This is a genomic window from Salinivibrio sp. MA440 (assembly GCF_001996265.1).
GTDB classification, from domain to species: Bacteria; Pseudomonadota; Gammaproteobacteria; order Enterobacterales; family Vibrionaceae; genus Salinivibrio; species Salinivibrio costicola.
In genome coordinates this window covers 1-46,656 of the sequence record NZ_MUFI01000028.1, presented here as the reverse complement: position 1 = coordinate 46,656, position 46,656 = coordinate 1, and the positions used below count along the sequence as shown (strand labels likewise).

At 48.3% G+C, this 46,656-nt stretch carries 42 protein-coding genes and 1 pseudogene; 18 read left to right on the top strand and 25 right to left on the bottom strand.

The features are described 5' to 3' along the window. Positions 1 to 102: 102 nt before the first annotated feature. The 4 genes and pseudogenes from hcp-2 (at position 103) to BZG80_RS10065 (ending at position 4,105) form a co-directional block, all read left to right on the top strand. Entirely contained in the window at positions 103 to 621 is a 519-nt protein-coding gene (gene hcp-2 / locus BZG80_RS10080) for a type VI secretion system effector Hcp-2 (RefSeq protein ID WP_021024295.1), read from the top strand. Between the two features lie 124 nt (positions 622 to 745). Then, positions 746 to 2,680: pseudogene (tssI, locus tag BZG80_RS10075) on the top strand (type VI secretion system tip protein TssI/VgrG); the annotation flags it as partial. Positions 2,681 to 2,727: 47 nt separating this feature from the next. After that, positions 2,728 to 3,012 (top strand): type VI secretion system PAAR protein, encoded by a 285-nt coding sequence (locus BZG80_RS10070; RefSeq protein WP_021024293.1) that lies wholly within the window; start codon positions 2,728 to 2,730, stop codon positions 3,010 to 3,012. Then, the gene (locus BZG80_RS10065; protein WP_131827554.1) at positions 2,996 to 4,105 is read left to right on the top strand and encodes a sel1 repeat family protein; all 1,110 of its coding nucleotides are present in this window, start codon (positions 2,996 to 2,998) and stop codon (positions 4,103 to 4,105) included. Before BZG80_RS10070 ends, BZG80_RS10065 begins: the two co-directional genes overlap by 17 nt. Before the next feature lie 109 nt (positions 4,106 to 4,214). On the opposite strand, the gene BZG80_RS10060 is transcribed toward BZG80_RS10065, so the two are convergent. Continuing rightward, positions 4,215 to 5,099, bottom strand: coding sequence for an aspartoacylase (locus tag BZG80_RS10060; RefSeq protein ID WP_077646213.1), 885 nt, complete (start codon positions 5,097 to 5,099; stop codon positions 4,215 to 4,217). Between the two features lie 216 nt (positions 5,100 to 5,315). Between BZG80_RS10060 and BZG80_RS10055 the strand changes: the two genes are divergently transcribed. Beyond that, the gene (locus BZG80_RS10055; protein WP_077669704.1) at positions 5,316 to 6,746 is read left to right on the top strand and encodes a 6-phospho-beta-glucosidase; all 1,431 of its coding nucleotides are present in this window, start codon (positions 5,316 to 5,318) and stop codon (positions 6,744 to 6,746) included. Between the two features lie 77 nt (positions 6,747 to 6,823). Here BZG80_RS10055 and BZG80_RS10050 read toward each other — a convergent pair whose 3' ends face one another. The 3 genes from BZG80_RS10050 to BZG80_RS10040 all read right to left on the bottom strand — a co-directional run bounded on the left by BZG80_RS10050 (position 6,824) and on the right by BZG80_RS10040 (position 10,441). Then, complete coding sequence (locus BZG80_RS10050) at positions 6,824 to 7,363, bottom strand: histidine phosphatase family protein (protein WP_077661435.1); 540 nt, start codon at positions 7,361 to 7,363, stop codon at positions 6,824 to 6,826. Between the two features lie 174 nt (positions 7,364 to 7,537). Beyond that, positions 7,538 to 9,373 carry a GGDEF domain-containing protein gene (locus BZG80_RS10045; RefSeq protein ID WP_077576725.1) on the bottom strand — a complete coding sequence of 612 codons (1,836 nt, stop codon included), beginning with the start codon at positions 9,371 to 9,373 and terminating at the stop codon, positions 7,538 to 7,540. Continuing rightward, the gene (locus BZG80_RS10040) at positions 9,374 to 10,441 is read right to left on the bottom strand and encodes an ABC transporter substrate-binding protein (protein WP_077461436.1); all 1,068 of its coding nucleotides are present in this window, start codon (positions 10,439 to 10,441) and stop codon (positions 9,374 to 9,376) included. A 70-nt stretch (positions 10,442 to 10,511) separates the two neighbouring features. Between BZG80_RS10040 and BZG80_RS10035 the strand changes: the two genes are divergently transcribed. The 3 genes from BZG80_RS10035 to BZG80_RS10025 are packed head-to-tail and all read left to right on the top strand — an operon-like array spanning position 10,512 to position 12,669. After that, positions 10,512 to 10,898, top strand: a complete 387-nt coding sequence (locus BZG80_RS10035; protein ID WP_077661432.1) for a hypothetical protein — start codon at positions 10,512 to 10,514, stop codon at positions 10,896 to 10,898. A 58-nt stretch (positions 10,899 to 10,956) separates the two neighbouring features. Then, a complete protein-coding gene (locus tag BZG80_RS10030; RefSeq protein WP_021024285.1) occupies positions 10,957 to 11,313 on the top strand; it encodes a hypothetical protein in 357 nt (118 codons plus the stop codon). Between the two features lie 51 nt (positions 11,314 to 11,364). After that, complete coding sequence (locus tag BZG80_RS10025; protein WP_077679262.1) at positions 11,365 to 12,669, top strand: MFS transporter; 1,305 nt, start codon at positions 11,365 to 11,367, stop codon at positions 12,667 to 12,669. Between the two features lie 75 nt (positions 12,670 to 12,744). Here the strand turns inward: BZG80_RS10025 and BZG80_RS10020 are convergent, their stop codons facing one another. After that, positions 12,745 to 14,415, bottom strand: coding sequence for a methyl-accepting chemotaxis protein (locus BZG80_RS10020; protein WP_077679261.1), 1,671 nt, complete (start codon positions 14,413 to 14,415; stop codon positions 12,745 to 12,747). Between the two features lie 232 nt (positions 14,416 to 14,647). On the opposite strand from BZG80_RS10020, the gene BZG80_RS10015 reads away from it, so the two are divergent. Genes BZG80_RS10015 through BZG80_RS10005 form a run of 3 tightly spaced genes read left to right on the top strand, consistent with a single transcriptional unit; the run spans position 14,648 to position 17,006 of the window. After that, positions 14,648 to 15,379: a 5-oxoprolinase subunit PxpA gene (locus BZG80_RS10015; protein ID WP_077679260.1), complete on the top strand. Its 732-nt coding sequence runs from the start codon at positions 14,648 to 14,650 to the stop codon at positions 15,377 to 15,379. Beyond that, complete coding sequence (gene pxpB / locus BZG80_RS10010) at positions 15,376 to 16,071, top strand: 5-oxoprolinase subunit PxpB (protein WP_077679259.1); 696 nt, start codon at positions 15,376 to 15,378, stop codon at positions 16,069 to 16,071. Before BZG80_RS10015 ends, pxpB begins: the two co-directional genes overlap by 4 nt. Then, the gene (locus BZG80_RS10005; protein ID WP_158011546.1) at positions 16,059 to 17,006 is read left to right on the top strand and encodes a 5-oxoprolinase subunit C family protein; all 948 of its coding nucleotides are present in this window, start codon (positions 16,059 to 16,061) and stop codon (positions 17,004 to 17,006) included. Before pxpB ends, BZG80_RS10005 begins: the two co-directional genes overlap by 13 nt. 73 nt (positions 17,007 to 17,079) lie before the next feature. Here the strand turns inward: BZG80_RS10005 and BZG80_RS10000 are convergent, their stop codons facing one another. Next, the gene (locus BZG80_RS10000; RefSeq protein WP_077679257.1) at positions 17,080 to 18,909 is read right to left on the bottom strand and encodes a DUF3413 domain-containing protein; all 1,830 of its coding nucleotides are present in this window, start codon (positions 18,907 to 18,909) and stop codon (positions 17,080 to 17,082) included. Between the two features lie 73 nt (positions 18,910 to 18,982). Continuing rightward, positions 18,983 to 19,384, bottom strand: coding sequence for a diacylglycerol kinase (locus BZG80_RS09995; RefSeq protein WP_077679256.1), 402 nt, complete (start codon positions 19,382 to 19,384; stop codon positions 18,983 to 18,985). A gap of 96 nt (positions 19,385 to 19,480) precedes the next feature. Between BZG80_RS09995 and BZG80_RS09990 the strand changes: the two genes are divergently transcribed. Next, positions 19,481 to 20,524, top strand: coding sequence for a glycosyltransferase family 9 protein (locus tag BZG80_RS09990; protein ID WP_077679255.1), 1,044 nt, complete (start codon positions 19,481 to 19,483; stop codon positions 20,522 to 20,524). Positions 20,525 to 20,564: 40 nt separating this feature from the next. On the opposite strand, the gene acnA is transcribed toward BZG80_RS09990, so the two are convergent. Continuing rightward, entirely contained in the window at positions 20,565 to 23,309 is a 2,745-nt protein-coding gene (acnA, locus tag BZG80_RS09985; RefSeq protein ID WP_241833895.1) for an aconitate hydratase AcnA, read from the bottom strand. Between the two features lie 596 nt (positions 23,310 to 23,905). On the opposite strand from acnA, the gene BZG80_RS09980 reads away from it, so the two are divergent. From BZG80_RS09980 to BZG80_RS09970, 3 genes are all read left to right on the top strand, one after another. Continuing rightward, on the top strand, positions 23,906 to 24,541 hold the full coding sequence (locus BZG80_RS09980; protein WP_077679254.1) for a 2OG-Fe dioxygenase family protein: 636 nt from the start codon (positions 23,906 to 23,908) through the stop codon (positions 24,539 to 24,541). 2 nt (positions 24,542 to 24,543) lie between these two features. Beyond that, positions 24,544 to 25,791: a cysteine desulfurase-like protein gene (locus tag BZG80_RS09975; protein WP_021024274.1), complete on the top strand. Its 1,248-nt coding sequence runs from the start codon at positions 24,544 to 24,546 to the stop codon at positions 25,789 to 25,791. Between the two features lie 225 nt (positions 25,792 to 26,016). Continuing rightward, the gene (locus tag BZG80_RS09970; protein WP_077461425.1) at positions 26,017 to 26,484 is read left to right on the top strand and encodes an ASCH domain-containing protein; all 468 of its coding nucleotides are present in this window, start codon (positions 26,017 to 26,019) and stop codon (positions 26,482 to 26,484) included. Between the two features lie 62 nt (positions 26,485 to 26,546). Here BZG80_RS09970 and BZG80_RS09965 read toward each other — a convergent pair whose 3' ends face one another. Beyond that, positions 26,547 to 26,831, bottom strand: coding sequence for a hypothetical protein (locus BZG80_RS09965; protein ID WP_077461424.1), 285 nt, complete (start codon positions 26,829 to 26,831; stop codon positions 26,547 to 26,549). A gap of 156 nt (positions 26,832 to 26,987) precedes the next feature. Here BZG80_RS09965 and BZG80_RS09960 point away from each other — a divergent pair, with 156 nt between their 5' ends. Beyond that, positions 26,988 to 28,376: a class II fumarate hydratase gene (locus tag BZG80_RS09960; protein WP_077461423.1), complete on the top strand. Its 1,389-nt coding sequence runs from the start codon at positions 26,988 to 26,990 to the stop codon at positions 28,374 to 28,376. Between the two features lie 34 nt (positions 28,377 to 28,410). Here the strand turns inward: BZG80_RS09960 and msrB are convergent, their stop codons facing one another. From msrB to BZG80_RS09940, 4 genes are all read right to left on the bottom strand, one after another. Further along, positions 28,411 to 28,854: a peptide-methionine (R)-S-oxide reductase MsrB gene (gene msrB / locus BZG80_RS09955; protein WP_025744776.1), complete on the bottom strand. Its 444-nt coding sequence runs from the start codon at positions 28,852 to 28,854 to the stop codon at positions 28,411 to 28,413. A gap of 106 nt (positions 28,855 to 28,960) precedes the next feature. Then, entirely contained in the window at positions 28,961 to 30,028 is a 1,068-nt protein-coding gene (locus BZG80_RS09950; protein ID WP_077576712.1) for a succinylglutamate desuccinylase/aspartoacylase family protein, read from the bottom strand. Continuing rightward, positions 30,015 to 30,920 carry a 30S ribosomal protein S6--L-glutamate ligase gene (gene rimK, locus BZG80_RS09945; RefSeq protein ID WP_025744775.1) on the bottom strand — a complete coding sequence of 302 codons (906 nt, stop codon included), beginning with the start codon at positions 30,918 to 30,920 and terminating at the stop codon, positions 30,015 to 30,017. The genes BZG80_RS09950 and rimK overlap by 14 nt, the downstream gene beginning before the upstream one ends. Before the next feature lie 15 nt (positions 30,921 to 30,935). Then, positions 30,936 to 31,376 (bottom strand): ATP-dependent zinc protease family protein, encoded by a 441-nt coding sequence (locus tag BZG80_RS09940; RefSeq protein WP_198532344.1) that lies wholly within the window; start codon positions 31,374 to 31,376, stop codon positions 30,936 to 30,938. A gap of 211 nt (positions 31,377 to 31,587) precedes the next feature. Here BZG80_RS09940 and BZG80_RS09935 point away from each other — a divergent pair, with 211 nt between their 5' ends. Then, positions 31,588 to 32,928, top strand: coding sequence for a magnesium transporter (locus BZG80_RS09935; protein ID WP_077576711.1), 1,341 nt, complete (start codon positions 31,588 to 31,590; stop codon positions 32,926 to 32,928). A gap of 103 nt (positions 32,929 to 33,031) precedes the next feature. Here BZG80_RS09935 and BZG80_RS09930 read toward each other — a convergent pair whose 3' ends face one another. The 5 genes from BZG80_RS09930 to BZG80_RS09910 all read right to left on the bottom strand — a co-directional run bounded on the left by BZG80_RS09930 (position 33,032) and on the right by BZG80_RS09910 (position 38,566). Next, positions 33,032 to 33,940, bottom strand: a complete 909-nt coding sequence (locus BZG80_RS09930) for a mechanosensitive ion channel family protein (RefSeq protein ID WP_025744772.1) — start codon at positions 33,938 to 33,940, stop codon at positions 33,032 to 33,034. 234 nt (positions 33,941 to 34,174) lie between these two features. Further along, entirely contained in the window at positions 34,175 to 36,046 is a 1,872-nt protein-coding gene (locus BZG80_RS09925) for a PhoX family protein (protein ID WP_077679253.1), read from the bottom strand. Positions 36,047 to 36,239: 193 nt separating this feature from the next. Next, the gene (locus BZG80_RS09920; RefSeq protein WP_077461419.1) at positions 36,240 to 37,091 is read right to left on the bottom strand and encodes a lipase family protein; all 852 of its coding nucleotides are present in this window, start codon (positions 37,089 to 37,091) and stop codon (positions 36,240 to 36,242) included. A 94-nt stretch (positions 37,092 to 37,185) separates the two neighbouring features. Then, complete coding sequence (locus tag BZG80_RS09915) at positions 37,186 to 37,686, bottom strand: hypothetical protein (protein ID WP_025744358.1); 501 nt, start codon at positions 37,684 to 37,686, stop codon at positions 37,186 to 37,188. Between the two features lie 145 nt (positions 37,687 to 37,831). Continuing rightward, entirely contained in the window at positions 37,832 to 38,566 is a 735-nt protein-coding gene (locus BZG80_RS09910) for a transporter substrate-binding domain-containing protein (RefSeq protein ID WP_077461418.1), read from the bottom strand. A 235-nt stretch (positions 38,567 to 38,801) separates the two neighbouring features. Between BZG80_RS09910 and BZG80_RS09905 the strand changes: the two genes are divergently transcribed. Further along, the gene (locus BZG80_RS09905) at positions 38,802 to 39,392 is read left to right on the top strand and encodes a TetR/AcrR family transcriptional regulator (protein ID WP_158009973.1); all 591 of its coding nucleotides are present in this window, start codon (positions 38,802 to 38,804) and stop codon (positions 39,390 to 39,392) included. 45 nt (positions 39,393 to 39,437) lie between these two features. Here BZG80_RS09905 and BZG80_RS09900 read toward each other — a convergent pair whose 3' ends face one another. The 7 genes from BZG80_RS09900 to ectA all read right to left on the bottom strand — a co-directional run bounded on the left by BZG80_RS09900 (position 39,438) and on the right by ectA (position 46,565). Continuing rightward, a complete protein-coding gene (locus BZG80_RS09900; RefSeq protein ID WP_021024027.1) occupies positions 39,438 to 40,157 on the bottom strand; it encodes a YebC/PmpR family DNA-binding transcriptional regulator in 720 nt (239 codons plus the stop codon). 166 nt (positions 40,158 to 40,323) lie between these two features. After that, positions 40,324 to 41,853 (bottom strand): bifunctional GNAT family N-acetyltransferase/carbon-nitrogen hydrolase family protein, encoded by a 1,530-nt coding sequence (locus BZG80_RS09895; RefSeq protein WP_077679252.1) that lies wholly within the window; start codon positions 41,851 to 41,853, stop codon positions 40,324 to 40,326. Between the two features lie 118 nt (positions 41,854 to 41,971). After that, complete coding sequence (locus tag BZG80_RS09890; protein ID WP_021024029.1) at positions 41,972 to 42,607, bottom strand: LysE family translocator; 636 nt, start codon at positions 42,605 to 42,607, stop codon at positions 41,972 to 41,974. 182 nt (positions 42,608 to 42,789) lie between these two features. After that, a complete protein-coding gene (locus tag BZG80_RS09885; protein ID WP_077576706.1) occupies positions 42,790 to 44,217 on the bottom strand; it encodes an aspartate kinase in 1,428 nt (475 codons plus the stop codon). 76 nt (positions 44,218 to 44,293) lie between these two features. Next, a complete protein-coding gene (locus BZG80_RS09880) occupies positions 44,294 to 44,683 on the bottom strand; it encodes an ectoine synthase (protein ID WP_021024031.1) in 390 nt (129 codons plus the stop codon). A 35-nt stretch (positions 44,684 to 44,718) separates the two neighbouring features. Then, complete coding sequence (ectB, locus tag BZG80_RS09875) at positions 44,719 to 45,996, bottom strand: diaminobutyrate--2-oxoglutarate transaminase (RefSeq protein WP_021024032.1); 1,278 nt, start codon at positions 45,994 to 45,996, stop codon at positions 44,719 to 44,721. Positions 45,997 to 46,007: 11 nt separating this feature from the next. Then, a complete protein-coding gene (ectA, locus tag BZG80_RS09870) occupies positions 46,008 to 46,565 on the bottom strand; it encodes a diaminobutyrate acetyltransferase (RefSeq protein WP_077461416.1) in 558 nt (185 codons plus the stop codon). Positions 46,566 to 46,656 lie beyond the last annotated feature (91 nt).

Sequence of the window (46,656 nt, the reverse complement as noted above, 5' to 3'; positions counted from 1 at the left end):
CTGATATATAAAGATTTAAAAGTTGGCATAAATCTAGCTTGCTAGTAGGGCTAGACAGCAACAGTCGCTGTTTGAACTCGAATCATACAAAAAGGAGCGATTATGCCAACGCCATGTTATATCTCGATTGAAGGCGAAACCCAGGGTTTGATTACTGCCGGTGCCTGCACCGCGGATTCTATCGGTGATTCTTTTGTCGAAGGCCACGAAGACGAAATGCTGGTACAACAGTTTGACCACAATGTGACGGTTCCCACCGACCCACAATCTGGTCAACCATCCGGTCAACGTGTTCATAAACCATTCAAATTCACCGTCGCGCTAAATAAAGCCGTCCCGCTGCTTTACAACGCGCTGTCTTCTGGCGAAAAAATGTCTACTGTGGAGTTAAAATGGTACCGTACCTCAATTGAAGGTAAGCAAGAAAACTTCTTTACCACCAAATTAGAAAGCGCCTCTATCGTGGATATCCATTGTGAAATGCCACACTGCCAAGATCCGGCGAAGTCAGACTTCACTCAGAACCTGACCGTGTCGATGTCTTATCGCAAAATCACCTGGGACCACGTCAACGCAGGTACTTCAGGCTCTGATGACTGGCGCAAGCCGGTTGAAGCTTAATTGCTATTGCTAGGTTGCGTCGGCTTTGTGCCGGCGCTTCACCATTTGTTTAGCAGCGTTCGTTTTCCAGAGAGCGTTGCTAGACAAGTGTTCACTGTTGCGGGAACAAGATTCGGGAGACATCATGGCGAAATTACGTTTTGAATTTAGCGTCGAAGGCCTAGAGCCAGACACGTTTGTGGTCAGAGAATATCAGGGCAACGAGTCCCTCTCTGCTGCGGCGTTCGACCAGCAAGCTTGCAACGGGTTTCGTTATTCGATTGCATTGGCAAGTCGCGATCATTCCCTAAACCCTGACCAATTAGTGGATTGCCAAGCCACGCTTGCTCTCTATCGCAACGGGCAATGTGAGCGTCGTATTCGCGGTATCATTCGTCAATTTTCCCAAGGGGATATTGGTCATCATCACACTTATTATGATGTTGAATTAGTGGCTGAAATTGAGCGTCTATCACTACGGCAAAATAGTCGTGTATTCCAACATCAGACGGTTCCTCAAGTTATTTCGATCTTGTTGCAAGAAATGCGTATTACGGATGTCGGTTTTGGGCTGACAAAAGAATATGCAGAGCGTGAATTTTGTGTTCAATACCGAGAAACGGATCTCGCCTTTTTTCATCGTATTGCCGCAGAAGAGGGGTTGATGTATTGCTTTGTGTGGAAAGAGGACAAGCAGCTTTTATATATCACTGACTCGCCCTTTTCGCTTCCCGCCCTTAAACAGCCGATTGTGCATAACGCTCAGGCTGCAGGTGTCGTCGATGAGCCTTATATTCGTGCCATCGAAAAACACACTCGGATAATCCCGTCATCACTGGAGATGAAGGATTATAGCTTTAAAAAGCCGAATTATAGCTTCTTACAGCAAGTGAATATGTCCGGCATTGAGCATCAGCGCCAAGACTACGATGTTTATGATTTTCCAGGTCGATATAAAGACGATACGCAAGGTAAACATTTAACCCAGATACGCCAAGAATTTCTGGCACGTGACAAAGTCACGGCGATTGGGGAAAGTAATCATTTTCTTGTGCAGGCGGGTCATGCATTTGAAATGCAAGATCATCTCGACCGTACCATGAATCAAAAGTGGCAAGTAGTGCGCGCTCAGCATTACGGCACCCAACCTCAAGCAGTTGAAGAAGAAGGCGGCACTGGCGCCACTACCTATCATAATCGGTTTACGGTGATCCCGGCCTCTATCCCTTGGCGGGCCACTCCACACCCTAAGCCACAGGTGGACGGCCCTTTAATAGGGATTGTGGTTGGGCCTGAAGGCGAAGAAATTTTCTGTGACGAACATGGCCGAGTAAAAGTTCATTTCCCTTGGGATCGTTACTCGAGTGGAAACGATAAAAGTAGCTGCTGGATACGGGTGTCTCAAGGTTGGGCGGGGAGCCAGTACGGCATGATGGCGATTCCGCGTATTGGCCATGAAGTAATTGTGTCATTTTTACATGGTGACCCCGACCAACCGATCATCACTGGCCGGACCTATCACGCGACCAATGTATCCCCTTATACATTGCCGGCCCATAAAACCAAGACGGTCTGGCGCAGTGAAAGCCACCAAGGCGAGGGCTACAACGAGCTCACGTTTGAAGATCAATCGGGCAGTGAGCAAGTGTATTTGCATGCTCAGCGTGATTGGCAATCAGGCGTGGAAAATGATGTCGTTACGCAGGTGCGGCATAATGAGCATCAAAAAGTGGACCATGATTCTTTGTCGGCTGTTATGAGTAACCAGCATGTGACGGTCGATAAGCAATCACGAACACGAGTGAAAAAAGATGCCACAATTGCCGTTTCTGGAGGGATACATGAAAAAATCGATAACCGCTTCGCCGTAACGGCAGGACGTGAGGTGCATCTAAAAGCAGGCGCAAATGTCGTGCTTGATGCAGGTACGGAGGTTACGGTAACCGCCGGTGGGAGCGTAATGAAGGTTGATGCGGCCGGGGTGCACCTTATTGGTCCAGCGATCAATTTAAACGCTGGCGGAAGTCCTGGTAGTGGCTCTGGGTACCAAGGACAGCCAGCGAAATCGCCACGCTCAGTGAACAAACCTTGATCGTTTAATGCAAACTAAGAAATTTGAGGAAAGATATGCCCAAAGCAGCACTTGTTGGCCATGTGGGAACCGCGCATGATGGATTTCCACCTACACCGATTGTGGCGGGGTCGTCAACAGTAAAAGTTGACGGGATACCCGTAGTTCGTAAAGGTGATCCCCTGGCACCGCATAGTAAACCGAAACACCCGCCTCATGGGCGAGCGGTAAATGCGGGTTCCGGTAGCGTTATGATTGATGGAAAACCAGCCGCTCGTATTGGTGATGCAGTGAGTTGTGGCGGTGTGATTGTAGGAGGTTCAAGTGTCAACATTGGTTAATACTCCGTCAATGCTTAAAGCAAGCGTGTTAGCATGCCTAGTCATGCTAAGTGGACAAGTACATGCCGAACAAGTTGAAGTTGAAGCCACACCTTTTGTGCAACTAGAGCCGGTTGAAAAAATCGCGGATGACTATGATATCCAGGCGATGACGCCAGAGGCAATATTTGAGCATGGACGTTTGTCTCGCGCTCAGTTCCATTACCAACGAGCTGAAAAATATCTACGTGCAGCGGCGGATCAAGGTATTGTTCCTGCCGCTTATTTATACGCTGTGCTCGTCAGTGATGACGGTAATAAGCTCGATTATTCGCCGGTTGCGCAGCAGTATCTCACGCAGGCCGCAAAGGCGGATTATATTCCAGCCATGAAATTACTGGTTGAAAAAGGCCATTGGTTATCGGCAAATCATCGTACTATTTGGCGCTATAAGTATGAAGAAGCACTAGCAGATTGGTATGAAAAAGCACCTAAAGACGCAGCATTCAGTCTGTATCAGTACATTTATCCAACAGACAAAAAGAAAGCTGAGCAGTATTTAGAAGAGGCGATTGCGGCGAATGATGTTGATGCCTTGTTACATAAAGCATCGCAAATAGAACTGGCTGAGCGCGGCTTTTATCTTTTCCCCAGCTCTCGCCTTGATGCGGCCGCTGAAGTAAAAAAACAGATTGCCAATGCGGGTGGGATCCCCGGTACTAAGAGTTTATATCGTGATTTTATCCGTCGAGGGGAAAGCCATAAAGCGGTGGCGTGGCGCGAAAAAGCGATTGAACAAGGGGATCTTATGTCTCTTGCTGCCCTGGGGCGTCTGTACACCACAAACTACATGCCTGAAGACGCTGAGTATACTGATGGGCTCGTTTATCTTTCTGCCTACTTGGATGTGGTTGGTCAAGGACGGTTCGTGACTTTGAGAGAGCAGGCAATGGAACAGTTTGAGCTCGCGTCTTCGCGAGTATCAAATGACGTCATTGAAAAGGTAGAACAAAGAGCGGCTGAATTGCGTAGGACACACATGTTCTTTCATTATGATCGCTACTGGCAAAAAACGGCTTTAAAGAAAGAACCCGCAACTAAGCCAGTGAGTTAATTGCGAGCGAGCGTTGTTTCTACTTTCTGAGCGGCCACATCACCGAGGCATTGATACATCGGTTCGATGTTGGTCGTTTCTTTATACGTCTCTCAATTGTACCTCTCAATTACACCGTTAGACTAAACCTCTCTGCCATCGACATCGCAATATTGTTATCGTAATACGCCGCCTCGTTAATAAAGTGCGGATACGCAGTGTACTTTCCTTCCCAAGCGACTTCGCGACCGTCAAAGCACATGAATAAAGGATCGCCAGGTACTATCGGCTCAAAGTCTTTGTCTTGCACGTTTTGGTGCACCATACCGATGCGCTCTCCTTGTGCATTTTGGGGTAGATGTAAGGTTTCTTTATAGCGATAAGCCGTTACTTGCGCGGGTAGCTCTGGCACCTTGTCGATATTAAAGAGATGCACAAAATCGAGAATATGCGTCGTCATTTCTTGCATGGATTCCATTACATCATGGCGTAATACGGATTGCGGTTGAGGACCAACCTCAACAATGACGCCTTGCTTCGCCACTGAGCATAAAAAAGCGTGTTGAAGCGGCTCGAGATGATCTTCTACTAAAATAATGGCATCGGGCATACGCTCACTGATATAGGCAGCAAGCTGTTTATTGAATGTGTCTAATGCGAGCAAAATGAGCGTAGGCCCCATGTTGCTGGTGGTGTTGTGTAAATCGATGATGAAATCGACGCGAGGATCGCCTTTAGGACCTAGCTGTTGATTGAGGACTTTTGCGCGACTTTGCTCGTAGTTTGTTAAGGTGAGATCGGCGAGCCCTTGAGGATCGAATTGTCGATTTAAGTCACAATCGAGATAACGTTTATTTGCATGATAAGCCGACGGATTCGCGAACACATGCTCCGTTGAAAAACTATCCCGAGTCGTAACAGATGTATTGGTTTGCCACTGTTTTAGTGCGTAAATCCCGCTAAACTCATTGCCATGGGTGCCACCGACGATGGCCACTTGACTGAAGCGACTCATGAGAACTCCTTGTGTTGAATGGAAAAACATCCGCTTATGTCGTGGTGCTAGCTTAGCATCGATACTTGTAGAGATTAATAGAATAATTTTTCTTTTATATTGGTTTTTTATTCAAAGGTTAAGAGAGGAAAAGTGTTCAGGCAATCTTTGCGTCAGTTCACACTTCAGCAGCATTGAACCGGTTAGGCTGAGATAAAAACAAAAGAGAGGTAAGGCATGAGTAATAAGTTTCCTGACAATTTCTTATGGGGTGGCGCGGTTGCCGCGCATCAGGTAGAGGGTGGATGGAACTGTGATGGTAAAGGCGTGAGTATCGTTGATGTGCTTACCAAAGGTGAGCACGGCGTGCCGCGTAAGATTACCGAGCAAGTCCAGGCTGAAGAAACGTATCCCAACCATCAAGCGGTTGATTTTTACCATCGTTACCGCGACGACATTGCGATGTTCGCAGAGATGGGATTTAAATGCTTTCGGACGTCGATTGCGTGGTCCCGTATTTTCCCAAATGGGGATGAAGCGACCCCTAACGAAGCGGGGCTGGCGTTTTATGATGGATTGATTGATTGCTTGTTAGAGCATGATATCGAGCCTGTCATTACATTGTCGCACTTTGAGATGCCGCACCACCTTGTCAGTGAATATGGTGGCTGGGCAAATCGAGCGGTCGTGGATCACTTCGTTCGTTTTTGTGAAGCCGTATTAACGCGCTACCGTGACAAAGTCACCTATTGGATTACCTTCAACGAGATCAATAATCAGCTTAACTGGGATTATCCGTTATTTGGTTATTGTAATTCGGGGGTGGTGTTTACCGAGCACGACCACCCTGAGCAAACCTTGTATCAAGTGCTACATCACCAATTTGTGGCCAGTGCCAAAGTGGTCGCACTGGGGCATGTTATTAACTCTGAATTTAGCATTGGCAGCATGATCCACATGATGCCTTTGTATCCTGCGACGTGCCATCCGGATGACATGTTAGCATCACAGCAAGCGATGCGAGATAAATACCTGTGCAGTGATGTACAGATAAGGGGTCATTACCCTCACTACATTTGGCCTCAATGGGCAAGCAAAGGGATTAAGGTGGTGATGCACGATGATGATGCGCAGATCTTAAAAAATGGTCAGGCGGATTTTTTGGCAATCAGTTACTACATGACCAATATTGTCGATGCTAATCCGCCAGAACAAGATGAAAATGCCTTGTTCAGCGCTAGTCGATTGAATCCACATTTGCCGGCGTCGGATTGGGGCTGGCAGATCGATCCGAAAGGGCTACGTTATGCACTTTCAGAGTTGTACGAACGCTATGAATTGCCCATTTTTGTGGTTGAAAATGGCCTAGGGGCGGTGGATATTCCCGATCAAACCGGCGCAATCAACGATGATTATCGTATCGACTATTTGTCGCAACACATTGAAGCGCTTGAAGAGGCGATTTCACTCGATGGTGTGGATGTGATGGGATACACGCCTTGGGGATGTATTGATTGTGTATCTTTCACCACCGGAGAATACCGCAAGCGGTATGGGTTCATTTATGTTGATCGTCATGACGATGGCAGTGGTGACTTTTCTCGCTCCCGTAAAAAAAGCTTTGACTGGTATAAACAGGTCATTGCCAACAATGGCTTGACGGGCTAGAGGATAGGCTAAAAGGGACGCGTTCGGCGTCCCTTTTGCTTTTATCGCTATACGACCGCTAGGATGAAGATGACGGTTTACACGTTAGGTTGATAATCAAATTCAATCACTTCGCCGTATTCAATGCCTTGTTCACGATAACCCACGATCGCCTCTATCACATTAAAATGTGCGACGACGGCAATGGTTGAATACTCGTGATACATGTCGAGCACAGCGCTCACGCGACGGTGCAAAGCTGTTGCGGATTCATAACCGGCGTTAGTAACCTCATTACCGTTGGCAAACAGCTCTCTATACTCAATCCAGCGACGATCGCGTTCAGAAAGAGGAATATAGCTCCCCTTTATATCCGCTTGCCATTCGCGTAAATCGTGCTCAACAAACAGATCTTTTTGCAGCTGTCGGTTGAGAATTTCTGCTGTTTGCAGGGCGCGCGTATAGGGCGACGACAATATAATATCCGCTTGTTGTAAGGCAGAGTGACTGGCCAAGGCCTGGATGTCTGGAATACACGCACGTTGTAGTGGCGCATAATCTTTTTCTAACTGACTCATCTGACGAGCATCTGCCAAAGCGTAATCGGTTTTTCCATGGCGGACAAAGACGACTTTCATCGGACTTCCTTCTCTAGCGTCGATCATGGCCATCAGCTTGCGGACATGTTTAGCAAGTGACATCCATTTGGACCAACGGTTGCTACAACCTCATTTGACATTGGGTTGTAGCATACCGTCATGATGCTGTCATGAAACGCCAGAAGGATAAAGGACATGACGTGAGCGAGCTCGCTATTTTTGATGATGGCGGTCAAGTATATTAATACGATTCCGTCCTTCCTCTTTCGCTTGATACAGACGTTGGTCTGCCATTTCTAGCAGATAAGAGTCAGTGGTTTCATCGGTCGGTTGCAAAATGATCCCGCCAATGCTCACTGTAATCGTCTTGCCATCTGGGTTTTTCGCATGGGTGAGGCCAAGTGCCGCAATGTCATCATGAATCGCATCAGCTAATGCATGAAGCTGAGAGGCGTAGTGGGTTGAAAGCGTGATAGCAAACTCTTCTCCCCCAAACCTTGCAACCGAGCCTTGAAAGGCTTGGGTTTGCTTGAGCAGTACCCGCGCAATCTTAGTGAGTACATCATCGCCTTTTAGATGCCCATACTCATCGTTGTACGCTTTGAAGTGATCGACATCGATCATCATTACCGCAACAGGTAAGTCATTCTCAATACCATGACGGATATGGCTCTTTAGCTCACGTTTAAAGGGGCGGCGTGTGCTCAGGCGGGTGAGGTCATCTGTCTCTGCCTGTACTTTCAGTTTTTCGTTGGCTGCGATCAGTTCTTCTTGCAACTGTTCCATAGCAAAGTGGTTGCGCTCTCGAATCATGACTTCACTAATCGCCGTCGCAAAGCGCTTCAATAGTAACGTTTTGTTGTTATCCCAGATAAACGGTAATTGACGATTCGCCACCGTGATCATCCCAAAGCTCTTGCGGCCGTCGGTTAGTGGAAAAGCGGCAAAAGAGAGAATATGTCGTTGACGCAACCACGATCGTTCATTCATGGCATCATCGCCCAGCTGGCCAACGTGAGGGACCACCAATGTATCGGTATCTGCAAGCCAGCGTTTGATCATGTGCATGTCACTTAAATCCACTGTTTTTGGTGCAAAGTCGGCCTCTTCTGGCCAATAACAGCGACGTTCAGCGCGGTTCGAATCAAAGGCATACCAGCCGATGGCCTCTACTCCTAATAGTGACGCCATTTGCGGGAAAATAAGCTCAACGTCCTCGGTGATATGTTGAGAGTCAGCGCGTAGAAATTGAATCGAGATATCAGCCAATAATGAGCTCGCATTCGACTGCCAATTCAGTGCTTTTGTGCGTTGTTCTACTTGTTCTTCGAGCAACGTTTGATGTTGGCGTAGCTCGCGTTCTGTGATGCGTTTTTGTAATAAATCGTCTTTGATTCGCGACTGGAGCGAATTGATTGAACGAGAAACTTTACCAATCTCATCATTACGTTGAATTAATTGAATCGGCACACTACTTTGGCTGATTCTATCGGCTTGGTAATAGTCTAAAGTCGTTGCAAGTTGCTTGAGTGGCCGAGAGCAAAGCCGATTTAGCACCCAGAGAATCAGCAATGAAATCATCAATGTTTCGGTAAAATGAACGGCAGCAATAGGCACGGTACTACTCAATGCTTCACGCTTTACCTCGCTGTGATCAAGAACGATATTCAGAGTGCCAATATTATTACCTTGAACACTCAGCAATGCTTGGTGGTTGGCGTCACAATGACGACTGGTGTGATTAACTTCGGTAACCGTCGTGCCATCAAAACCTGTGACGTCGACCCGACAGACGGTGGGCGTCATCGCTAACCCTTTGACACTGCGGCGTACGAGTTCTAAATCAACAATCCATAGTGCATGGCTAATGACCCGAGCTGAATTTTGGCTGCGGCTTTCCACCAGTTGCGTTGTGGTTGTTAGTGCTCGCTGATAGTTGATATACATTTGCGTCAGGGTCGTCCCAATAGCAAAGAGCAAACTAATGGCGAGCACGATAAAGGCGACGCGAGTTTGAAGACCACGTAAGTTAATAGCGCGTTTTGTCACTTAGTTATCCATATCCGTTGAATGAGGCGTACATCGGCTTTCGGTCCGTCGAGCCATTTTTAAAAATGGAATCTCGTGCCAAGCTTGTTTGCGCAACTGTGTAAAAAAGCGTGAATCGGGTGTAATTAAACGAAAAAGTGCATTATTGCATCTTTTTGGTGTTGGTAAGCCGCTATCGTGCGCATAAATATGGCTTAATGCAAGACCGGCTGCGGTGAAATGCCCACCTCCCAGTGCTGAAATAGTACCAGCCTCACGTAAAGCGAGCACCTTTTCTGATGTGTTAACTGTGGCAAAGAAGATATCCTCGCCTGGTGTCTTTCCTGCTTGCTTCGCGGCTTTCATTGCGCCAAATGCCATGTGGTCATTGGCCGTCCACACGTAACGTACATCCGGGTAACGTTGCAACAAGGTGTGCATCTGCTCTTGGCTAATGGACTCGTCCCATTGACCATGGACAATCTGACGCAAAGTAATATTTGGTTGCTCATCAAAAAAACGTTGACCCCCCGCTTCGCGTTGAACGGAGGCTGGCGTGGTGAGATCGCCTGAAATCATAACAGCGTCGCCAGACTCATTGTTACCTGCGTTTATCATTGCCTTCGCGATCGTATGACCAATGGCCTCGTTATCCGGAATGATGCTAGCTAGGAGATATTCTTGCCAATGCGTATCTTTTTCTATGGACATTTTTGTCTGTTCATCTATATCGTTTAAGATGACCTGAACGTAAATGGGATAATCGCGTAACATCGGTAGCAGATCATCCGCGGCTAATTTCTCATTAACGATGATGACATAATCGGGACGAGTCGGTTTATTTAAAGTGGCAGAGAGAATTTGGCGCATTGCAAAGTGATTACGATCTGCATGTCGAATGGTAAGGTCAAGATTCAACGCCTTGGCAGCAGCCTTGGCGTAATCGTCTACATCCTGCCAAAAGCTCTCATTGGCAAAGCCTGGATTGATAAAAAGTACTCTCGCCTGTTGTTGCGTCGTCGCGTAGGCAAGCGTATTGAAGAGCATGGCCACAGACGCAATCATCCATACCAACAGTGTGTTTTTCATTCTTATTACCAATCCTCGTATGTTTTTTCCCTTTTAGATATGATAGCGCATCTGTATAGGATTGATTGCGATGAAATCTTACAACAATAAAAAGACGTTTAAGCGCCATTTCCCAATGGATTTTTATGGCGACGGTGAAGGATGGCGTTTTGCTGTGCGTGCCGAATCTCCTGGCCAAGTTTTAGCGGCTAAATGCTGGGTTGCTTGTTTGAGTGTTCGCCGTCGAGCCTTTCGTATTGTTGATTTAGCTGTCGATAGCTTTAATTATGTGGATGGTGTGTTTGACGCGGCAGGATTGACTGGTATTGAGTTGGGGACAAACATGCGTATTCGGCGTCAGGGGCAAGTGGTTACGGTCGATGCATTGAACAACCGGTATGGTGCTTTGTGGACCCACCGCGAGGCGTCTATTTCATCGGTATGTATCAAGCCTGCTAACAAGATCGCAATCTCTTAGTCTCCCGCTGCTCGATAAGGCTATCCAGTGTCATACTGAAAAGAAAAGGCGGCAGCGTATGGTTTTTCTCGTCATAACAGCACTTACCGTTTTAGGTGGCGTGCTGGCAGGTGAACACTTTCATTCCTATCTTTTAGGCTTTGGCGTCGCTAGTACTGCCGTGGGAGTTTGTTATTGGATCACCTTTCGTAGCACGCATTATCCGCAGTTTGCTTTATTTTTGTTGTTGCTCGGTGTGGCGGCCAAAATGACAGTGACTGCGGCGGGTGTACTCCTCGGGTTAAAGCACTCGCTTATTACCTCCCCGTTTGTGTTTTCTTTGTCTTATCTTTTCTTTTTGTTTGCGTCGACCTATTGCTACTTTCGTTACCGCGAATATTGGTTAACACGTTTTCGACATAAAGATTTACAATGATTGACTCTAGTGCCGCTATCAAGCAAATAAATCATAGAGTTGGGGGGATGTGTGGATAAACTGGCGGATGATCTTCATCAAAAGCTATTTAACGAGGAAGACGCGCGGGCGTGTAAAGACATTGATGGCAGTGCGTGTCGCGAAGTACCGGGGAATTTTTTTCGTATTATCCTCAGCCAAGGGCTAACTAAAATCGGTGACGCGGTATCTAACCCGAAAATCGTATTACCAGCGTTGTTAACCGCTGTGGGTGCCCCCTTGGCCTTGGTTGGGCTGCTGGTGCCGATTCGAGAGGCGGGGTCGTTAGTGCCTCAGTTAGGTATTGCCGGTTATGTCCGCCAATTTGCGGTACGTAAGTGGGCATGGGTGGCCGGCTCTGTTATTCAAGGGGCTTGTATCCTGGCAATGGCGATCGCAGCGTTGCTTTTAACCGGTCAAGTGGCTGGCTGGAGCATTGTTGGCTTGCTGGTGATCTTTAGTTTGGCGCGAGGCCTTTGCTCGGTGGCATCGAAAGATGTTTTGGGTAAAACCATTCCTAAACCCCAGCGGGGACGCTTGAATGGCTGGTCGTCAAGCTTGGCGGGTGCGGTGACGATTGCTGCCGGTGTGGGTTTATTTAGTGTTTCTGATCAGCAACATGTTTGGGTGTACTGTGCGCTACTAGCATTCGGTGCTGCGCTCTGGTGGGTGGCAGCGGCGCTCTACAGCCAGGTGGATGAATACGAAGGAGCCACTGAAGGCGGTGCCAATGCGCTGACGCATGCGCTTTCTAAACTACGCTTACTGGTGGATGATAGACGGCTGCGCCATTTTGTGATCACGCGCTCCCTGTTACTGTGTTCGGCCTTATCCGCGCCCTATTATGTGTTGTTAGCCAGTCAGCATAGCCAAGCGTTGGCGATCACCACCGCAAGTTTTGTCGCAATTAGCGGCGTTGCGAGCCTCATTTCTGCACCTTTTTGGGGACTTTTTGCCGATCATTCTAGCCGCCAAGTGATGATGATCGCCGCCGTGGTCACGGCGGTACTGGGGCTGGTGGTGGTCAGTATTAGTCAGTGGTACCCCACGCTTTTCTCATTGGCGTGGGTGTTGCCTGGCGTCTATTTTGTCCTGACCATTGCTCACGAGGGCGTGCGTCTTGGGCGTAAAACCTACATTGTGAATATGGCCGAAGGTAATCGGCGCACTGATTATGTTTCAGTCAGCAATACACTCATTGGTCTCGTTTTGTTATTGATGGGCGCGGCTACTGCGTGGCTTAGTCAATGGGGGATCATGGTCGTCATTTCGGTATTGTCCGTTTTTGGTTTACTCGGCGCATTAATGGCGCGCGCGCTGCCTGAAGTAGAACGCTAAGCCGACGGCGGAACAGAAAAGGAACAGAAAAAAGGCGCTGAATCCGTCAGCGCCTTTTTTGATTGGCTCTAATCCTTAGACTTTAAATTGGCTAATTAGGCGTTTGAGCTCGTCACCGGAGTGGTTCAAGTCTGATGCTGTGTGCGCAGAGTCATTGCTGGCACTGAGTAATTGGCTCACAATATCTCGGATAGAAATCAAATTGCGGTGGATATCCTCGGTGACTGTGGTTTGCTCCGCGGCCGCAGACGCAATATGGGTGGTCATGTCATTGATTTGGGTGATCGCATTGCTCACCGAATCAATGCCGCTGCCAATTTCGTTGGATGCCTCTGAGGTTTGCTGGCAGGTGTCATTGCTTTGTTTCATGCCCTCGACGGCCTGATTCACATAAGACTGCAGCTCGTCTAACATCTCTCGAATTTCGTGAGTGCTCTTTTGCGTGCGACTCGCGAGGGTTCTCACCTCATCGGCTACCACTGCGAAGCCTCGTCCTTGTTCACCGGCCCGTGCCGCTTCAATCGCCGCATTCAAGGCCAATAGATTGGTTTGTTCGGCAATATCGCCAATCACAGACAGCACGCCGGTGATTTTATGCGACTGCTCGTTGAGCGAATCAACGTTGTTACTCGATGTATTCATTTGCTCCACCAGTGTTTTCATGGAGTTAATGGAAAACTCGACTTTGTCTTGTGCCTGACGTGCATCACCGGTGGCGGCACTGGTGGCATCTGCAACTTGTGTGGCACTTTGAGAGACCTCTTGTGCGGCAGAGCTCATTTCGGTCACCGCCGTGACCACTTGCTCGGTCTCGTTATCGTGCGTTTGTAATTGGCTAGCAAACTGTGCGGCTTGGCTGTCTATATCACGAGCGGACTGGCTGACTTTTTCCGTGACTTCGACGACGCTGCGGATGGTGGTTTGCAGCTTGTCGATAAAGCGATTAAATGCATTGCCCAGCAAAGCTATCTCGTCGTGCCCTTTAACCGTTAGACGTTGGGTCAGGTCGCCATCACCGTCGGCAATATCATTGAGGTTGTCCAGCATGTCTTTCACTGGCGTTGACATCCGTTGGGCAACAAACGCAACCGCAACAAAGGTAACAATCAGAATAATAATCCCGGCAATGACCATTCGTGCAGTTTGTGCCGCTAATGCTTCCTCTGCGTTTTCACGGAAATCGGCAACGCGTGCCTCAATGTCGTCAATATACGCCCCTGTGCCCAACATCCATTGGCCGTTATTGACCATATTGGCATAGCCAATCTTTTCAATCAGTTCATCGGTGCCCGGTTTTTGATAGAGGTAGGTGAAGGTGCCATCGCCACTTTGCGCTGCTTCGAGTAGACCCACAATAATTTTGTTGCCTTTGGGATCAGTAAGATTGATCAAGGACCGGCCTTCTAGCTCTGGCTTTAAGGCATGGAATACGTTGTTGCCTTGTTTATCGTAGATGTAAAAGTAGCCAGCCTTACCAAAGGTCACTTCGCGCAGTGCGTCTTTGACATTTTGTGTAGCATCGCCGCCCGCTTGCTGTGCGTTTTTTACCACAGTCGCGGCAATTTCGGTGGCTTCGCGAAGTTGCATTTTTCGCTCATCAATCAGCTTGGTTCGAAAAGTGATAATGTTCTCTTCGACCAGCTCACGCTCGTAATAAGTAGTGATAAACAATGTGATGAGAATGGATAATACCAAAGGTACAATGGCAAGCACTAAAAGCTTCCCGCGCAGCATTAACTTCAACATACCAGATACCTTGTGTTATTTGTGATTTCGAGTTTGCTAAAGTATGGAAGACATTTTTTCCGTTTGCCGCGCAAAAAGCCCCTTTATTTAATGTGGATTGGCAAATGTCTTGTAATGCTTAATGGCTGTCTAACTTATTGCTCAAGCTTATTTTCACTAACCATATGAATTGAAAAAAATTTATACTATAAAAACCGTAAGGTAGAGCAAAGTCAGTGAAATCGAGGGAATGATGAAACTAAACGCAGACATGGGTGAGAGCTTTGGTGCGTGGACGATGGGAATGGATAGCGCGCTGATGCCGTGGATTGATATGGCCAATATTGCGTGTGGCTTTCATGCCTCTGATCCTGATGTAATGGCGGCCACGGTAGCACTCGCAGTAAAGCACAATGTAAGTATTGGTGCTCATCCCGGTTACGCCGATAAGCAGGGCTTTGGCCGCCGTCATATTGATCATACCCCAGCACAAATTAGTCACCTCGTTCGCTATCAAATCGGTGCGCTACAAGGGATCTGTGCACGCTTTAATGCGAGCCTTGATTATGTGAAGCCCCATGGTGCGCTGTATAACACCATGATGGTGGACAATGATTGCTTTGAGGCGGTATTGGCTGCGGTGGCTGATACGCTGCCTAATACACCTTTAATGGTGCTGGCACTGCCTGATAACCGTCGGCATCGCCAGCTTGCCCAACAAGCCGGTGTGCCGCTGATTTTTGAGGCCTTTGCTGATAGAGCCTATCTGGCGTCAGGGCAATTGGCGCCGCGCGATCAACCGGGCGCGGTGTTAGATGACGCCAACGCGATGATTGCACAGGTATTGCAGTTGTCTCAACATGGCACGGTGACAACCCTCGAGGGACAAACGCTCTCGCTTTCGCCGGATACGGTGTGTGTGCATGGAGATAACCCACAATCGGTCGAGGCGATAAAACAACTCAGAAAGGCCTTAACACCATGACACTCAAGGTTGAGCAGGTCAGTGAAACCACGGTAATGATCCGGTTGGGCAATAAGATCGATCTTGCCTTAGTCCCACAGTTATCTGCGCTGTGTGAGCGAATCCAGCAACACTTTGGCCGTGGTGTGGTTGAGTTAATTCCCGCCTACACCAGTGTTCTGGTGGAAGTGAATGTTCGCTTACTCTCGCCAGAAACGTTGAAAACGTGGGTGATGAATCAAGGCGACTCATTGCGAGTCACCCGTGACGCTGGGAGCGGAAAACACGTGTCGTTGCCGGTGTATTATCACTCCTCGGTCGGACCCGATCTGGCTGCGGTCGCCGAGTTTGCCGGCGTGAGTGAACACGAGGTGATTGCGCGACACAGCCAACAAACTTACACCGTTTGTGCGATTGGTTTTGCGCCCGGCTTTGCCTTTCTTGCGTCGGTGGATGAGACCATAGCCATGCCACGTCATACCACGCCTCGTCATCAGATCCCCGCCGGCAGTGTGGGCATTGCACAACAGCAAACCGCGGTGTACCCGGCAGCATCGCCCGCAGGCTGGCAAATTATTGGCAATTGTCCCAAGGTACTATTTAATCCCCGTCAATCGCCCATGATGCCGTTTGATGTAGGTGATACCGTCTGTTTTGAGCCGATGTCAGAGTCTGATTACCGCGCGGCAGGAGGTCAATGGTGGCAGGATTAACGGTGCTCGACCCCGGCGTATTGAGCTTGGTGCAAGACACAGGGCGCTACGGGGTGGGCCAGCTTGGTTTAAGCCAAGGCGGGCCGGTCGATTGCCACGCATTTGCTTGGGCGAATTATTTACTCGATAACCCCGCAAAGACGCCGCTTGTCGAGATAACCATGGGTCAGGCACGTTTTCGTGCTGATCACGCGATGTCGATCGCCATCACCGGCGCAGACATGCAACCTTGTATCAATGGTCAGCGCATGCGAATGTGGCAGACGTTGACGCTAAATGCGGGTGATGAATTGCGTTTACGCTACGCGCACCGTGGCTTGCGGGCCTATCTCGCGGTGCGTGGCGGGTGGACGGTCGATGGCGCATTTGGCAGCGCAGCGACGGTGATGCGCAATCAACTCGGCGGCCTGCATTCCGGATTAGGTGAACAGGCGGGAGGCATGGCGCTCACCAAAGGAGATGTGTTGCCTTGCCGACCGCATGCGCTGTTGCCGAGGGTGCGCGGTGTACCGACACGTTTTATTCCTGACTACAATGCCCTGACTCCACTGGCGCTTGTGCCGGGGTATCAGTTTGATAGCTTCAGCGCCGAGGCGCTAACGGCATTTTTTGATGGCGAATACACGGTCGATCAGCACAGTGATCGTATGGGCGTGCGGCTTAATGGACCGAGCGTCGTGAGCAAGCAACCGGGTATTGTCTCCGAAGGCATTGCGCTCGGGGCCATGCAAGTGCCCCCTGACGGTCAGCCGATTGTACTACTCAATGATCGGCAAACACTTGGTGGCTATCCTAAGCTTGGCTGTTTAACCCGTGCCAGCTTGAGCATGTTGGCGCAAACGCGACCCGGTCAGACCGTGCGTTTTTATCCGGCGCGGCTGGCTGATGCATCGGCGCAATGGCAAGAGTTTGTGCAGTTTTTTGACTGGCTGTAGTCCGAAGAAAAACGGAAAGATGAGCCTCTGGAAGACAGAGGCTCGTGAAGGGGAGTCTCGCGCAAACAACGGACTAGCGGAAACGACTAATTTGCTCGAGGGCTTTTTCCATTTGCGCAAAGTCAGGAGACGCGTTTTCTATCGGTCGGTTGGTGTTATCCATGTATTGATATTGCCCCCCCGCACCCACTTCTAAAATGGTGTCGTCGGTGACTAACGCATAGCCGCTGTAGTTTGACGATAACACCCAATCTTGCCCGGGGTTGGGTGCAAGTAAGTCATGACCAATCGCGTAGCTGGCCGGATCGGACGTTACGCCCAAATAATGCTTCATCAGGGTGGGCGCAACATCTTGGTGGCTGGTTAGCTGCTTGCCGGTATCGATCTGTTTTGCATCGATGCCGGGGCCGACCATCGCGAAAGGCACATGAATTTGTGGGTCAGTAAAGTTACTGTTATGTCCCCAAAAATTCAGTTGATTGTCATTCATTTCTTGGCCGTGATCGCCAGTGAGCACAATCAAGGTATTATCGAACTCCCCGCTTTGTTTTAGCTCCTCAATGACCTTGGCAACCAAACTATCAACGTAGCGTACGCTGGTCTTATAGCGATTGAAAAACGGTGTCGGATCGGTCTCGTTATTTAGCTTGAGATAGTTAATTTCGTCCAACATCGGTTGATACTTGGGCGTAAAGTCTGCAGGGAAATCATAGCCATGTGGCGCATCGTAAAATAAAAACGAGAAGGTGGGACGGTTGGCCTCACGCTGCTGATGCCAACGGATCCAATCTTGGGTGAGATCTGCGTCTAGCTCGGCGGGAGAATCGCCCTCAGAGCCGTTACGTAAATCGGACACCTTGGTAAACACGGTTTGGTTGAATTCCGGCTTTTCCAATTGCGCGGCGGTAAAAATACCCAGTTGATAATCGAGTGCCTGCAGGCGGTCCATCAATACCGGAGATTGCTGATTGGCAAGAAAGCTATGCCAATAGGTGCCAGGCATGCCATAAAACAAGCCAAAAATGCCGGTGCGGGTCGCGTTCCCCGTCGCAAGATGATGTGAATAGGTACGGCCACCTTGCGCCAACGCCCAAAGGTTAGGGGTGTTGTCGGCATTGAAGGTATCCGCGCGCCATGAGTCAACCACCAAAAACATGATGTTCACCGGCTGCTCAACCTCGGTCGTGCTCAGCGGCGAAAGGGGATAGTTCAGGTCGGCTTCGCGATCTACATCCATGGCTTTTTGGCGCGCTAGAGCTTGTTCATCAATCCAGCCGTTTTTACGCATCATAGTGTTAGCGGTGGCCGGATAAAAAAGTGGCAAATAACGTTTCACCGTTGTCACGGGCTGATACGCATAGGCTGCAGCCCAAATATGAATCCCGTGGGTGGCGAGCAAGGTAAGAAACGTGAGCAGCGCAAATTTTTTGCCGATTTTCTGTTGGGAAGAAAAACGTGTCCGTGACAATGCAGCCAGTAGCCACCATTGCGCAGCGACACAGGCAAGCACGCCACCTACTACCATCAGCCAAGTAATCAACGGGAAGCTGACAATCTGTCCGGCGAGGATCAGATCCAGCACCATGGCATTGATATGGAATCGGTACTGGGCAAAGACGATGGTATCAATGAAAAGGGTGATCACACCCACTGAGGCTATCAAGGCAAGCAATGGTTGGCGCACCTTGGTTGGCAGCAGTAACAGCGGGAGTGTTACCAAGCCAACAATGGCGGCAAGTAAGGCCATCTGGCTAAAGGTACTGACCACGATAAAAGTGATGCCAAGTGGCTCAGTAGGAAAGCTAGGTAGAAACGCAAAGTAGCGGCTGGCTATTGCCATTAACACAAGGGCGTTAATGGCAATAAACCAGCTATGGGTTTGAAGTCGCGATTTAAAAGACATGGTTTCTCATCACAGTTTAGTTAATCAATTGGCAACGTAACGGGCGCGTTGCCAGGTTGTATGACGACGTGTGTCATTGAATAAGTGGGATACCATAGTGATGCCATAATGTGGTAAGCCAGACCACACCTGCTAAAAGCAAACTGACAAACACCGCCGCAGAGCCGATGTCCTTGGCTCTACCACTGAGTTCATGGCGCTCTACACCCACTCTGTCGACCACGGCTTCAATGGCGGAGTTAAGTAGTTCGACGATAATCACTAACACAATGACGCTGAACATCATCAAGGATTCCGTCAGTGGTAATTGCAGCCAGAGCAATACGACTAGCGCCGCAGCCAATAATACAACTTCTTGACGGATCGCGGCTTCATGGTGATATGCCGCTTTTAATCCAGCCCAAGAATAGCCAGTGGCTTTAATGATACGTATCAGTCCTCGTGGCTTTTCTGAGGGGGATGTATTAGCGCCCATAAATACATTCTCGTAACAATTTGATCGATAGACTGGCATTTTACATTTAACCGAGCCAACTGCATAATCGGCGCGATAACTTAATTGGAATTTGTTATGCCTCTGTTTACTCACGCCCCACGCTCCCTGTGTTTTTTACGCCTCTCTGCGATTGGCGATGTTTGTCATGCGGTCGCGGCGATTCAAGCCGTGCAGCGCCATTGGCCGCAGACGCAGATCACTTGGGTGGTTGGTAAAGTTGAAGCACAGCTTTTAGCTGGGCTTGATGGGGTGGAGCTGGTGGTGTTTGATAAAAAAGCGGGATTAGCAGGCATGCGTCACGTCTGGCGGCAGCTGAAAGGACGCCGGTTTGATGCGTTAGTGCATATGCAGCTTGCTTTACGCGCGAGCTTATTGACTGTGGGGATCGGTGCGCGCCATCGTGTGGGATTTCACCGCCACCGAGCGAAAGAGGGACAGTGGCTGTTTACCAATAAACGGATACCCGACACCCAATCTTGCCATGTGTTAGATAGCTTTTTCGCCTTCACTCAATATTTGGGTGTGCCGGTTATGCCGCCGCAGTGGCAACTACCACTTTCTGAAGACGATCATGCCTTTGCCAACGCGCAACTGGGTGACAAGCCCACTGTCGTGATCAGTCCTGCCGCGAGTAAAGATGAGCGTAACTGGCTGCCAGAGCGCTACGCCCAATTTGCCGACTACGCGGTCGGTAAAGGGTATCAGGTGGTACTCTGTGGTTCACCGGCGGCGCGTGAAAAAACGCTGGCCGCCCGCATTATTGCCGCTGCTAACGCGCCACTGGTTAATTTAGTGGGACAAACAAGCCTTAAGCAATTAGCCGCGGTGCTCGCACGTGCCGATGCGGTGCTAGCCCCCGATTCCGGCCCCGCGCACATGGCAACCACGCAAGGCACGCCCGTCTTAGGTCTTTACGGCCATAGCAACCCGAAGCGGACCGGCCCTTATAACAATCTCGCGGATGTGGTCAGTGTTTATGAAACCTTTGCTGAACAGCAACATGGCAAGCCCGTTGAACAGCTAGCATGGAGCACGAGGGTGAAAGGCGATCACGTGATGGCTGCCATTGATGCACAGCAGGTGATCGACGCATTTGAAACCATGATGGCGAAGCAATAAAAAAAGGCCCCGTAGGGCCTTTTGTGTATCAATGCCAGTATTAGCTGGCGAGCTGGCGGAGCACGTAGTGAAGAATGCCGCCATGGCGGTAGTAATCCCACTCAACCGCGGTATCGATGCGGACATTGACGTTAAACTCAATGGTTTTATCATCCCGCACGGCACGCACTTTGAGGGTGGACGGTTCGCCGCTAACCTCGTCAAAGTCGAATGCTTCCGTACCATTTAAGTCAAGCGATTCGACGGAGTCACCGTCTTTAAACTGCAACGGAAGCACACCAAAGCCAACCAAGTTAGAACGGTGAATACGTTCAAAACTTTCAGCAATGACGGCTTTAATGCCTAATAGGTTAGTGCCTTTTGCAGCCCAGTCACGACTTGATCCCGTGCCGTACTCTTTACCCGCAAGCACCACAAGTGGTGTCCCCTCGGCTTGATAGCGCTGAGCCGCTTCATAGATGCTCATTTGCTCATTGGTGGGCAAATAGGTAGTCATACCGCCTTCGGTGCCCGGCGCCATTTGGTTTTTTAAACGTACGTTGGCAAAGGTACCGCGCACCATGACTTCGTGGTTACCGCGGCGCGAGCCATAACTGTTGAAATCTTTCGGCTCTACACCTTTAGATTTCAAGTATTCGCCCGCGGGGCTATCTGGCTTAATTGCGCCGGCGGGTGAGATATGGTCAGTAGTAATAGAGTCACCTACTTTGACCACACAGCGCGCCCCCTTGATAGGTTTTATCTCAGGAAGTGCCATGGTCATGCCGTCAAAGTACGTTGGCTTTTTAACGTAGGTTGAATCGGGCCATGAATAGATCTCATCTTGTGGTACTGGTAATTGTTGCCATGCCTCGGTCCCTGCAAACACATCTGCGTATTTGTTTTTATAAAGTCCGTCGGTCATTGCTGCTTGAATGGTGTCTGCCACTTCTTTTGGCGTTGGCCATATATCATTAAGGTAGACGGGCTTGCCTTGTTGATCGTTTCCTAGCGGCTCTTTGAGAACATCAATATTCATATTGCCCGCCAGTGCGTAGGCAACGACTAGTGGTGGTGAGGCTAGATAGTTAGCTTTCACATCTTGATGAATACGGCCTTCGAAATTCCGGTTGCCTGATAGCACGCTAGTGGCTAGTAAATCCGCGGAACGAATGGCTTCTGCAATTGGCTCAGGCAATGGTCCTGAGTTACCAATACAGGTGGTACAGCCAAAGCCAACGATATTAAAGCCAAGCGCGGCAAGCGGCTCGAGCAGGCCGACGTTTTCTAAATAAGCCGGCACTACTTGTGAGCCCGGGGCGAATGATGTCTTAACCCAAGGCTTAGTATTTAAGCCTAAATCTCGCGCTTTTTGTGCCACTAATCCGGCTGCCACCAGTACGGCAGGGTTCGAGGTGTTGGTGCAAGAGGTGATCGCAGCAATCACAACCGCGCCGTGCTCAAGGTTGAATGTTTCTCCTTTGTATTCGACCGCCACTTTGCCCTGTTCGCGTAGGCTTGGGTTGTCCACGGCTGTTTGCCCGCCTTCGCTGGCAAAGCTTGCAATCACATTATTCGCCGCTGCTTGCTCTTTTTCTAACAGCTGATCAAACTGACTTTTTGCCTCGGTTAAGGCGATGCGATCTTGTGGCCGTTTCGGACCGGCAAGACTTGGCACCACATCGCCAAGGTCAAGTTGCAAGGTATCGCTGTAATCTGCCACCGGTGCATCATCATCGCGCCACAAGCCCTGCGCTTTGGCATAGGTTTCGACCAGGGTAATTTGATCCTCGGTACGGCCTGTCAGGCGCATATAACTGAGCGTTTCTTCATCAATCGGGAAAATGCCGCATGTTGCGCCATACTCTGGTGCCATATTGGCAATGGTCGCGCGGTCAGCCAACGGCAGCTTCGCAAGGCCCGGGCCATAAAATTCAACAAACTTACCCACCACACCACGTTCACGCAGCATTTGGGTGACGGTGAGTACTAGGTCAGTGGCAGTAGCTGACGCGGGCAATTCGCCTTTTAGTTCAAAGCCGACCACTTCAGGGATCAACATAGTAATAGGCTGCCCAAGCATTGCGGCTTCGGCCTCAATACCGCCAACCCCCCAGCCAAGCACACCGAGCCCGTTAATCATGGTGGTGTGAGAATCTGTACCAACCAGTGTGTCTGGCATGGCTAACTTGTTGCCACCTTTTTCTTCGACGAGTACGCCGGGAGCGAGATATTCGAGATTGACTTGGTGCACGATCCCAGTACCTGGAGGCACGACACGGAAGTTAGAGAATGCTTGTTGGCCCCAACGTAAAAATTGGTAACGCTCGCCGTTACGCTGGAACTCAATCTCGGTATTTTTCTGTAGAGAATCAACGTGGCCATAGTCGTCCACCATAACGGAGTGGTCAATGACCAGGTCAACCGCGCCGAGTGGGTTGATTTTGGCCGGATCACCGTTTAAGTCGCGCATGGCAGCACGCATAGCGGCTAAGTCAACCACGGCAGGCACGCCGGTGAAATCTTGAAGGACAACGCGCGCCGGAGTGAAATTGACCTGATCTTGTCCGGCGTGGTCGGCTTGCCACTGACAAAGCGTACGAATGTCATCCGCAGAGACATTCTTACCGTCTTCTTTACGTAGTAAGTTTTCTAACAGCACTTTTAAACAGTAGGGTAAGCGACTGATATCGAATGGCTCGGGCAATGCATCAAGTCGATAATAATCATAGCTCTCACCGTTGACGTGTAGGGTACGCCGGGTGTTGAAGCTGTCTTGGCTTTTGGAATCAGGTGTATTGCTCACGGGTGCCTCCCCTGGTCGGTTATTGTGAGTAAAAGAAACGGTCATCATGCGTTGCAGGCAACAGTCTCTCTTGGGGATTGCTTATTTTACCTTCATTATTGTAAATGGGGTTTTGTTGAAGTTAAAGGTTCGTTATCACGATACGGTCGATGGTTCTCATTGATCAATCCTTTTGTTTCACAACGTGCGCAAATAGCGCACTCAATGAGAGTATAGAAGGCTCTGCATCAGCGGGCGCTTCCGCTAAAAAGGGCTTATTTGGTATCAATGAACCATACTGATTTATTCTAAATGGCAACTTTTCGTGACAGTAATTAGTCATTCTGCCTATGGAAAATATCGCTATTTTCATCTTTGTTAGCCATTAATGCTAATGTTTTGGAAATGTTAGTCATGCATCTGGAGCGTTTCAATCGCTTAACGTTTTTAACTAGTCTAAAATGCTATTTAGGGCTTTTTTGGTCGATAAATCTAGGGGTAAAACTGGAAATAGTAGGGGATTTAATTGATTATTCCATGTAGCGCATTTGTTAAATTTTTTGTCTGACAATTGCATTGCATCACTGTGTGCTTCGGCATGACAAAAGGAGACAGCCATGAATACCTCAACCCTACTCATGCAGCTTAATCAGTTAGATGATCATCATATCAAGCAACTGCAACCTTCATTTAACCGGTTACCTGGCACTTCGCATGCGGATGGTGGATTTCGCCTGCGTCGTTACTCGATCGTTCATGTCTTTGACGGCGGGGTTGAAAAGCTGCCGCCACGACCATTTATGCAAACTTCTGATATCAATGAATTCCAAGGTGATGTGGCACGGACGTTTGAAGATATCGAGCCCGAGACAGTACAAACGCCAGGGTTTCATGCGATGTGCCGAACCTTTCGCGACCTCTATCAACTTAGTGATGATAATGATATCGAAATCCACCAGATTCGTATTCAGGCGGATAATCAATCTGTGCAGGTCGCCCCAGAAGGCGTTCACCAAGACGGCTTTGATCATATCGCCATTGTGAGCATTGGCCGCGATAATATTGATGGCGGTGATTTTCAGGTGTTTCGTCACAAAACTAGCGCACCACTCTTTAATCTCCCATTGATGCCGGGTGAAATGGCGGCCCTCGATGATCGTGCCCTTTGGCATTATGCTGAACCGATTACTCCCGTTAATCATGCGCAATCAGGCACGATGGATGTATTTGTACTCACAGCAACAAGGAAGTAACGATGATACCGGCAGTTTTTTCTCCCCATGCAGTACGAGGCCATTTTCCTGCATTGACGCAAACTATTGACGGCCAATCCGTTGCTTTTTTTGATGGGCCAGGGGGGGCGCAAGTACCGCAATCTGTACTGGATGCCATGGTGACTTATCTGGGGCACTATAATGCGAACTTGGGGGGACAATTTTTTTCCGGGCATCACACCACCGCAATGATGCAACAGGCACGTGATAGCGCCGCTGCTTTTGTCAATGCGCCATCATCGGACTGTATGGTCTTTGGCCCGAATATGACAACGTTGACGTTTTCGTTAAGTCGCGCAATCAGCCGTGATTGGCAAGCTGGTGATGAGGTGATTGTCTCGGCACTCGATCATTATTCTAATGTCTCTAGCTGGCAGCAGGCCGCACACGATAAAGGGGCGACTGTTAAGCAGGTGCGAGTGGATGAATCCAATTATTCGATCGATATGACGCACCTTGTCAGTCTTATTACGGACAAAACCAAACTGATTGCGGTGACGCTGGCCTCAAATACCACTGGTAGTTTGGTGGATGTAGCAAACGTGGTAGAGATGGCAAGAAAGGTTGGTGCCAAAGTCTATGTCGATGCTGTCCATTACGCTCCGCATTATTTGGTCGATGTACAAGCATTAGGCTGTGACTTTCTTGCCTGCTCGGCGTACAAGTTTTTTGGCCCACATCTGGGTTTTGTATATGTGGCGCCTGAGTGGGTACAGACGTTGAAACCTTACAAAGTCGAGCCAGCCACAAACCAAGGTCCCGGTCGATTTGAAACAGGTACTCAGAGTTTTGAGGCGATTGCCGGATTTATTGCGGTGGTGGAATATCTCGCGCAGTGGGGCGATCCTGATTGTTCACTAAGAGAAAGATTGGCACAAAGCTATCGCCAGTATCAGGCGCATGAACAGCAGTTATCCGCCCATTTTATTGACCTGATGCAGGCCTATCCCAATGTTCACATTTATGGGATCACGGATGATGACCAGTTGGCTTATAGAACCCCAACCTTTGCGATCCGGATTGAAGGCGTCACGCCCGCGGATGTGGCGCAAGCGCTAGGGAAACAACATTTTTGCGTGTGGAATGGCCACTTTTATGCCCAAGGGTTGTGTGAGCAGCTTGATATTTTGGACAAAGGCGGTGTGATCCGTATCGGTATGATGCATTACAACACCGTTGATGAAATTGACCGGCTACACCAAGCCTTATTGCCATTTATTAGCGATTAAGGTTAATCAACCTCTCAAGCGGCCAAAAGAGCCGCTTTTTTTAGTTAAAATTGGCCTCGATTGAGATTTAAGTGTGAATTTATTCACAATGCAACCTTGAAACGTTAGCTCGCTCATAGGCGAATGCCTATCCGTACGTTATGATCACCACTGTTAGCACTGCCCAAGAAGCTGTTCAGAAAGAAATCATTTAAAAAGAAACCAATAATAATTAAGGCGAGACCCATGACTGAAGAACAAAACGCCTTTTGGCATCAATATCTTGCGACTCTTCCCTCTGACCAACGGCCAGCCGATGATCAAGTAGTGGTGGACACCTTAAGTCATCACACGGTGAGAGCGAATGAAGTCGCGACATTAGTGAGCCTAAACAAAAAGAAAGCGCATTGCCGGTTGCGCAGCTCTTTGGAAGAGAAAAGTGCGGTGATCCCGCAAAAAGGACATTATAAGATTGTTCTTAATGGTCACCAGCGACCCGTGTGTATCGTCAAAACCACACAGGTGAGCTATTGTCCGTTTAACCAAGTTAGCGCCGAATTTGCGGCACGTGAAGGCGAGGGAGATGGCTCTTATCAGTGTTGGCACGATGCGCATTGGGGTTACTTCTCCCAGTACGCCAAAACACACGGCCTGCATTTTGATAAGCACTCGGATGTGGTGCTTGAAGAGTTTGAGAAAGTCTATCCGCTCTGAACATAAAAGCCGCGCTGAGCGGCTTTTTTGTGATTGCGAGTTATGGACAGGAACGTTTTTGTTTACTCACTCAAGTCCAAATTCATCTCATCGGCCCATGGCATGTCTGGCAAGGTGTCTAAGTTGGCTTCGTAACGTGATAGTGTGAACTGCCCGTTATTTTGGCTAACGTCGTAAATCTCAACCATCAATGCGCACGCGATATATTCAATAGCTTCTTCGCGGGAATAGCCGGTCATACGCAGACGCATAACTGTCTCGGCGACTTTTTTAGGCTCTTGGTCAGTAATTTGATTCTCGACGACCGTAATCAGATCTTCGATACGCGTACTGGCTTCTTCTTGCATGGTTTTACTCGTTGTTTTTAATCGTGGCGCCATCTTAGGACATCAAACAAGCCCTAGCACGACATTTTTGAAATGCGTAAGGCGTATACGTTTCAATAACCGTGGTTAATATGTTAATGATAACTATTATCGAAAAGTATAGTGAAACAAAAGGATATGACCATGACAAAAACTCGTATCGAAAAAGACAGTATGGGCGATATTGAGGTGCCGGCGGATGCCTTGTATCAAGCGCAGACCCAACGAGCGGTAAACAATTTCTCGGTCAGCGAACTGACCATGCCAGCGGACTTTATTCGCGCGTTAGCTATGGTGAAACATGCAGCGGCAACGGCTAACGAAGAACTAGGCTTACTGGATGGCAACATCGCCCACGCGATTCGCCAAAGTGCCGAAGCCATCATGGATGGTGAGCATTTAGCGCAGTTTCCGGTGGATGTATTTCAGACCGGCTCAGGCACTAGCTCAAACATGAATATGAATGAAGTGCTGGCAACCTTGGCTTCTGAAAAGTGTGATGAAACGGTCAGCCCCAACGATCATGTCAATATGAGCCAAAGCAGTAACGACTCTGTTCCTACGGCTATCCAAATCAGTGCCACTTTGGGCTGTGAAAAAGCCTTACTTCCTGCGTTAGCGCATTTACGAGACGCGTTACAGGAAAAAAAAAGCAAAGTCGGCCATATTGTGAAAACGGGTCGTACCCATTTGATGGATGCGATGCCTGTGACGCTTGGACAGGAGCTGGAGGCTTGGTCGCAGCAAATAGAACATGCGATGGCTCAAGTGACACAAACTTTATCGCCGGTGCGCGCACTGGCACAGGGTGGCACGGCAGTAGGGACAGGAATCAATGCTCATCCATTATTTGCCGAGCGTTTTGCCAAAGCAATCTGTGCGTGTAGCCACTCCTCATTCACGGCGAGCGAGAATCCCTTTTTCGCCATTGGTAGTCAGGATGCGCTGGTGGCACTGCATGGTCAGTTAAAGACCACCGCAGTGGCAACCATGAAACTGAGTAACGATTTACGTTGGATGAACTCGGGCCCACTTGCCGGGCTAGGAGAAATTGAGCTAGAGGGGTTACAGCCGGGATCGTCTATTATGCCGGGGAAAGTGAATCCTGTTATTCCAGAATCCGCTGCTATGGTCGCGGCACAAGTCATGGGCAACGACACCACTGTCACTGTAGCCGGTCAGTCGGGTAATTTTGAATTGAATGTGATGTTACCTGTGATTGCCTCAAACTTACTGCAAAGTATTCATTTACTCGCAGGCTCTAGCCGACTGCTGGCAGATAAAGCCATTCGTAGTTTTAAGGTCAGAGAGGACAATTTGCAAGCTGCACTGTCTCGCAATCCGATTTTAGTGACGGCGCTTAATCCTGTGGTTGGATATTTGAAAGCGGCTGACATCGCGAAAAAAGCGTATCAACAAGGCCGCCCTATTTTGGATGTTGCAGAAGAAGAAACTGATCTAGACCGAGAAAAGCTGGCTGAGTTGCTTGATCCAACCAAACTGACACAAGGCGGTATTGCTGAGTAAAATACGGGGCGAGGCAGACTCGCCCTTTAAAGCATTAATCCATTTTTTTAAGTGCAATGGCATTCATACAAAAACGTAAGCCGGATGGCTCGGGACCATCAGGGAAGACGTGACCCAGGTGAGCATCACAGCTGGCACAGGTGGTTTCAATACGCGTCATGCCATGGGTTGTATCTTTGTGATAGGCAATGGCATTGTCTTGCGCTGGCTGGGTAAACGAGGGCCAACCTGTGCCTGAATCGAACTTTTCGCCGGCATCAAACAGCAAGGTGCCGCAGCACACGCAGCCGTAGAGGCCTGGCTCAAATAGGGTACACATGCCCGAGCTAAACGCGCGTTCTGTGCCCTTTTGGCGTGTCACTCGGAAAGCGTCATCACTGAGTTGTGCTTGCCACTCTTGTTCGGTTTTTTCGACTCGCGACGGCGGTGTGAGATTGCCGTTTTCACTTCGAGCGACGATGTCTTGCCATGTCAGCATGATGTTATTCCTCTTGTTGACCGGACAGGAGTCCGTGCTACAGGCGTCTAGTGTTATGAATCCTGGTGATCGATGCAAGTAGTACGGTTGCTTTTTACTGCTGGGATCAACTTGATAGGGTGCCAATCCCCCATTTTATTTCATCATCGAGATCATCTTTCACTTGATCGCGATAATCTTCCATATGTTGCTCAATCAAGTCATCGGGCTGTGAGAAGAACGCAATATGGAAAATCGCATCCCCTTCATTCACTACAGGGAGAGTATGCTGACCAATGACGATACCACTTTGCTGGGCTTTGATTTCGGTTTCTGTTGTGCCTGCAGGATCACTGATAATGCCAATGACTTGATCGCGGTTGACACTTTGTCCGAGCGCCACGTGACTTCTCAATAAACCATCGGCTTCTGCACGCACCCATTTTGTTGATCGGGCTGTGACGGGCTGATAAGGCGTTTTTCGACGTGTTTGGCGTAACATGCCCAGGTAGCGCATCACACGAATCACCCCTCGTACACCGGCATTAATCGCATAAGGCTCAAAACGAAGCGCCTCACCGGCTTCATAGGTGATCACGGGAATATCAATACGCTCAGCTTCGGCGCGTAGCGATCCTTCACGCAATGCGGCATCGACCACCACAGGCGCGCCAAATGCGGTTGCCATCGCCGCCGCCTCTTGATTCTCCAGATTGGCTCTAATCTGAGGCAGGTTGGTGCGATGAATGGCCGCGGTATGTAAATCGATAACATGGCTACATTGGCGAATCACTTGCTCAAAAAGCTGATACGCCATTCTTCCCGCTATTGATCCTCGCTCTGAGCCGGGGAATGAGCGATTTAAATCTCGGCGGTCAGGGAGATACCGTGATTTGTGAATAAACCCAAACACATTCACAACAGGAATCGCGATTAAGGTGCCATGTAACTTTTTCGGATCGATTTTGGCCATGACTTGACGAACCACTTCAATACCGTTGAGCTCATCTCCGTGGATGGCGGCACAAACAAGCAGCACAGGGCCATTTAACTTACCATGCAGCACTTCAACACTGACGTTAAGCGGTGAATGTGTATACAAACGAGCAATTTCAAGTTCGAGACTTGCTCGCTGACCGGCTTGAATATGTTGTCCACCGATCTCGATGGCGTCGCTTTGTTTAGCCCTTCCCACGTGTGCGCGTCCTCTGAGGTTTGGCATTTTTTTCTATATAATCAATCACTAGTCCGGCAACATCTTTTCCTGTTGCGCGCTCGATGCCTTCTAAACCTGGTGATGAATTGACTTCCATGACCAACGGGCCACGTTCTGAACGTAACAGATCGACGCCCGCGACATTCAGTCCCATGGCTTTGGCTGCCGCCACTGCGGTTCTGCGCTCCGTAGGTGTGATCCGAACGAGGGTCGCGGTCCCGCCACGATGAAGATTCGATCGAAACTCGCCAGGTTGTGCTTGGCGCTTCATCGACGCAATCACCTTATCGCCGATAACAAAGCAGCGAATATCAGCACCGCTTGATTCTCGAATATATTCTTGCACTAAGATATCGGCTTTAAGGCCCATAAATGCTTCGATTACACTTTCTGCGGCTTTTTTGGTCTCGGCGAGCACAACGCCAATACCTTGGGTTCCCTCAAGCAGTTTCACCACCACTGGCGTGCCTCCGACCATCGTCAGCAAATCGGCAATATCACCCGGTTTACTGGCAAAACCAGTGTGCGGCATACCGATGCCTTTGCGTGATAGCAGCTGCATAGAACGCAGCTTATCCCGCGAACGTGTGATGGCGACAGACTCGTTCATCGGAAAGACACCCATCATTTCAAACTGGCGTAAGACAGCACAGCCATAGTAGGTAACGGACGCGCCAATCCGTGGAATAATCGCATCGAACCCACCGAGATCTTCCCCTGCCAAATGAATAGACGGTTGGGTTGAGTTGATACTCATATAGCAGCGTAATGCGTCGATGATCTTGTAATCATGGCCACGTTGTTCGCAGGCTTCGATGAGGCGGCGCGTAGAGTAAAGATTTTTGTTACGCGAAAGAATACCGATTTTCATTGCGCTTGGGGCTCCTTATTTACCGAGGAGGAATGAAGACATGGGATCGACAATGATCTTACCTGCCATTGCGGTGCGTCCCAGTAACATACGAAATCGCATGTTATCGCGTGCGGTGAGTGTCATTTCGATGGGATAACACAAGGTTCCCGCTTTTATCGTTGTTTGTATCACATATCGTAGTTGCTCGTGTCCTCCGGAATCACGTACGAGGCGTCGTGCGAGAACCGGTGCTTCGGCTTGAACGGCGGTTTCGTCATCGCCTTGGTTTGGATGGACCCAGAATCTTACCCACGCCTGGCCGCTTTTCTCGAACTCTTCAATTTTAAACGTGTGTAAACAGGAGGTGCGTGCACCCGTATCGATTTTCGCTTTGATGCGGGCTATATCGAGCTCAGGAAGGCTCACCCATTCGCGCCAACCGACACAGACTTTATCGTTCGATTTTACAGGCATTGTCATCATTACTCGTTGTTATTTAGCCCTTGTCTCACCATAGAAGCGATAATGATTATGCGTGGTAAGAATCAGAAAAATCAGCGATGATATGTGATAACCATCGCATACCAATTGCGGCGATGTCATGGCATTTTGTGGGCGACGGATGATCCTCATCGGGCCTAGCCAATGCGTTTTCCGCCCATGGTTTCGTTATGAAGGAAATACCATGCAAACCAGTGAGAGACAAGAAGTGATTGATGATCTGCTGTCAAAAGTCGATCAAGGTTCGCTTGATGTCGTGCAAGATATTGAGCAGGCACATAGTTTAGATAGCCTTGCGTTATTGTTAGAAGCCTTACCGTTGACCGATCGTGTGGGATTCTGGGAACAACTGTCGTCGTCATTGCAGCTGCCTGTGCTGGCTGAAATGCGAGATGATGCCAGTGAAGCGATTATCCGTGCGGTGGATGATGATCAGTTGCATGCACTATTCGCCGACTTGGATGCTGATACCTTACTTGAGCTGCAAGATGTGCTGACCGAGCCATTACTGGAAGAAGCGCTAGGTCGGATGGATTCAGAGCAAAAGCAACGTTATGCCTCCGCCCAGCAGTATGCAGATAATCAGGTTGGGCATTGGTGTGATCATCAGCCTTTGGTCGTTCCTGCAAAAACGAAAATTAACGTGGTATTACGATGGTTGCGGCGTGTCATGCCAAAGTATTGTGATCACGTATTTGTGGTCGATAGTCGAGGCTTTTGGGTGGGTGCGGTGCCAATCCACCAGTTATTTGGCGCGGATGGACGATTAAAAATTAGCGAGCTGGTTCGAGACCAATTTCCCAGCTTGAATGCGCGCGATGACATCTACGCCAGTGCTGACAAAGTGGCAAACAGTGAAGAGATTGCCTTACCCGTACTCGACGAGGGTGGGCTCTTGATTGGTCGTTTTGATTTGGGCACCGCCTATGAGATGCAGGCCGAGCGTGCCGAAGCGCAAATTATGGCCTCTGCGGGTCTAGATGAAGACGAGGACTTATTCTCGCCGGTGATGAAAAGTGCTCGAAATCGCGCACTATGGCTGGGTATCAACTTAATGACGGCCTTTCTCGCCTCCTGGTTTATCGGTTTGTTTGAAGCTACGCTACAACAAGTGGTGGCGCTGGCGGTATTAATGCCGGTTGTTGCATCCATGGGAGGAATTGCCGGCAGCCAAACGCTCACCTTGATCGTACGTGGTTTAGCACTTGGACAAATTTCTAAGTCCAACTTAAAACCCCTGCTTACGAAAGAGTTTAAAGTCGGCTTATTTAATGGGATTTTATGGGCTGTGGTGATTGGTGTTATTGCAGGATATTGGTTTGATAGTTGGGGCTTAGGTGCGGTGATTGGGAGTGCAATAGTCGCTAATATTATCAGTGCCGCCTTGGCAGGAATATTTATTCCAGTGCTATTAAATAAACTGAAAATTGACCCAGCACTCTCCGGCTCAGTGATCTTAACCACAGTGACGGACATTGTCGGCTTTGTCGCCTTTTTGGGTTTAGGGACACTGTTTCTGCTATAATTTTTTTCGACGATAATTTGCTTTTTTTTCGACCCCAAAATCTTTCGAAAAAAGTGCTTTCGATCAAAAAAGCGCTCATGAGGGGAATGAGCGCTTCTAGTTGTTACGCGTTGGCCAACGGCACAGAGGTATCTGTTGTCTGTGGCTCTTCCGCTTCCAGTTGTTTACCGTCTGCGATGGGAAGCAGCTTCTCGCAATACAATGTCATAATATCTTCACGGATCAGCTGCTCCAGTTCCGCTGCGCGCTCTGTTGGGCAAAAGAGTCGAACGTGAACAAGCTGTTCGCCTGTTTCGGTGTGCGATAAATATAAATGTGGCTCAGGGCCGGGTAAATCGACGCCCGCATGACGCTCTATCACATGATTGTATCGCCGAGCGATATCCATAAAATCTTCACTATGATCGTCAATACGTGCCAATAACGCGGGAATATGCGGATATAAATTAATATCGCCGCGGATCACCAGATGAAAATGGTGATACACATACCGCTTCATAAAGTTAAGATTTTTCACCGTGGTGGCAAAGAACAAGCTATTTGGGAGGGTCGCGGTTTTTCCGGTATAGCAATAATGGCCATTATGGGTATCAATTTCTTGAATTTTCGTCGCCATTAAATTGTGTTCGATCACCTCACCGCGTGTGTTACCGACTTCAATCCAATCGCCAATACGAAACGAGCGAGAGCTCGCGCGTTGAATTGAACCGGTGAAACATAAAATGATCTCTTTTGAGGCGACGACAACAGCAACGGCGATGGCAGTCAATGATAACGCAAATTCATTGATTTCGGTGTTCCAAAACAGGAATAGAAAAAGTAACAGGGTAGTAAACGCCCCGTTTTTCGTACGAGACATCCATTTACGCTGATCTTCGCTAAGAAAATTACTGTCACCACGAATGTGGCGTAGGATCAATCGGCGAACAAGACTGACTACGACAACCACTCCGACGGTGGTTAATAACTTGTTTTCTAACAGTAGTTGGACAATATTGCTTAACTCAGACAAAAAATCTATCTCCATGGTTTCCGTTAACGCCTACCCGAGTGATGGTGCTATTCTGCCCCCAAGTGAACAAAAATAAAACGCATACTTTGCAAATAGTGTTCATTCCGCTGTCCGTCACCAAGATATAAGCTTATGGGTCGTGCGTGTTTGAGCGTCGGGTGTGGTGGTTTGAAGGACATATAAAAAGCCCTCATAAAAACAAGGGCTTTGACGGGAGTTTGTGAGTTAAACGGCTTAACTGCCAATGACTCCGCCGTCTTCTTTGGTGATCATGATGACCGAAGAGCGCGGTATAGCGTTGCCACCAGCAGGAAAGTGAGCACCAGGGTGTTGGACGCCGACAAACATAGTGCGTGAATCAGGGGTAAACGTCAGCCCAGTGATCTCACATGAGGTAGGCCCCGTGAGGAAGCGACGAATTTCGCCTGTTTGAGTATCCGCGCATAACATTTGGTTATTGCCCATGCCGGCAAAATCGCCTTCGTTGGAATAATTGCCGTCGGTTTGGATCCAAAGACGTCCGGCGCGATCAAAGCCGATGCCGTCCGGGCTATTAAACATATTGTCTTTGTTGATGTTGTCTGTGCCTGCCATTAAGCCAGATTGCTTTTCAGGATGGCCTGCCATCACAAAAATATCCCACTCAAAGGTGTCACGGGTATGATCGCCTTGAGTAGGAGCCCAACGAATAATATGGCCATAAGGATTTTCCGTGCGGGGGTTAGCGGCATTGAGGGGTTGGTTGTCTTTGACGCCGCGGTACTTATTATTGGTTAACGTGCAGAAAACGTGTTTTTTGTCGGCATGCACGGCCACCCATTCTGGGCGATCCATGGTAGTGGCCCCCACTTGTGTTGCTGCTTCTCGGGCAAAAATGAGCACGCTGGCCTCATCAGGAAAGCCGTTTTCTGGCGTGAGACCGTTTTTGCCAAAGGTCAGCGCTAACCATTCACCTTGGCCGTTTAGCTCGTCGTCGCTGCCAGTAAATTTGGCGACATACAAGGTGCCATTTTCGAGCAAATCACGATTAGCGCTACCTTTACTCGGATCGTATTTTCCCTCAGAGACAAACTTATAAAGGTGTTCGCCACGCTCGTCGTCACCCATGTAAACCACAACATGACCATCGTCATTAACAGTGAGTGCGGCATTCTCGTGTTTAAAGCGCCCTAGTGCACTGCGCTTTTTCGGCGTTGAGTTCGGATCCATAGGATCAATTTCAACCACCCAACCAAAGCGATGTGGCTCGTTGGGATGTTTAGCCACATCGAAGCGTTCGTCATGTTTGTACCAATCATAGCCCCAATCAGAATCGCTGATACCGTAGCGCTGATACGTTTTGCCCAAGGTAACGTTTTTTGCGCTGGCAAAATAGCCGTTAAAGTTTTCTTCGCAGGTCAGGTACGTGCCCCAGGGTGTTTCGCCATTAGCACAATTGTTAAAGGTGCCCAGAATCGTTTTTCCTGAAGGATCGGCGGCGGTTTTGAGTAACGAATGCCCGGCTGCGGGGCCCGTCATGGCCATTTCAGTGTAGGCCGTAATACGACGATTCAAGCGGCCCTCTTGGTTGACGTGCCAGCGGCCATCCATTTTTTTCAACTCAACCAAAGAGACGCCATGCGCCGCTTGTGACTTACGTGCATCATCGGCCGAAATATTTTTACCGCCGTGCTCAAATAAATATTCATCATTGATGTATTCATTATTTACCGCTAATAAAGCACGATCATTGGCGAGAGGAAAAAACGTCATGCCATCATTGTTATCACCAAATTGGAGTGCTTGGGCATCGGCGCCATTTTGTTGGGAAAAAGCAGGTGCGTTAGCGAAAAGAGGATCGCCCCAAGAGACCAGTACGTCAGCTTTATATCCTGAAGGTACGTTCACTGTATCAGTTGTTGATGTTGGGATCGCCTCAAAGCCGAGCAGTTCACTTTGGCTCATTGTATCTGCTACTGCTTTCGCAACTGGATTGGCAGCAAAAAAAGCGACAGCACTGGCCGCTCCGGTGCCTTGTAAAAAACGGCGACGACTTAATGCTGCATCAATAAAGCGGTTGAACTCAGGCTCTGTATCTAATGGACGTTGATCAATATGCTTGCTCACGGCATGGTTCCTTTCTGATCGTGATTAAATAGTTATACTGACCCATCATAAATTGTGGGCGCGATCAAAAGGATGGTGAGCCACTGTTAAAACCTCATGAATCATTGGTTAACTTCTTGAGTCAGCCGGGATCCGTGCGCACAGGATCACGCTTCAACATAGTTCACACTTCACCGCCTGACTGATGTGAGGGCTAGTGCTGGTCAAAGTAATCCTTGCGCCGGATATATTTATCCATGTAATGGTAGGCAATCGGGCGCGTTAACCAACTATAGAGGACGCGCAAGATTCGAAATAAAGAGGGTGTATTGGTATAAATTTTATTCTCGTGTAACCAAAGTAATCGTCCTACATGCCAGTACACGAAGGGAATGGCAGGTAAGAATGTGACCATATCGACATCACAACAGATACGATAGGTACGTGTTGAGAAAGGGTATAATTGCTTAAAACGCCACATTCCGGCAGCCGGCTGTCCAAACGTCACGATGCGCTTTATCGCTCCGCCAAATTGATGATTTAGCTTTGCTGCAGCGATAATCGCCATGGCGCCCCCTGATGAATGGCCGATAAAAGAAATATGTTTACCTGCGTGTAAAAAAGGGGTTAACGCAGAGATTAATTTAGTGAGTACTGTCTCTCCTTCAAGCACGGTGTGATCGGCCGCTTGGGCAATATCCGCAAACTGGCTGTCTGTCATGTGTCGGTATTGGCGTTTGTGCGGTTGCCATGACAAACTTTTTTGTGTGAGAAGATAGTGAAACCCCCAATGGACGTGACACTTCTTACCATCGATAGTGATCGTTTTAGGTGTGCACGCACAGTTGACCAACCAATCCCAGGCGGTTTGCGAACCACGAAAGACCACGACCGCGTCATCGTTTTCCCGCCACAGCACCCGGATAATACATCGTCCCCATCGGTCATAAATATCACGCCGACCATGGGGACTGAATCCATACTGGGTGTGATCAAAATAGGTAGGGTAAGAGGCACGACAGAGTATGGCGTATCGCTCATATTGATAGCGTTTTAATCGCTTCATACAAGAGCCTATTTCATGAGTATTGGACTCAGGCTATCGAAAAAACATGACGAAACAGCGAAACCATCAATGAATAGCGCGCTCGATCACCGCGCTAATAATTGTTTAGGAAGGGTTCTAAATGCGTATCATAAGTGAGCGCTTGAATCGGGCCGCGGTGGGTGATTAAAAAGGCAGCATTCGTGCAATTACCAATCCCAATAATAACTTGTACCAACAGCCGTAAATCTCTTAACCAACGTTGCGTCTGCTCTTGACTCCAGTCTTCACGATATAGCCCCATATGATACTCAACCCACCAATAGGCGCCGCGAATAAATGCCTTCATTACCGACTCTGCCGCTAGGATCTGTTCAGCGGTACCAGAAAAGTCAAAATCGGGTGAGATAGGTTTGCCTTGCGTAAACGCGACATAGTTTCGACAGTGGCGAAAGAGCGCGAGCTGAAGTCCGGCTGCAGAATCATAGTGAGGGAGAGACAAGGTCGTGACAGGGAGATGTTTGATCGAGCGACGAAACAATGCCGCCGTGCGCTTACCGGGCATCAGATGCTCTATCGCGTAAAATAAATCCAAACTGATAAGCTGATTATTCAAGAGTACTCTTCACTATATTGACACAACACACTTATCCTGCCCGAACGGGCGGCTCGAGTATACAATATCGTATACTGAATTAAAGCATTAACTGATTCGCTCCCTCAAAGGAAGGCGTTGACAGCGTTGCTCTGATAATCCTCCCTTACTCTATGCCATAGCGCGCTTTTAGTGCAGATATCGCCTCTTGCTTATCGGATAGAAACTGATTGAATTCGTCGATGAGCTTGGGATGATGGATGGTGGAAAGCCGTCGAGTCCCTTTTTCATGGGGCAAGGTATCATCAAAGCGTACCGATCCTTTTTTAAAGCCCATTTGATCAAGATAAAACTGTGCAACAGCGATATTGGCATAGCCGCCATCAATACGACCGCTGACAAGCTTCATCATCAAAGAATCATATTTGTAACTCTCATTTAAGCGTGTTTGGCCCGAACGGATACGTGATTGATAAAGTTCAGGGGTAAAGCCCACGACGGTTCCTAGTCGTTGTAATTGGTCGATAGGTTGGCCATAGTTTTGGTCGATAACCATGACGCCGTCGATATAATCAACCACAGGCTCACTATAAATGACATTGACGCCTTTTTTGATGTCGCGATCCCAATCGGGACTATCTGGATATTTAAGATCAACGACACCATCGACAAAACGGGAAGGAAGGCTTGTGAGTGGTAAAGCTTTGTACACAAATCGATAGTGATGCGTGTTGGCGAACATATCGAGTAACTCGCGATTAAACCCTGAATAACTGCGATTAGAATATGCTGAAAAGGGATAATACTGAGAAAAGCTCTGTACGCCTACTACATAAGTCGTTTTGGCATTCACGGATACCGAGACACTCATAATCAGTAATAAAGCCCATAATCTTTTCATCGTTCCTATCCGACTTTCGTTGATTTTCCTCTTGTTATTGTAGACACAGAGACCGCACCTGTCTTTGCGTGCTCGGCTGTTATTTTACAACATCGACTTTCACTTATCCTTTTTTGGCACGCATAGCTGTCGATAAATCATTCGGTTATCGGTCACATTTTGCGCGTAAATATTTGAATGAACATTCGGTATGTTTTATTTTTTCACTTGGACTTTCAAATTTGATCAAATAACGATGAATAAGCATGAAATTGCGTCGCGGGCGATGCGGCAACATATTCTTTCAACCACATTGGAAATCGTTGGTAATGAAGGGCTTGCGGCACTCACAGCAACAAAGTTGGGTAAAAAAGCGGGGATCAGCAAAGGCGCGCTCTATCATCACTTTGATAATCTTGATGCAGTAAAATATGCGGCTGTGGATGAGCTCATTTCGATGTTTTTAGCCGTGGCTGAACCGGCTAATTTCGAAGACTTTGAAAGTTATTTAGCGGTGACAGGCGATACCTTATACCTGACCATGCAATGCGAGCCTTATGCGATGAAGGCGATGTATAGCTTCACGACTCAAGCATTATTTGATGGGCAATTTCGTGCGGCAATACAACGTTTTTCTCAGCACGGCTTAACCGAATATACCCGAGCAATTGAGTACTTTTATCAAGGGAAGATTCCGCAGTATCAGATAGATACGGCAATTCGGGTAGTGGACGCTTTCTTTCTTGGAGCGGGCTTACAAAGCTATTTATCGCAAGGCGAGGATCGGTTTCGTCAGAGTTGGGCGTTGTTCTCACAAATGTTATTAACCCAACTTGATGAAAAATAGAGCGCCATCTCTGAGGTGAGGCGCTCTAGTGTGTCAAGCACGGAACTATACTAGCTCAGCGTTGTGATAGACGTTTTGTACGTCGTCGCAATCATTAAGCATGTCGAGGAACTTTTCAAAACGTTCAACATCATCGCCACTGACCTCAGTATCGATTTGAGGGACAAAAGTGATCTCCTCAAGATCAATCGGCGTGTCGCCAAGAAAGTCGCTCAGCGCATTTTTCACTTTGAAAAACTCTGTATGAGGCGCGAAAACCGTAATCACCCCTTCGTCTGCTTCGATGTCGGAGACATCCACATCAGCCATGACCAGGGCTTCCAGCGTGCCTTCTTCATCTGTACCTTGAAATTGAAACACCGCTTGATGTTCAAACATATGAGACACCGCGCCCGGTGTACCAATTTTCGCATCATTTTTGACAAAGCATTGGCGAACATCCATGTAGGTACGGCTGTTGTTGTCGGTTAAACAATCAACAATCACCGCACAGCTACCAGGGCCGAATCCTTCGTACCGAGCTACTTCATAGTTCTCACCACCAGAGCCATTAGCTTTATCAAGTGCCTTGTCAATGACATGCCCAGGCACTTGATCCTTTTTGGCTTTTTCCATCAAGCGGCGCAGTGATAGATTACTCTCTGGATCTGAGCCACCATTTTTAGCACATACGTAAATCTCTTTACCGTATTTTGAGTAAACCTTAATTTTTGCGCCTTGGGTTTTGGCCATTGACGCTTTACGAACTTCAAAACTTCGTCCCATTGGGAATCTCTCTTAATAACGCTTTCGCAGATACGGGGTAATTCTATCAAGAGAGTGTTCCTTTGCACCAGTAAATGCACTGACCTTGGACAAAGTCAGTGCGATAGACACGAATCACACTCTCTTGGCGTCTAAATGGCCCTTGCCTGAGTCACCGGGCTTCGGCTTATTCTTGGCTTAAATGACTGGCATAGAGCTTAGGTCTGCGGTGCTTCAAGTTGGTGACTGAGCCTTGTTCATGCAGCATTTTGAGCTTATCAAGGTCAACATCCGCGAAGATCATCATCTCAGTGTTTGCGTTCGCCTCTGCGAGTGTTGCATCGTGAGGGAAATACACATCAGACGGTGAAAAGACCGCCGACTGGGCATATTGAATATCAACGTTATCGACACGGGGCAAGTTGCCGACACTACCACCAATAGCAACATAACATTCGTTTTCAATTGCGCGAGCTTGAGCGCACAAACGGACTCGAAGATAACCATTTTTGGTATCTGTCCAGAAAGGAACAAATAAAATCTGTACCCCTTGCTCGGCAAGGATCCGCCCTAACTCTGGGAATTCCGCATCATAACAAGTAAGAATGCCAACGCGGCCTGCGTCGGTTTCGATAACTTTTACTGTATCACCGCCATCGATCACCCAGTCTCGTTGCTCATGTGGCGTGATATGGATTTTGTACTGTTCGTCAATGCTGCCGTCTCGATGCATCAGGTAAGACACATTGTAGAGCTTGCCATCTTCGAGGACTGGCATACTCCCTGCGATAATATTGATGTTGTAAGTCACCGCCAGCTGAGAAAAGCGTTGTTTAATGGCTTGGGTAAACTCACTAAGAAAACGTATCGCCTCCACCGAGCGTTTATCTGGTGCAAGCCCCATTAACGGTGCACAGAAAAACTCCGGGAATAGGGCAAAGTCCGATTGATAATTGGCTAAAGAAGAAACAAAAAACTCGGCTTGGTTGAGCAGGTCGTCAACGGATAACACGTGGCGCATCTGCCATTGCACAACCCCGAGGCGCACAATGGTTTTATCAATATCGTGCACCGATGATGCGTCTTCCTCATAAAAGAAGTTATCCCACTCCAATAATGTTGCGTAACCTGCGGATTTATCATCTTCGGGCAAATAACGATTCATTAGCCGTTTGACGTCAAAGTCATTAGACAGCTGAAACGAGAGGATAGGATCGTGAATCTCTTTACGTCTTACCTTGTTAATGTAGTCAGTCACTGACACATCGGTATGTTTGTGATAACCAGGAATGCGCCCACCCGCTAGAATTGCCTTTAGATTTAATGCTTGGCAAAGATCTTTGCGCGCCTCATAGAGACGACGTCCCAAGCGGTGCCCGCGGTAGTCCGGATGCACGAACACATCTAACCCGTAAAGCGCATCACCTTTGGCATCATGAAACACTACGCCGTCGTCAGTAATGATATCGCTATAAGTATGAGGGAGAGAAAAACGGTTGTAAGAGACTTTGAGTGTGAGGGCAGCGGCGACGATTTTACCGTTATCTTCAATGCATATCTGGCCATCAGGGAAGGCCGTTACCAGTTGCATGATCGTGCTTTTTGGCCAAGCACCGCCGACATCTGGAAAGACGAGGTCCATCAACTCTGCTAAGGGTTGATAATCGCTAACTTCTATAACACGCAAGTTAAGTAGCGTGGCGGTGTTTTCATCCATTACACGTTCTCCTATTGATAGCTGAGCGACCATTATGACAAAGTTTGATGTCTAAGTTCACGTTTGTTGATTGCTGGATTTTCATCTTTGCAGGCTTACCGCTTCGCAGCGGAGCTCGCTATACAGATAACTGCTGAGTAAAAAGCCAAATAGCCAATAATGCAAAGACGATGGCCATAATTTTGTGTTGATAGCTTTGAATGTGGGTGTTGGTTAGCATCTGCTTGCCAAGTTTACCTACGATCGCGACCAGTATGATATTAAACGCAAGGCCGAGTGCATTAAGTAGAAGGCCGAGCGTTAATAGCTGAGTGCTCGATGATGCTTGTATCTGCTGTGAGATAAACTGCGGCAAGAATAAAACAAAAAAGAGTAACGCTTTAGGGTTGAGCAGGTTCGTCATCACGGCACGCTTATAGAGATAGCGCCCCATTTTTTGTTGATACTGTACCGCTTCGCTTTCAGCAGGTGATGCTCTCCACGTATCAATACTCATTTTGAGTAGATACGCTGCACCAACATACTGGAGAACCGTTAACGCAATCGGGGACATTGCAATCACGGCTGAAACGCCAGTGGCTGCTAATACGGTAAGAATCAGTCCAGAGGTAGCGTTGCCTAAACTCGCGGCAACACCGACCCGTCGACCATAGCTAAGACTCGCACTAATAATCAATAACATATCTGGCCCGGGGACGAATAACAACGCGGCAACGGCTGTTAAGTAAACAGGAAGCAAATTAGGGTCGATCATAAACGAAGAACACTTAACCAAATAAAGTGCGGCATTTTACCTTCTATCTAGGCATTATCAATGATGATTAAACATTAGGCTGGTGGTTTATAAGGATAAGCTTGGTCAACTACGCGAAAAATACGCATAAAAATGCCCCCAGGTTGGAGGCATTTTCAAACTCACAATGTGTTGCTGCTAGGTTATGCAGCACGCACTGTCGGTTTTGGTGCGGGCTTTTCAATAAAGCAAGCGTGTAATGCACAGATAGCGGCATGGTAATACTTATCAAGGACAACGTATTGCACATCCACATCGCGCATTGAAGAGTGAGCCGCTTTAGGGTTGATCTCCGCATCAAGTAGCGCAAGCATCCCTTTACTCATTGTTTGGTTTGAGTCGATACGGCTGCCGATAACAGAAATCAGTGCGACCATTTCACCGGTAATCTTCGCTTTTGGATATAGCTTTTCAACCCGATTGATGACCTTATCTTGGCTCGCGGTCTTACCATCTAAGTAGTAAGTAATGGAGTTAGCGTTCATCTCTTTACTGATTAGCTGAACGTTCTCTTCACGAATGATTTCCATCACGTCGTAACTGACTTGATCACAATGTCCGACCATTGATTGGTCAAAAATGTGTAGCGCAAGCACTTTGTCACGGCCAGCAATGATTTCGATCTCATTGTCCTTTGGACGGTATTTGTGAGAGATCACCGTACCAGCATGCTCAGGTTCAAAGGTATTTTTAACGATCAACTCAATGCCTACAGCGCGCATGCCAGAGGCTGCGTTAGGATGAATCGCTTCCATACCAAGGTTTGCCAGTTGGTCAGCCACATCGTAGTTGCTGAGGCCCATTGGCTGTACACGTTCTGGACCGACAATGCGGGGGTCTGCACTGCTCAAATGGTATTCTTTATGAATCACGGCACTGCTTGCCTTAGTCAGCACTGCAATTCGGCTAAAGGTCATTTCACTGTAGCCGCGGTCGTAGGTCTTCATCAGACCTTCATCACAGTAGACGTAGCCGGTAACGATGGGCAGCTCATTGCTGAAATCAATGTCGTCCATCGCATTGGCGATGACTGTATTGAGATCACCTTTGCCTTCATCCGGATTGTCCCAGCCAGACAGGTCGACAAATCGTGAGTTGATGCCAACACTTTCGAGTAGCAGCGTCGAGTTGTGTGCACTATGTGCTTCACCAATTGACGACAGGAACTCACGGACTTGCGGCAAATAGCTTTCCAGAGAAAACTGCCCATAGTTACAGGTTTCGAGTATGCCTTCGATACAGCTATGCGCTTTTTCCATTCGCTGGCGAATAAAATTATCGGCACGCTCACGAAAAACAGGGTCAGGGAACATGTTGCTATTAATCAATAGCATACGCTGTTCTAGCTCATCCATCGCATCGCGCCATTTTGGGTTGTTCGCGGCGAGTAAGCGATAAATGCCTGGTTTACCCGAACGCTTACACTCCAGCAATGCATCCGTGATGCCAGCGTAAGCAGAAACAACAAAAATTCGGTTATATGGGTTTGACGGGTACAAAAAGATGTTATCCATGACAGCGTCATAGGCTGACATCGACGTACCGCCGATCTTTTCAACGGTATGATTCATGTGAGCTCCTTGTGGGCTTTATGAACAAAAAGGTCGATTGGGTTTACAGGGGCAGCATCCCGCTGCCCCTTGACGGTTAATCGACTAATGGATAAACACCGTTTTCATCGTGTGTCTCTTTCCCTGTGATGGGCGGGTTGAACACACAGGCCATGACCATATCAACACCTTTATTTGCGCGTAGCTGGTGCTCGTCATGTTTATCTAGAATATACAGCGTGCCGGGCTTGATTGGATAAACCTTGCCATCGTCAGTCGTTTCAATCTCACCCTCACCAGACATGCAATAGACTGATTCTAGATGATTCTGATAATGGATATGCGTGTCAGTGTTCGCATAAATGGTGGTGATATGGAATGAAAATCCCATGTTATCATCACGTAGCAACATGCGTACGCTTTCCCAATTTTCTGCGACCACGCGGCGATCACTGTTTTGACATTCTTCTAATGTGCGGACAATCATGATTGTTCCTTATTATTTGTCTATTCGTTATGTCTTTATGATGCTTTTTTGAGCTTCTCTTTCTTGTACTGCTCAACGGACTTAACGAAAATTTGTAAGCCTTTCTCCATTTCAGCTTCACTGACGGTCAGCGGAGAGAAGAATTTAATCACTTCGTCTTCTGGGCCGGCTGTTTCGATGATCATGCCATTATCAAAGCACAAGCTGGTAATGTCGTCGGCAATATCACCGTTCTTACAGGCAATACCCTGCATCAATCCTCGTCCTTTGATGATCTCAAATAAGTCGCTATTTTTAGCAAGCATATCTTGCAGGACTTTGTTGAGCTGATCCGCACGCGCTTGAATATGGGTTTGGAACTGATCATCTAGCCAATAGGTTTCGATGGCTTCGGCAGCGGTCACAAAGGCATGGTTGTTACCACGGAATGTACCGTTATGCTCACCCGGTGCCCATTGATCTAGCTCAGGTTTGAGTAGAACGACTGCCATAGGTAAGCCGTAACCACCAATGGATTTGGACAAGGTCACAATATCAGGGTTGATGCCTGAAGGCTCAAAGCTAAAGAAAGTCCCCGTACGCCCACAACCTGCTTGAATATCATCGACAATCACCAGGATATCGTGTGCTTTACAGATAGTTTGTAAGCGTTGTAACCATTCATTAGATGCGGCATTTAAGCCACCTTCACCTTGAACGACCTCAAGTAATACAGCGGCAGGTTTATCACCACCGGTTAAACCGCTTGAAGCGTCATTAAGCATCGTCTCAAACAAGGTGAGACCATCAACGTTCGCATAGCCGTCATACGGAATACGCGTAACTGAATTATTGACTGGAATACCGCCGCCACCACGATGGTGATGGTTACCTGTCACCGCGAGTGCACCATAAGTACAACCGTGGAAACCATTAGTAAAAGAAACAATGTTTGAACGCCCAGTCACTTTGCGAGCTAGCTTCATTGCCGCTTCCACAGCGTTGGTACCAGTAGGGCCTGTGAATTGGAACTTGTAGTCCAAACCACGTGGGGCCAAGATGTGATTTTTAAATACTTCGAGAAAGCGTGCTTTCGCCTCTGTATACATGTCTAGGCCGTGTGTAATGCCGTCTTTCTCGATATACTCGATCAGCGCTTTTTTCAGCGTCGGATTATTGTGTCCATAGTTCAGTGAACCAGCGCCGGCTAGAAAATCAAGGTAGCGCTTACCGTCTACGTCAGTCATCCAACAGCCTTTTGCGCTCTCAAATACAACGGGAAAGTTGTTGGCATAACATTGAACATTTGATTCCTGCGACTTAAAGATATCCATAACTCATCCTGTTATTTTTTGAGTGGAATTCGGAAAAGGTATTCGGTGTCGTGCTCACCGTTGAAATGCTCTTGTTCATCAAGGAACACCGAGCGTTGACCACCAGAGCCATAGAGGCGGTCTACCTTTTTAAACAGCGCCCAAGAACCGGCGTTGTCTTCTGTGATTGTGGTTTCGATGAAGTGAACGTTTTGCGCGACTTTGCGAGCCAGTAGCGCCTCAATCATCGATAGGGCAAGCCCCTCACCACGTGCTTTTGGCGACACCGCAACTTGCCAGACGAAAAAGGTATCTGGCTGCTCAGGGCGGATATAACCGGAGATGAAGCCCTGCACATCGCCTTCTCGCTCTGCAACAACACACGTTTCTTTAAAATGCGTCGCCTGTAAAAAATTACAGTAAGCGGAGTTCACGTCCAGCGGCGGGCATTGCGTGATTAGTCGATAAATGTTGCCACCATCGCTGATGGCAGGCTTACGAAACACGAACTGCGTGTTAGATTTTGTCTGTTTACGGTCGAGTACTTCAGAATCCAGCACTGCCGTATCTGTCGTTTTTGATCGCCACATAATGTTTTGTGCTCTAACGAATTCGTTTTATATAATAGGCGATTGATTTGGTTTATCAACCCCGATTTTTTGTGTTTAGCCTGTCAATAAT

Bases quoted from the DNA above. Each gene is read 5' to 3' on its own strand.
- BZG80_RS09880 (WP_021024031.1), bottom strand. From the start codon at position 44,683: ATGATTGTCCGCACATTAGAAGAATGTCAAAACAGTGATCGCCGCGTG.
- msrB (WP_025744776.1), bottom strand. From the start codon at position 28,854: ATGCTGACATGGCAAGACATCGTCGCTCGAAGTGAAAACGGCAATCTC.
- BZG80_RS09920 (WP_077461419.1), bottom strand. From the start codon at position 37,091: ATGAAGCGATTAAAACGCTATCAATATGAGCGATACGCCATACTCTGT.
- BZG80_RS09890 (WP_021024029.1), bottom strand. From the start codon at position 42,607: ATGATCGACCCTAATTTGCTTCCTGTTTACTTAACAGCCGTTGCCGCG.
- BZG80_RS10070 (WP_021024293.1), top strand. From the start codon at position 2,728: ATGCCCAAAGCAGCACTTGTTGGCCATGTGGGAACCGCGCATGATGGA.
- BZG80_RS09910 (WP_077461418.1), bottom strand. From the start codon at position 38,566: ATGAAAAGATTATGGGCTTTATTACTGATTATGAGTGTCTCGGTATCC.
- BZG80_RS09970 (WP_077461425.1), top strand. From the start codon at position 26,017: ATGACTGAAGAACAAAACGCCTTTTGGCATCAATATCTTGCGACTCTT.
- ectB (WP_021024032.1), bottom strand. From the start codon at position 45,996: ATGGATATCTTTAAGTCGCAGGAATCAAATGTTCAATGTTATGCCAAC.
- BZG80_RS09900 (WP_021024027.1), bottom strand. From the start codon at position 40,157: ATGGGACGAAGTTTTGAAGTTCGTAAAGCGTCAATGGCCAAAACCCAA.
- BZG80_RS09965 (WP_077461424.1), bottom strand. From the start codon at position 26,831: ATGCAAGAAGAAGCCAGTACGCGTATCGAAGATCTGATTACGGTCGTC.
- BZG80_RS09960 (WP_077461423.1), top strand. From the start codon at position 26,988: ATGACCATGACAAAAACTCGTATCGAAAAAGACAGTATGGGCGATATT.
- BZG80_RS10000 (WP_077679257.1), bottom strand. From the start codon at position 18,909: ATGTCTTTTAAATCGCGACTTCAAACCCATAGCTGGTTTATTGCCATT.
- BZG80_RS10035 (WP_077661432.1), top strand. From the start codon at position 10,512: ATGAAATCTTACAACAATAAAAAGACGTTTAAGCGCCATTTCCCAATG.
- BZG80_RS09940 (WP_198532344.1), bottom strand. From the start codon at position 31,376: ATGCCTGTAAAATCGAACGATAAAGTCTGTGTCGGTTGGCGCGAATGG.
- BZG80_RS10060 (WP_077646213.1), bottom strand. From the start codon at position 5,099: ATGAGTCGCTTCAGTCAAGTGGCCATCGTCGGTGGCACCCATGGCAAT.
- BZG80_RS10020 (WP_077679261.1), bottom strand. From the start codon at position 14,415: ATGTTGAAGTTAATGCTGCGCGGGAAGCTTTTAGTGCTTGCCATTGTA.
- hcp-2 (WP_021024295.1), top strand. From the start codon at position 103: ATGCCAACGCCATGTTATATCTCGATTGAAGGCGAAACCCAGGGTTTG.
- BZG80_RS10055 (WP_077669704.1), top strand. From the start codon at position 5,316: ATGAGTAATAAGTTTCCTGACAATTTCTTATGGGGTGGCGCGGTTGCC.
- BZG80_RS10030 (WP_021024285.1), top strand. From the start codon at position 10,957: ATGGTTTTTCTCGTCATAACAGCACTTACCGTTTTAGGTGGCGTGCTG.
- BZG80_RS09975 (WP_021024274.1), top strand. From the start codon at position 24,544: ATGATACCGGCAGTTTTTTCTCCCCATGCAGTACGAGGCCATTTTCCT.
- BZG80_RS09885 (WP_077576706.1), bottom strand. From the start codon at position 44,217: ATGAATCATACCGTTGAAAAGATCGGCGGTACGTCGATGTCAGCCTAT.
- BZG80_RS10015 (WP_077679260.1), top strand. From the start codon at position 14,648: ATGAAACTAAACGCAGACATGGGTGAGAGCTTTGGTGCGTGGACGATG.
- rimK (WP_025744775.1), bottom strand. From the start codon at position 30,920: ATGAAAATCGGTATTCTTTCGCGTAACAAAAATCTTTACTCTACGCGC.
- pxpB (WP_077679259.1), top strand. From the start codon at position 15,376: ATGACACTCAAGGTTGAGCAGGTCAGTGAAACCACGGTAATGATCCGG.
- BZG80_RS10040 (WP_077461436.1), bottom strand. From the start codon at position 10,441: ATGAAAAACACACTGTTGGTATGGATGATTGCGTCTGTGGCCATGCTC.
- BZG80_RS10050 (WP_077661435.1), bottom strand. From the start codon at position 7,363: ATGAAAGTCGTCTTTGTCCGCCATGGAAAAACCGATTACGCTTTGGCA.
- BZG80_RS09990 (WP_077679255.1), top strand. From the start codon at position 19,481: ATGCCTCTGTTTACTCACGCCCCACGCTCCCTGTGTTTTTTACGCCTC.
- ectA (WP_077461416.1), bottom strand. From the start codon at position 46,565: ATGTGGCGATCAAAAACGACAGATACGGCAGTGCTGGATTCTGAAGTA.
- BZG80_RS09995 (WP_077679256.1), bottom strand. From the start codon at position 19,384: ATGGGCGCTAATACATCCCCCTCAGAAAAGCCACGAGGACTGATACGT.
- BZG80_RS09895 (WP_077679252.1), bottom strand. From the start codon at position 41,853: ATGGATGAAAACACCGCCACGCTACTTAACTTGCGTGTTATAGAAGTT.
- BZG80_RS09905 (WP_158009973.1), top strand. From the start codon at position 38,802: ATGAATAAGCATGAAATTGCGTCGCGGGCGATGCGGCAACATATTCTT.
- BZG80_RS09980 (WP_077679254.1), top strand. From the start codon at position 23,906: ATGAATACCTCAACCCTACTCATGCAGCTTAATCAGTTAGATGATCAT.
- BZG80_RS09935 (WP_077576711.1), top strand. From the start codon at position 31,588: ATGCAAACCAGTGAGAGACAAGAAGTGATTGATGATCTGCTGTCAAAA.